General features: G+C 38.0%; 42 protein-coding genes and 1 tRNA gene (2 of these 43 running past the window's edge). 19 read left to right on the top strand and 24 right to left on the bottom strand.

What is annotated here, in order from left to right:
- Nucleotides 1-72, bottom strand: partial view of a mevalonate kinase family protein gene (locus tag B0G92_RS00805; protein WP_101470748.1) — the 5' portion only. 867 nt of this gene lie to the left of the window's left edge; only the first 72 of its 939 coding nucleotides appear in the window; its start codon is at nt 70-72; its stop codon lies beyond the left edge, outside the window.
- Between the two features lie 24 nt (nt 73-96).
- The gene (locus B0G92_RS00800; RefSeq protein ID WP_101470747.1) at nt 97-1,179 is read right to left on the bottom strand and encodes a diphosphomevalonate decarboxylase; all 1,083 of its coding nucleotides are present in this window, start codon (nt 1,177-1,179) and stop codon (nt 97-99) included.
- A 97-nt stretch (nt 1,180-1,276) separates the two neighbouring features.
- Between B0G92_RS00800 and B0G92_RS00795 the strand changes: the two genes are divergently transcribed.
- Nucleotides 1,277-1,756 (top strand): TspO/MBR family protein, encoded by a 480-nt coding sequence (locus tag B0G92_RS00795; RefSeq protein WP_101471987.1) that lies wholly within the window; start codon nt 1,277-1,279, stop codon nt 1,754-1,756.
- Nucleotides 1,757-1,772: 16 nt separating this feature from the next.
- Here B0G92_RS00795 and B0G92_RS00790 read toward each other — a convergent pair whose 3' ends face one another.
- The 10 genes from B0G92_RS00790 to B0G92_RS00745 form a co-directional block, all read right to left on the bottom strand.
- Nucleotides 1,773-2,999: a BaiN/RdsA family NAD(P)/FAD-dependent oxidoreductase gene (locus tag B0G92_RS00790; RefSeq protein WP_101470746.1), complete on the bottom strand. Its 1,227-nt coding sequence runs from the start codon at nt 2,997-2,999 to the stop codon at nt 1,773-1,775.
- Nucleotides 2,996-3,682: a glycerophosphodiester phosphodiesterase gene (locus B0G92_RS00785; RefSeq protein ID WP_245867648.1), complete on the bottom strand. Its 687-nt coding sequence runs from the start codon at nt 3,680-3,682 to the stop codon at nt 2,996-2,998. The genes B0G92_RS00790 and B0G92_RS00785 overlap by 4 nt, the downstream gene beginning before the upstream one ends.
- Nucleotides 3,683-3,926: 244 nt before the next feature.
- Nucleotides 3,927-4,793, bottom strand: a complete 867-nt coding sequence (locus tag B0G92_RS00780; RefSeq protein WP_056072108.1) for a cupin-like domain-containing protein — start codon at nt 4,791-4,793, stop codon at nt 3,927-3,929.
- Nucleotides 4,794-4,871: 78 nt separating this feature from the next.
- Nucleotides 4,872-6,308 (bottom strand): alpha-amylase family glycosyl hydrolase, encoded by a 1,437-nt coding sequence (locus tag B0G92_RS00775; protein WP_101470745.1) that lies wholly within the window; start codon nt 6,306-6,308, stop codon nt 4,872-4,874.
- Nucleotides 6,309-6,350: 42 nt separating this feature from the next.
- Entirely contained in the window at nt 6,351-6,728 is a 378-nt protein-coding gene (locus B0G92_RS00770) for a GxxExxY protein (protein WP_101470744.1), read from the bottom strand.
- 162 nt (nt 6,729-6,890) lie between these two features.
- The gene (locus B0G92_RS00765; protein ID WP_101470743.1) at nt 6,891-8,735 is read right to left on the bottom strand and encodes a glycoside hydrolase family 13 protein; all 1,845 of its coding nucleotides are present in this window, start codon (nt 8,733-8,735) and stop codon (nt 6,891-6,893) included.
- A gap of 60 nt (nt 8,736-8,795) precedes the next feature.
- Nucleotides 8,796-11,105, bottom strand: coding sequence for a glycoside hydrolase family 65 protein (locus B0G92_RS00760; protein WP_101470742.1), 2,310 nt, complete (start codon nt 11,103-11,105; stop codon nt 8,796-8,798).
- A gap of 1 nt (nt 11,106) precedes the next feature.
- Nucleotides 11,107-11,763 (bottom strand): beta-phosphoglucomutase, encoded by a 657-nt coding sequence (pgmB, locus tag B0G92_RS00755; protein WP_101470741.1) that lies wholly within the window; start codon nt 11,761-11,763, stop codon nt 11,107-11,109.
- Nucleotides 11,764-11,767: 4 nt separating this feature from the next.
- A complete protein-coding gene (locus tag B0G92_RS00750) occupies nt 11,768-13,114 on the bottom strand; it encodes an MFS transporter (protein ID WP_056072127.1) in 1,347 nt (448 codons plus the stop codon).
- A 204-nt stretch (nt 13,115-13,318) separates the two neighbouring features.
- The gene (locus B0G92_RS00745) at nt 13,319-14,344 is read right to left on the bottom strand and encodes a LacI family DNA-binding transcriptional regulator (RefSeq protein WP_056072130.1); all 1,026 of its coding nucleotides are present in this window, start codon (nt 14,342-14,344) and stop codon (nt 13,319-13,321) included.
- A 226-nt stretch (nt 14,345-14,570) separates the two neighbouring features.
- Here B0G92_RS00745 and B0G92_RS00740 point away from each other — a divergent pair, with 226 nt between their 5' ends.
- From B0G92_RS00740 to B0G92_RS00720, 5 genes are all read left to right on the top strand, one after another.
- Entirely contained in the window at nt 14,571-17,519 is a 2,949-nt protein-coding gene (locus B0G92_RS00740) for a SusC/RagA family TonB-linked outer membrane protein (protein ID WP_056072132.1), read from the top strand.
- 12 nt (nt 17,520-17,531) lie between these two features.
- A complete protein-coding gene (locus tag B0G92_RS00735) occupies nt 17,532-19,133 on the top strand; it encodes a RagB/SusD family nutrient uptake outer membrane protein (protein WP_056072537.1) in 1,602 nt (533 codons plus the stop codon).
- A 22-nt stretch (nt 19,134-19,155) separates the two neighbouring features.
- On the top strand, nt 19,156-20,256 hold the full coding sequence (locus B0G92_RS00730) for a SusE domain-containing protein (protein WP_101470740.1): 1,101 nt from the start codon (nt 19,156-19,158) through the stop codon (nt 20,254-20,256).
- A gap of 52 nt (nt 20,257-20,308) precedes the next feature.
- The gene (locus B0G92_RS00725) at nt 20,309-23,212 is read left to right on the top strand and encodes an alpha-amylase family glycosyl hydrolase (RefSeq protein ID WP_101470739.1); all 2,904 of its coding nucleotides are present in this window, start codon (nt 20,309-20,311) and stop codon (nt 23,210-23,212) included.
- A 126-nt stretch (nt 23,213-23,338) separates the two neighbouring features.
- On the top strand, nt 23,339-26,095 hold the full coding sequence (locus B0G92_RS00720; RefSeq protein WP_101470738.1) for an AsmA family protein: 2,757 nt from the start codon (nt 23,339-23,341) through the stop codon (nt 26,093-26,095).
- Nucleotides 26,096-26,212: 117 nt separating this feature from the next.
- Here the strand turns inward: B0G92_RS00720 and B0G92_RS00715 are convergent, their stop codons facing one another.
- From B0G92_RS00715 to B0G92_RS00695, 5 genes are all read right to left on the bottom strand, one after another.
- Nucleotides 26,213-27,775, bottom strand: a complete 1,563-nt coding sequence (locus B0G92_RS00715) for an AsmA family protein (RefSeq protein ID WP_101470737.1) — start codon at nt 27,773-27,775, stop codon at nt 26,213-26,215.
- 156 nt (nt 27,776-27,931) lie between these two features.
- Nucleotides 27,932-28,819: a hypothetical protein gene (locus tag B0G92_RS00710; RefSeq protein ID WP_101470736.1), complete on the bottom strand. Its 888-nt coding sequence runs from the start codon at nt 28,817-28,819 to the stop codon at nt 27,932-27,934.
- The gene (locus B0G92_RS00705) at nt 28,806-29,900 is read right to left on the bottom strand and encodes an RNA polymerase sigma factor (RefSeq protein ID WP_101470735.1); all 1,095 of its coding nucleotides are present in this window, start codon (nt 29,898-29,900) and stop codon (nt 28,806-28,808) included. The genes B0G92_RS00710 and B0G92_RS00705 overlap by 14 nt, the downstream gene beginning before the upstream one ends.
- A 3-nt stretch (nt 29,901-29,903) precedes the next feature.
- Entirely contained in the window at nt 29,904-30,905 is a 1,002-nt protein-coding gene (locus tag B0G92_RS00700; protein WP_101470734.1) for a hypothetical protein, read from the bottom strand.
- A 329-nt stretch (nt 30,906-31,234) separates the two neighbouring features.
- Nucleotides 31,235-31,307 (bottom strand) — tRNA-Phe (locus B0G92_RS00695).
- A gap of 99 nt (nt 31,308-31,406) precedes the next feature.
- Between B0G92_RS00695 and B0G92_RS00690 the strand changes: the two genes are divergently transcribed.
- The 6 genes from B0G92_RS00690 to B0G92_RS00665 all read left to right on the top strand — a co-directional run bounded on the left by B0G92_RS00690 (nt 31,407) and on the right by B0G92_RS00665 (nt 37,777).
- Nucleotides 31,407-32,141, top strand: coding sequence for a type III pantothenate kinase (locus B0G92_RS00690; RefSeq protein ID WP_101470733.1), 735 nt, complete (start codon nt 31,407-31,409; stop codon nt 32,139-32,141).
- On the top strand, nt 32,134-33,375 hold the full coding sequence (bamG, locus tag B0G92_RS00685; RefSeq protein ID WP_056072166.1) for a BamG family beta-barrel-assembly machinery protein: 1,242 nt from the start codon (nt 32,134-32,136) through the stop codon (nt 33,373-33,375). Before B0G92_RS00690 ends, bamG begins: the two co-directional genes overlap by 8 nt.
- Entirely contained in the window at nt 33,368-34,759 is a 1,392-nt protein-coding gene (locus B0G92_RS00680) for a hypothetical protein (protein WP_101470732.1), read from the top strand. Before bamG ends, B0G92_RS00680 begins: the two co-directional genes overlap by 8 nt.
- A 1-nt stretch (nt 34,760) precedes the next feature.
- Nucleotides 34,761-35,318 (top strand): LPS export ABC transporter periplasmic protein LptC, encoded by a 558-nt coding sequence (gene lptC / locus B0G92_RS00675; protein WP_056072170.1) that lies wholly within the window; start codon nt 34,761-34,763, stop codon nt 35,316-35,318.
- Between the two features lie 17 nt (nt 35,319-35,335).
- A complete protein-coding gene (locus B0G92_RS00670) occupies nt 35,336-35,530 on the top strand; it encodes a hypothetical protein (RefSeq protein WP_056072173.1) in 195 nt (64 codons plus the stop codon).
- A gap of 153 nt (nt 35,531-35,683) precedes the next feature.
- A complete protein-coding gene (locus tag B0G92_RS00665) occupies nt 35,684-37,777 on the top strand; it encodes a peptidylprolyl isomerase (protein ID WP_056072176.1) in 2,094 nt (697 codons plus the stop codon).
- 42 nt (nt 37,778-37,819) lie between these two features.
- On the opposite strand, the gene B0G92_RS00660 is transcribed toward B0G92_RS00665, so the two are convergent.
- The 3 genes from B0G92_RS00660 to B0G92_RS00650 form a co-directional block, all read right to left on the bottom strand.
- On the bottom strand, nt 37,820-38,734 hold the full coding sequence (locus B0G92_RS00660) for a GYDIA family GHMP kinase (RefSeq protein WP_101470731.1): 915 nt from the start codon (nt 38,732-38,734) through the stop codon (nt 37,820-37,822).
- A gap of 6 nt (nt 38,735-38,740) precedes the next feature.
- Entirely contained in the window at nt 38,741-40,063 is a 1,323-nt protein-coding gene (locus B0G92_RS00655) for a hydroxymethylglutaryl-CoA reductase, degradative (RefSeq protein ID WP_101470730.1), read from the bottom strand.
- A 207-nt stretch (nt 40,064-40,270) separates the two neighbouring features.
- Nucleotides 40,271-41,224 carry a YARHG domain-containing protein gene (locus B0G92_RS00650; protein WP_180326384.1) on the bottom strand — a complete coding sequence of 318 codons (954 nt, stop codon included), beginning with the start codon at nt 41,222-41,224 and terminating at the stop codon, nt 40,271-40,273.
- A 201-nt stretch (nt 41,225-41,425) separates the two neighbouring features.
- Between B0G92_RS00650 and B0G92_RS00645 the strand changes: the two genes are divergently transcribed.
- The 5 genes from B0G92_RS00645 to B0G92_RS00625 are packed head-to-tail and all read left to right on the top strand — an operon-like array spanning nt 41,426 to nt 49,720.
- Nucleotides 41,426-43,594 (top strand): S9 family peptidase, encoded by a 2,169-nt coding sequence (locus B0G92_RS00645; RefSeq protein ID WP_101471985.1) that lies wholly within the window; start codon nt 41,426-41,428, stop codon nt 43,592-43,594.
- 7 nt (nt 43,595-43,601) lie between these two features.
- On the top strand, nt 43,602-45,302 hold the full coding sequence (locus B0G92_RS00640; protein WP_056072187.1) for a peptide MFS transporter: 1,701 nt from the start codon (nt 43,602-43,604) through the stop codon (nt 45,300-45,302).
- A gap of 24 nt (nt 45,303-45,326) precedes the next feature.
- The gene (locus B0G92_RS00635; protein WP_101470728.1) at nt 45,327-47,474 is read left to right on the top strand and encodes a peptide MFS transporter; all 2,148 of its coding nucleotides are present in this window, start codon (nt 45,327-45,329) and stop codon (nt 47,472-47,474) included.
- 25 nt (nt 47,475-47,499) lie between these two features.
- Nucleotides 47,500-49,215, top strand: a complete 1,716-nt coding sequence (locus tag B0G92_RS00630; protein ID WP_101470727.1) for a peptide MFS transporter — start codon at nt 47,500-47,502, stop codon at nt 49,213-49,215.
- Between the two features lie 43 nt (nt 49,216-49,258).
- A complete protein-coding gene (locus B0G92_RS00625) occupies nt 49,259-49,720 on the top strand; it encodes a thioredoxin family protein (protein ID WP_056072197.1) in 462 nt (153 codons plus the stop codon).
- A gap of 1 nt (nt 49,721) precedes the next feature.
- Here the strand turns inward: B0G92_RS00625 and B0G92_RS00620 are convergent, their stop codons facing one another.
- From B0G92_RS00620 to surE, 4 genes are all read right to left on the bottom strand, one after another.
- On the bottom strand, nt 49,722-51,752 hold the full coding sequence (locus tag B0G92_RS00620; protein ID WP_101470726.1) for a ComEC/Rec2 family competence protein: 2,031 nt from the start codon (nt 51,750-51,752) through the stop codon (nt 49,722-49,724).
- 36 nt (nt 51,753-51,788) lie between these two features.
- Nucleotides 51,789-52,466: a C40 family peptidase gene (locus tag B0G92_RS00615; protein ID WP_101470725.1), complete on the bottom strand. Its 678-nt coding sequence runs from the start codon at nt 52,464-52,466 to the stop codon at nt 51,789-51,791.
- A gap of 282 nt (nt 52,467-52,748) precedes the next feature.
- Nucleotides 52,749-53,864 (bottom strand): lipid-A-disaccharide synthase, encoded by a 1,116-nt coding sequence (lpxB, locus tag B0G92_RS00610; RefSeq protein WP_101470724.1) that lies wholly within the window; start codon nt 53,862-53,864, stop codon nt 52,749-52,751.
- 26 nt (nt 53,865-53,890) lie between these two features.
- Nucleotides 53,891-54,673: a 5'/3'-nucleotidase SurE gene (surE, locus tag B0G92_RS00605; RefSeq protein WP_101470723.1), complete on the bottom strand. Its 783-nt coding sequence runs from the start codon at nt 54,671-54,673 to the stop codon at nt 53,891-53,893.
- A 261-nt stretch (nt 54,674-54,934) separates the two neighbouring features.
- On the opposite strand from surE, the gene B0G92_RS00600 reads away from it, so the two are divergent.
- Both B0G92_RS00600 and B0G92_RS00595 read left to right on the top strand, forming a co-directional pair.
- The gene (locus B0G92_RS00600) at nt 54,935-57,175 is read left to right on the top strand and encodes a carboxy terminal-processing peptidase (RefSeq protein ID WP_056072210.1); all 2,241 of its coding nucleotides are present in this window, start codon (nt 54,935-54,937) and stop codon (nt 57,173-57,175) included.
- A gap of 20 nt (nt 57,176-57,195) precedes the next feature.
- Nucleotides 57,196-57,671: the 5' portion of an ABC transporter permease gene (locus B0G92_RS00595; protein ID WP_056072213.1), read on the top strand. Its footprint extends 631 nt past the window's final position; the window shows 476 of its 1,107 coding nt (coding positions 1-476); the start codon lies at nt 57,196-57,198; the stop codon falls past the right edge of the window.

Genomic DNA, 57,671 nt, shown 5'->3' with positions numbered 1-57,671 from the left:
ACCCCGGGAACCTTTGTTAATCGCGTGTTCACCGAAGAGTAATATTTTGGAGTAAAATAATGGTCCTTTCATGTCTGCTCTTGAATTTTGTTAAAATTACAATTTTTTTGCGCCAAATCCAATTTCATCGCAAATATATTGCGAGTTTTGGCAAAAGCCAACTAATTCATTCTTAATTAATTCTAAAACTTCTTCTCTAACGTTTTCGGGATACAGAATATGGACATTGGCTCCTGCATCTAACGTAAAACAAACCGGAATATTGGTTTCATTTCTAAATTTCCAGATACGGTTTATGATTTCCAGCGTATTAGGTTTCATTAGTATATAATACGGCATAGAAGTCAGCATCATCGCATGCAAGGTTAAGGCCTCACTTTCTACTATCCGGATGAATTCCTGCAAATCGCCGGATTCCAATAGTGTTTTTATTTTAGACAGGTTTATATGTGCCTGCTCAAATCGTTTTTCGGCATAAGGATGATTGTGCATCAGGTCATGCCCAACCGTGCTTGACACCTGTTTTTCACCTTTGTCAACTAATAATATAGTATCCTGATAGTTTTTAAAAATAGGATGGATATTGCGAGAGAACTCTACCCCAAATAAATCTGAACTTCCTTCGGTTTCTTCATGATTTCCCCAAATAACAATACTTCCTTTTACGCTTCGACAAGCGCTACCTGAACCTAATCTTGCCAGGAAAGAAGCTTTTTGATTGAAGTAATCTTCTGTCATTTCAGGATTCAATTCCTTTTCAATACTCATCAGGTTTACAGCAAGAGCTGCCATTCCCGATGCAGAAGAAGCAATTCCTGAACTATGGGGAAACGTATTTTCTGTATTGATAGTGAAATGATATTCTTTAAGAAACGGCAGGTAGGATTCAATTCTTTCGAAGAACTTCCGGATTTTAGGTTTGAAATCTTCTTTTGGTTTTCCTTCGAACAGCAGGTCAAATGAAAAATTTCCATCCGGCTCTCTTTTTTCAAAAGCCAGTGAAGTAATGGTTTTGCAATTGTTGAGCGTAAAACTTATGGATGGATTGGCAGGAATCTGGTTGTCCTTTTTCCCCCAATATTTTACCAGAGCAATATTGCTTGGCGCGCTCCATTTGAAATTTCCTTTTTCTATTGAACGGGTATATTCTGACGGAATAAAATCCTTTTCCGAAATCATAATTTATGAATTTGTGCAAAGATACTTTTTTTGCCCAAATCGAAGTCTGCATTAGGGCTAATCTGTGAAAATAACTAAATTTGTTAAAAAAGCAAAAATGAACAGATACACGCGAATTTTAGTTTTGACAGCAACCTGTCTCACAGTAGGTTATTTTTCAAGTCTGGTAACAAGACCGGCAGTAGAAAGCTGGTATCCTTTGATTGAAAAACCAGTTTTTAATCCGCCCAATTGGATTTTTGCTCCTGTCTGGACTATTCTTTACGTTATGATGGGAATTGCAGGCGGACTGGTTTGGCATGAAATTGATTCTCCCCGGAAAGAAGAAGTCAAAAAGGGGATGCTGTTTTTTGCTATCCAATTAGCATTAAATGCCTTGTGGTCGTATTTGTTCTTTGGGCTCAAAAATCCATTGCTTGCGTTGTTTGAAATTGTGCTGCTTTGGCTGATGATTTATGAAACCTATGCCAAGTTCGCCAAAATTAACCGGTTTGCAGGCTATCTGTTTATCCCGTATTTGTCTTGGGTAGGTTTTGCCATGGTGTTGAATGCCAGTATCTGGTGGCTGAACCAATAAAGGTTGTTTTACACTGCTATTGGCTAATAGAGTTTGCCACAATAAATCCGCTGGTCCAGGCATTTTGAAAATTAAATCCGCCGGTGATTGCATCAATATTGGTAATTTCTCCCGCAAAGAATAAATTGGGATGGATTTTGCTTTCCATTGTTTTGAAATTGATTTCTTTAAGGTCAATTCCTCCGGCTGTAACAAATTCTTCTTTAAAAGTACTTTTTCCATTGACCTGGAATTGTGCTTTTGTCAATTGATTGGCCAGATTCTGTAATTGGTTTTTGGATAAATCGGCCCATTTTGTCTCTTCATAAATTCCTGAAGCCAAAACCAGACTTTCCCATAAGCGGTTTGGAAAATCAAAAGGCGATTTTTTTGAGACTGCTTTTTTGGAATGTTCCAGTTTTAATTCTTTTAAAATAGATTCGGCTTCTTCAGTATCGACATCGTTAAGCCAATTGACAAAAATGGTGAACTGATAGTTTTTCTCAAATAAGATTCGTGCTCCCCAGGCTGATAGTTTTAAGATTGCCGGGCCGCTCATTCCCCAATGTGTTACGAGTAAGGGGCCTGTAGAAGTCAGTTTTGTATCTTTAACTTTTACGGAAACTTGTGCTGAAACGCCAGGCAGTTCTTTGATGCGTGGGTCTTTTATATTAAATGTAAAGAGGGATGGTACCGGACTTACAATAGTATGTCCAAATTCCTGAAGCATGTCCCACATTTTTGGATTGCTTCCGGTGGCCAGTACTAATTTTTCGCAGAAATACTGTTGGTTTTGGGTCTCGATTTTCCAAAAACTCCCTTCATCTGCATTTGATTTGTAGATAGATTGTACGCTTTGCCCTGTCAAGACCTGAATTCCTAATTTTTTTGTGGCAGCCGTAAAGCAGTCGATAATGGTTTGTGAGGAATTGGAAACGGGAAACATGCGGCCGTCATCTTCAATTTTTAATTCAACACCATGCTTTTCAAACCACTCAATGGTATCACCCGAACAAAATTGGTGAAACGGACCACGAAGTTCCTTTTCACCACGCGGATAAAACTTTACCAATTCATTCGGAACAAAACAGGCGTGTGTTACATTGCATCGTCCGCCACCGGAAATACGGACTTTTGTCAGGACTTCCTTGCCGCGTTCCAATATAGCGATTTTCAATTTCGGATTTTTCTCCGCACAGTTTATGGCTGTAAAAAAACCTCCGGCTCCTCCGCCAACGATGATTATGTCGAAATTAGTGCTCATATTTTTTCCGGGAAATCGGTAATGATTCCATCAACATTATACGTTTTTACTCTCTCAATATCCTCAATTTCATTAACTGTCCAGGTGTAGACTTTGAAACCCTGTTTTTGTGCCTGTTGTACGTTTTCTTCTGTCAGGAGGCTGAAATGGGGATGTATTGCTTTGGCAGAAAAAGCAGTGGCCCATTCCAAGGCTTGTGCTACGCTTGCCTGTGACAATACACCCAAATGTATTTTCGGATTGATGATGTGCATCATTTCGAGTTCTTCCCTTTGAAAGCTGGAAACAATAAAGTTTTCGCAGCTGTAGTCATTTTCAAGAATATACTTTTCAATAAGATGCGAAACGGGTTTTGCCGTATGACGGCCTTTTAGTTCAATATTGATAAGGCAGTTTTTACCGGCTAATTCAATCACTTCTTCTAAAGTGGGGACTTCAATATGTCCGTTAATACGCAATGCTTTTATTTCGGAAAGTGTCAACTCAGAAATGGCACCGGAACCATTAGTGGTACGGTCTGCCGTAAAATCATGGATAACGACCAGTTCGCCAGTCTTGCAGATATGGACATCCAATTCGATTCCGTCAGCATGCAGGTCGAAAGCTTTTTGGAATGAAGGAAGCGTGTTTTCAGGTTCATGGCCTTTGGCGCCGCGATGTCCGATATTGAGTATTTTTTTCAAGACTGACTTTTAATCGGTAAAAGTAAAGTTTTTGGATATGCCTGACAAAAGTTTAAGTCATTATAGGAAATTTTAAGTTATCTATATCCCATGCTTTGCGGCTCTGCGTCTTTGCGTGAAAATAATTGCTCGCAAAGACGCAGAGCCGCAAAGTTCATAAAGGAAATCTCGTGTCTTGTGCTGATTGGTAATAGCTTGCCTGTATCTAAAAAAAGAAATGCCCTGCGTGATACAGGGCATTTTATTATTTTTTCAGCAGTTCGTTGGTTCTGCGTATGGCTTCGGCATCTTTATAATCCAGCCAGGCTTGCCCTTTGCGTTTTCGCATCCAGTTGTCATAATGACGTATGACTGCAACGTTCGCCAAACCTTTGAGCAGGTTAGTTGGTCTTCCTGCCAATGAACGCAAACTTAACGAAAAGCCAGGCGTTAGGTATTTCATATAATGCCACCAACCTTCAGGCATATAAAGCATTTCACCATGCTGTAGATTGGTTATGTATGGCTTCACCATTTTAAGTGCCGGGAATTTTTCAAAATCGGGATTGTCAAAATCAATGTCTTCATTGCAAATCCAGGAATAAGGAAGTCTGTACATGTATTTCGTTTCTTTTGGGTCAACGAGAACGCATTGTTTTTTTCCTTCAAAATGGATATGGAAAATATTAGGGAAATCAATATCATAATGCATAAAGACTTTGGCGTCTTCGCCTCCAAAGAAAACTAAGGGAAGGCTTTTTATCAATCGAAGTCCTAACTGGGGCCATCTCATATCCGCTTTCAAAGAAGGCACATCTTTCATCAGATTGTATAGAAAAATACGCAAATCGGTTGGGCCTTTTTCCAGAATGTCGATATATTCCGACATGGTCATTTTGAAATCCGGCTCGTTTACTTTTTTAGTATAATCCGTTTTCCTGCTGTCATAAAGAGGAACTGTCTTATCGCCGGCTACTTCTCTGAGAAATTTGAAATTCCATTTGGAAAAAGCGGGCCAGTCTTCAATCTGATTTGTAATTACTACAGGTTTTTGAGGCTTATAATAGTTTTCGATAAACTCTTTCTTTGTAAGTCTTTCAACCCTTTCTATTTCTATATATTCAAAGGCCATGTTTAAAAATGCTAAGTTGTTTCTACGGAACCACTAAATTAGCATTTTTAAACATTCTAAATAATAATTATTACTTTTTTATTTAACCAAAATATAATATTGCCAAGGCTTGAAACTGAATTTCTGGTCTTTTGCCAATGTTATTTTCTCGCCGGTCATATAATTGGTAAATGTGCCTTCAACCGGAGCCGTGAATTGCTGGTCTTTTTTAGATAGGTTTCCAATAAAGAAAACTTTCTGATTTTCTTTTTCTCTTTCAAAAGCAAGAACATTCGTATCGTTTGAAGTTGCCAAACGTTTGAAAGAAGCCGCATTTTTACCGCCATTCAAGGCAATATTGTTGTTTTTTAATTCACCCAATTTTTCATAGATAGGGAACATTTTTGCCTTTGTTTTAGGGATTGAGTCTTTTTCGAAGAATTTCAATCGGTGTTTCAGGTCATATTCCTGACCTGTATAGATAAGCGGCATTCCCGGCATCAGGTAGGTTAGTGCCGTAAAAGCTTCTACGCCGTCACCCATTCTTTCATATTCGGTTCCGTTCCATGAATTTTCGTCATGATTTGAAGTGAAGTTCATGAAAAAATCATTCTTCTCATATTCTTTAGCAATTTTATCAAATACGTTATCCAGGTCTTTGACTGTTTTTGTGCCTTTGTTAATGTCGTTCATCACGTGGTGCGCTTCCCAGCCATATCCCATATCAAAAAGTCCATCTTTTAAAAGATAATTTTTGTTGGATTCCATCAGCATGAATACAGGTTTCACTTTTCGCAGTTCAGGAATTGCCTTTTGCCAGAATTCGGCAGGAACATTGTCTGCAACATCACAACGGAAACCGTCGATATTTTCTTCTTTTACCCAATATAACATTTCGTTTTCCATGGCTTTGTGAAGTTCCTTGTTGGCATAATTCAAATGAGCAACATCTGTCCAACCCCATGATTTCCCTGTTTCCGGATTAAGAGGGTCGGTTACTTCACCTTTTGCATTTTTATGGTAGTATTCCGGATGTTCCGTAATCCATTTATGGTCCCATCCGGTGTGGTTTGCTACCCAGTCAAGAATGACATACATACCATTTTCATGGGCTGTTTTTACCAGATTCCTGAAATCTTCTTTGGTTCCGTAATCCGGATTGATAGCCGTATAGTCTGATATGGCATAAGCACTTCCTAAGTATTTGGCCTTTTCTTTCGGGTCTTTAATGTCTTCTACAGAAAGTTCTCCGGTAGCTTTCCTGTTTTTCATCGAAATAGGATAGATAGGCATCAGCCAAATAATTTTTACACCCAATTTTTTCAATTCCGGAATGTCTTTCGTAAAAGCATTAAAAGTTCCTTCTGGTGAATATTGACGAATGTTGGCTTCATAAATAACCGCATTTTCTGCTGTTGCATCCGTTATCGGGGCAATAGTTTCTGTTTTTGCAGCGGTTGTTCCTTCTGTTTTTTTGTCGTCTTTGCAGCTGATAAAAGCCGCTAATGCTACAGCTAATAAGATTGTTTTTTTCATAGATTTCGTTTTTGTTCTCGCAAAGTCGCAGAGACGCAAAGATTATAAGTTGTTCACTATTCTTTTGATTCCGTTTTTGATTAAGGGTTCGTTAAAGTTGACCAGCAACCCCAATTTTAATCCTGTTATTTTTAGATAGGTCAATACTTGTTTTAAATGTACCTGCGCAATCTCTGCAACAGATTTTATTTCTATGAGTACTAAATTTTCTACAATTATATCTGCTCTGAAACCAATACTCATCGTTATGTCATTCCAGATTACGGGTAGTGATTTTTGTCTTTCAACTTTCAACCCCATTTCTGTAAGTTCATAAACTAGAATTGCTTCATAGACACTTTCTAAAAGACCAGGCCCTAATTTTGTGTGTATTTCGAAGCATAAATTAACTATGATTCGAGATAATTCGTTTTCTTTCATTTTGGCAGATATTAATTATTTATGGCGTTTATTCTTTATGCAGAGATATGCAATTTATGAAATTTTGTTCTTCCGCATTTGAAAGAGTCTTTCTTTCCTTCTGCAATACCCAAAAGCAACAAAGGGAAAAACTTTGCGTCTCTGCGCCTTTGCGAGATTAATTTATTTTAACTCCAATATCAGGACTGATTTTTCTTCTATACTTATATCTTCTTTTACATTAATAGATTTTCCTGTCAGCACATCTTTTCCTGACGTAAAGTCTTTGATGTTTTCCTGAAAACGTGCGGTCTTAAATGTTTTTGGCTGAGCAGCATTGTTGATGATTACCATCACGGTTTCATTGTCATTATATCTGAAATAAACATACACATTATCCTCCGGGATGTAATGTGTCATTTTACCGGAATGGATAACGGATTTCCCTTTTCTCCATTGGAATAATTTTGAAGAGAAGTCAAAAAACTTAGCTTGCTCTTCCGTTCTTCCGGCTTTGGTGAAAGCGTTGTTTTTATCACCTGTCCATCCACCCGGAAAATCCTGACGGATATCGGCATCTCCTTTTCCTTTGTCTCCCGCCATTCCGATTTCGGAACCATAATAGATTTGCGGAATTCCGCGCACGGTAGCGATTAACGCCATAGCCATCTGGTATTTCCTGAAATCGTTTTTGTAGATGTGGTTAAATCTTCCGGTATCGTGGTTTTCTACAAAAGTCAGAAGGTTGTTTACGTTAGGATATAAAAAATCATTGGCGAAATTATCGTATACCTTAATCATCCCATCATTCCACGTGGCTTTGTCTTCGTTGAAAACATTTCCAAAAGCATCGTGCAATGTAAAATCCATAACGCTTGGCAGGTAGGAGTTATAACTCTGTATGGCACTGATTGGACTGTCTTTTTGCCAATACGACATCTGAGCCTGGTCATGCATCCAGACTTCGCCTACAATGTTGAAATACGGATATTCGTCGGTGATGGCTTTCGTCCATTTTGCAATCCCGATTTTGTCATTATAAGAATAGGTGTCGACTCTAAATCCATCCAAATCAGCATATTCAATCCACCAGATAGCATTTTGTATCAGGTAATTCAAGACTAACGGATTGGATTGATTCAAATCGGGCATGGAAGGAACAAACCATCCGTCCATACAGTTTTTGGCATCAATAGCAGCAGCATTGGTGTCAAATTGTGTTGTCATTCTATAATTAGATTGCGAAAACCCTGGGAATTGGTGAATCCAATCATAGGTAGGCAGGTCTTTATACATCCAGTGTTCTGCACCCCAATGGTTGGTCACATAATCCTTGATGAGTTTCATGTTACGTTTTTTCAATTCTGCCGAAAGGCGAACATATTCTTCATTGGTTCCATAACGCGGGTCAATTTTGTACACATCAGACTGTCCGTAGGTATGGTACGAATGAACTTTATCGTTGTCCTCGCAAAGTGGTGTGCTCCAAATTGCTGTTACGCCTAATTCTTCCAAATAATCTAAGTGTTTTATGATTCCTTCGATATCTCCGCCATGACGACCTCCCGGAAGGCTGCGGTCTGCTTTTTCATTCAACGATTTATCGGTATCGTTGTTTGGATTACCATTGGCGAAACGGTCCGGCATGATAAGATAGATTAGGTCTGATGAATCAAAACTTTTTCGCTGAGCCGAATTTTTACGTCTAGCTTTCAGCGTATATTTTTTTGTAAAGGCTACCTTGTTTTTGTTTTTGAATGAAAAGACAAAATCAGAAGCAGGAATATTTTTTGTGTCGATTGTAATGAAAATGTAGTTAGGATTTTCAGTTTTTACCACGTTTTTGATAACCACATTGTTAGAAACGGAGGCTTCGTACTGTGCTATGTTTTTTCCGTAAAACATAATCTGAAGTTCAGGGTTATGCATTCCGGCGTACCAGAAAGGAGGCTCTATCTTATCAATTTGGGCGAAAGCCGAAACCGATAAAAGGAACACTAACAGGTTTATTTTTTTTGTAAAATTCATTGTTTAGTTTTTAAGAACCCTTTCAGAGCATTTAACTCTGAAAGGGTTGGGTGGTGGTATTTATACGGTTACCAAAGTATTGGGTTCTACAAGTACTGCTTTTCCGTTGACATAAACGGTGAGTTCCTGAGTTCCTTCTAAGGTAAATTTAGTTTCGCTGGCATTTACGAAAACTTGCAATATCTGATTTCTGAAATTGATTTTGAAGGAATAGCCTTGCCATTGCTCCGGGATTTTTGGTTCAAAATGCAAGGTGTCATTTTTGACACGCAAACCTCCAAAACCTTCAACAATGCTCATCCAGGTTCCGGCCATACTTGTAATATGGCAACCTTCCTCCACTTCTTTGTTATAATCGTCAAGATCCAGACGTGAAGTTCTTAAGTAGAACGTATAGGCCTGTTCCATGCGTCCTAAAGTGGCTGCCTGAATGGAGTGCACACAAGGAGAAAGCGAAGATTCATGTACTGTAAAAGGCTCATAAAAATCGAAATGCCTTTCCAGCTGCTCTTTTGAGAAATGGTCTTCAAAGAAATAAAATCCTTGTAAAACGTCGGCCTGTTTGATATATGGAGAACGCAGGATTCTGTCCCATGACCATTTTTGGTTGATAGGTCTTTGGCTTTTATCCAAATCATGAACTTTAACCAGTTCCTTGTCCAGGAATCCGTCCTGTTGCAGATAAACGTCATGTTCTTCAGAATATGGAAGGTACATTTTATCGGCAACTTTTTTCCAATTGATTATTTCTCCGGCTTCCAGCTTTGTTTTTGAAACAATTCGGGAATAATCAGCGGCATATTCTTTCTGTACTTTTTCAATTTGCTCTACAGCATAATCAATGCACCATTTTGCCAGATAGTTGGTATAGAAATTATTGTTTACGTTGTTTTCATATTCGTTCGGGCCGGTAACTCCCAGAATTACGAACTGGTCTTTGACGGTTGAAAGCGTTGCTCTCTGGTGCCAAAAACGGGCAATAGCAATTAATACTTCCAGTCCTTTTTCAGGAATATAGCTGTAATCTCCGGTGAATCTGTAATAGTTGTAGATGGCAAAGGCAATAGCTCCGTTTCTGTGGATTTCCTCAAAGGTAATTTCCCATTCGTTATGGCATTCTTCTCCGTTCATGGTGACCATCGGGAAAAGGGCAGCACCGTTTGTAAAGCCTAATTTTTCGGCATTTTCGATTGCCTTATCCAGTTGGTTGTATCGGTAGGTCAGCAAATTTCGGGCAACCTGCTGGTCTTTAGTCGCCATATAAAACGGAATGCAATAGGCTTCAGTATCCCAATAGGTTGAACCGCCGTATTTTTCTCCTGTAAAGCCTTTTGGTCCTATATTCAATCGGGAATCTTTTCCGGAATAGGTTTGGTTCAGTTGGAAAATATTAAAACGAATACCTTGTTGTGCCTTTACGTCGCCATCGATAGTGATGTCTGACATTTCCCAGATTTTTGCCCAGGCTTCAATCTGTTCCTGCAATAAGGTTTCATAACCTTTTGCGTTTGCCTTGGCAATGACGTTTTGTGCAGCCGTAATTAACTGAGAGTTCTCATGGTTTAGAGAAACCGTATAGCCACCAAATTTTTGGATGGATGATTTTTCTCCTTTTGCAGCTTCTGTTTCATAGGCGAAAAGAATCTTTTCTGCAGAAGCTTCAACATTCACAGGAGTAGTGTTGAGGTTCTGGCCATTTAAAAAGATGCTGTTTGACATGTAGGTGGCTACATTAAAATGGGTCTTGAATGTTCTGGCAACAACAAAGGCTTCGTTACCGGAATGCTTTGTTTCCAAAGGTTCCCAGAATTTTTCTTCCCAGTTGGCATCCTCATTTTTTACTCCTGCGTCAATGTAAGGTTTGTAAACGATTTTTGCGTCTTTATTTAATGGTGTAATTTCATAATTAATAACACCTAATTCATCAGAATTGAGCGAAAGGAAACGACGAACATCTACTTTTATTTGGGTTCCGTTTTTTAATGTGGCTTCAAAAGAACGGTGGTACCATCCTTCTTTCATATTTAATTCGCGCTCGAAATTCCTGACTTCGGTGCAGGTATTTAAATCGAGGTTTTCACCATTAATTTCAATGTCTATTCCTATCCAGTTGGGTGCGTTGAGTACTTTGGCAAAATATTCCGGATAGCCATTTTTCCACCAACCCACTTTTGTTTTGTCCGGATAGTAGATTCCGGCAATATAGCTTCCCTGAAAAGTTTCTCCGGAATAGCTTTCTTCGAAATTGGCACGCTGTCCCATGGCACCGTTTCCAATACTAAATAAACTTTCGGAAGATTTTATTCTTTCTGCATCAAATCCTTCTTCTATGATTGACCAATTATTTGGTACTATATAATCTTGATTCATTTTATTTATTCACTAAAGTTTCTATGAAATTTGTTTCTATATGGGTAAAGTCAGGGAAAATATAATCGGCTTCGTGCAGAATTTTTGCTTCTCCGATTCCTACGCTTGTCATATTTGCAATGTTAGCGGCCTGTATGCCGGCTACAGAATCTTCAAAAACGATAGCATTTTCAGGAGCGGTATTTAATAATTCTGCTGCCCTTAGGAAAACTTCCGGGTCGGGTTTGGCGTTGGAAACATCATTGCCATCGACTATAGCATCAAAATAGTGAATAATGCCCGTTTTTTCCAGGATTGGTCTGGCATTTTTGCTGGCAGAGCCCAAAGCAATCAGCTGTTTTCTTTCTTTCAGATAACGCAGAACTGGCAGTACTCCCGCCAACAATTCGCTATCATCCATATCTACCAGATAAGACAGGTAATCCTCATTTTTTTGCGTAAGCCATTTGTTTTTGTCTTCCTGACTCGCTTCTATTTTTCCTAATTGAAGTATAAGTTCTAACGAACGTACACGACTTACCCCTTTTAGTTCTTCATTGTGTTCCGGAGTAAATTCAATACCCAGCTGGTTGGCTATTTTTTGCCAGGCCAGATAATGATATTTGGCGGTATCGACGATTACTCCGTCTAAATCGAATATAAATGCTTTTGTTTTCAATGGTTTATTGTTTTACGGTGTCGTCAGTATCTTTTACCCGCAACACAAAAAAGGAAGCGATAATGAAAGCGACTCCGCTGGTTACAATGGCATAGATTGGGTTACCGCCATAAATGTATTTAACGATAGGTCCGCCAATGATGGCGTTGATGATTTGGGGAACTACAATGAAGAAATTAAAAATTCCCATGTAGACACCCATCTTTTTGGCCGGAATAGAGCCTGAAAGGATGGCATAAGGCATAGCAAGAATGCTTGCCCATGCAATACCAACTCCAATCATTGAGACGATTAGCCAGTTTGGGCTTGGTGCAAAATAGACTGAAATCAGCCCGATTCCTCCCACGATTAATGAAAAAGCATGTGTAGATTTTCGTCCTATTTTTTTGGCGATTGCCGGTAAAAAGAAGGCAAAGACAGCCGAAACGGCATTGTAAACTCCAAAGATGATTCCCACCCAGTCGCCAGCTTCCTGATAGGTCTTGCTGTTCGTGTCTTCTAATGGAAGTCCATAGATGTGGTGTGCTATGGCCGGAGTCGTAAAAACCCACATTCCAAATAACGCAAACCAGGAAAAGAATTGTACCCATCCGAGTTGTCTCATGGTTTGAGGCATGTTTCCAAAGTCACTGAAAATATTCAACAGGCTTCCTTTTTCTTCTTCCTCATGGACGATTCCTTCTGCCTTATCAAAAGCTTCCAGTTCTTCCGGCGAGTACTCTTTGGTAGTAGAGATGGTCCATAATACGGCTCCAACCAAAACGGCGGCACCAATAATAAAGGATAGGATTAAATGATAAGGAACTTCACCCGGTTGAGCTTCACTGGAAACTCCAAACCATTTGTTTAAGGCATATGGAAGCCACGAACCTATTACGGCACCAAACCCTATCAGGGCGGTTTGCACGCTAAAACCCAATGTTCTCTGGTCGGCAGGAAGCAGGTCGGCTACTAAGGCACGGAAAGGCTCCATTGCAATATTGAATGAAGCATCCATAATCATGAGCATTCCGGCACCCACCCAAAGAGCAGGCATAAAAGCGGTTAGCATTGCAGATTGTGGCATGAGTATTAATCCCAGTGCTGCCAAAACCGAACCAATTAAAAAATAAGGTTTTCTTCTGCCAAAACGTGTCCAGGTTCTGTCGCTGTAGTGGCCTATAATTGGCTGGACAATCAATCCCATTAGTGGGGCAACAATCCAAAACCATGACAGGCTGTGTACGTCGGCGCCGAAGATTTGTAGAATTCTACTGGCATTTGCATTTTGCAGGGCAAATCCCATTTGTATTCCCAGATAGCCAAAACTCATGTTCCAGATATCCAGAAAACTTAATTTACGCTTTTTCATTATCGTAATTTGTTGATTGATATACGATAAGCGTTAATGGCTTATCAAGACTTAATCTTTCGTTCGAAGTAAAAATATAAGCATTGATAATCGTTACAAATATATAATTTTTTTATACCCGAAATTAAAAATGGAATATTTAACAATCGGCAAAAGAGGAAAAATATATTTTTATTTATGTGATATTCAGTGTTTTGAGTGCAACTACAACGATGGCGTAGATTCTCGTAATACGAGGTGAGTTTCTATAACTTCCGTTCTGTAATGTTCGTCTTCTTCCTGTTCTGATTCTAATCTTTCAATAAGCATCTTGGCCGCTTTGCCACCCATTTTTATTCCATTCTGGCTTACTGTAGTAATGCTTGGTGAAGAATATTTGGAAATAATGCCATCTGTGAATCCGATAACCGAAATATCTTCCGGAACTTTAAGGTTTATTTTCTTTGCGGCTTTAATGGCCGTTACGGCAAATAATTCGTTTACGGCAAAAACAGCATCGATTTCATTATTATTAATGAGTTCTTCAATTTGATGTTCGCAGATGTCAATATCTTCTATTTTCAATATGAGTTTTGGGTCAACAGGGATATTATTTGTTTTAAGTGCTTTGATGTATCCGTCTGTACGAAGCTTTCCAACACTTACATAATCAACGGTAGTAATGAGTGCAATTTTTTTGAATCCTTTGTCGATTAAATCCTGAACCGCTTCATAGGCAGCCAGATTATCGTCAATAATAACCTTGTCACATAAAATATCGTTTGTCACACGGTCAAACATAACCACAGGCATTCCCTGATTGATAACCTCGGTAATATGGTGGAAATCTTTTTTGTGCTGGGTTTCTTTGGAAAGCGACATGATAAAACCGTCAATACTTCCGTTGGCAAGCATTTCCATGTTGATTACTTCCTTGTCAAAAGATTCGTCAGATAACGTTACGATAACATTATAGCCGTGTTCATTAGCCACATGTTCAATACCGCTAATGACGGTGGCAAAAAAGTGGTGTACAATTTCAGGAATAATGACGCCGATTGTCTTGGTTTTTTTATTTTTTAAACTTAGGGCAATCAGGTTGGGTTTGTAGTTGTATAATTTGGCAAAAGCCTGAACTTTTTGACGGGTGTCTTCACTAATTTCAGGACTGTCTCTTAACGATTTTGAAACAGTTGAAATCGATACGTCTAATTCTTTGGCAATTTGCTTTAGCGTGACTTTTTTTCGCATAGTATTTAATGTCAGGTAAATATTTCTGAATAAAGATAAATTTAATTTTTATTAATAGCGATTTTCGGGTAAAAAATCTGAGTATTTGCTAAAGTTTTCAACACGCAAACGTTTTCGGTTGGTGCTTTTACGAAAACGATTTTTTTGTCTAAAATATTTACATAGATTTAACATTCGAAGTAAAAATATAAGGTAAACAAACTCATTTTTAACCTAAACAAAATGTATGAAAACAATTTACAAAAAGTTGTTGCTTTTATTACTGATGCTTCCGTTTAGTGTGCTGGCACAGAACACGTTAAATGGAAATGTCAGAGATGAGGTTTCAGGATTGCCCTTGCCGGGAGTCAGTGTGACTGTCCAGGGCAGTACCAATGGAGCCACAACCGATTTTGATGGAAACTTTTCGCTTTCCGGAGTAAAATCGGGGGACGTAATTACGTTCTCTTTTTTGGGCTATAAACCTACCACTATCACTTATTCTTCACAAAATACTATTAGTGTTATTTTACAGGAAGATGCTTCGCAATTGGATGAGGTTGTTGTAGTAGGATATGGTTCTGTTAAAAAGAAGGATGCTACCGGAGCCGTAGAGGTAATTTCTCAAAAAGATTTTAACCGTGGCTTAAATGCAACTGCAGAAAACCTGTTAAATGGTAGAGTAGCAGGTTTGAACATTACAACCAGCGGAGCGCCGGGTTCAGGGTCTACAATCAGAATTCGTGGAGGCTCTTCTTTGAACGCCAAAAATGATCCGTTAATTGTAATTGACGGTCTTCCTTTAGATAATGAAGCAAGTGGAGGTTCTACAAGCGTATTGGCTTCTATAAACCCGAATGACATCGAGTCTTTCTCTATTTTGAAAGATGCTTCTGCTACGGCAATCTACGGTTCCAGAGCTTCGAATGGTGTCATCATCATTACAACGAAAAAAGGAAGCCAGGGCGATATGCAGGTTAGTTTCAATTCTGTCACTACCGTAAATACATTGGCTAAAAAAGTAGACGTATTGTCTGCCGACCAATTCAGAGCATTAGTAAACCAGGTAGGTTCGCCAACACAAATAGGATTGCTTGGAAATGCAAAAACAGATTGGCAGGATGAAATTTTCCAGACCAGTATGTCTGTAGATAATAACCTATCTATCAGAGGAAACTTATTTGGGGTTATGCCGGCCAGATTGTCTGTTGGTTATACTCAAATTCCAGGTTTATTAAAAACAGGAGAATTTAAAAGGACTACAACTTCATTGGCGTTAAACCCATCATTCTTTGATGACCATTTGAAAATTAACCTGAATGCTAATATTTCATGGCAAGACAACCGTTTTGCAGATGAAGGAGCTATTGGTAATGCTTTAAGCTTTGACCCTACACAATCGGTTTATGATCCATCTTCTTATTTTGGAGGTTATTTCGAATGGCTTGAGCCAGACGGAGACAGAGTAGTTACCGGAGCACAACAGAACCCGGTATCGCTGCTAAATCAAAGAAGAAACATTACAGACAACCGTAAAATGTATGGTAATTTCCAGGTTGACTATAAACTGCATTTCTTTGAAGACATCAGAGCGGTTGTGAATGTTGGTTTTGATAAACAGGACGGTAACGGGACTAACACATTGGCGCCGTTTAGCCCTGCCGGTTTCCAAACAGGAAGCTACAGTGGCGGAACGTACCAGAATTATGGTGCCTATAGCTATTTTAATGAAAATAAAGAAAACAAATTGTTAGATGCTTACCTTGTATATTCAAAAGAAATTGGAAAATTCAATTTGGATGTAACAGGAGGTTATTCGTACCAAAACTTCAAATGGGTAGGTTTCTCAACAGGAAACGTTTATGATCCAAATGCGCAACCAGACGTATTTACAAGACCTACAGTAAACTTGCAGTCCTATTTTGGAAGAATGAATTTAGGATTTGACGACAAGTATTTATTGACCTTAAACTACAGAAGAGACGGTACTTCCCGATTCTCTAAAGAAAACAGATGGGGTAACTTTCCAGGAGCTGCTTTCGCATGGAAAATATCACAAGAAGGTTTCATGAAAAATGTGAGATTTGTTTCTGATCTTAAATTAAGATTAGGATGGGGTATCACAGGACAACAGGATATTAATGACGGTTTCGCTTATATCGAAAGATATACTACAGGAACAACTCAGGCACAATACCAATTTGGAAACGTTTTTGTTCCGGTAGGAAGACCTGAAGGTTATAACAAAGGACTGAAATGGGAAGAAACCGAAACCAGAAACATTGGTATTGATTATGGCTTTTTCGACAACAGATTAAGAGGATCTTTGGATTTATATGAGAAAAAATCATCTGATCTGTTAGCGATTGTTCCTTTTCCTGACGGAGCCAACCTGGCCAACCAGGGATTCAGAAACTACGGGAACTTTACTTCTAAAGGTGTCGAATTCAGCGTAAGCTATGACATTTTCCGTGGAGAAGGATTTAACTGGACTACAACATTCAATGCAACATACAACAATCAGGAAATTACAGACATCCCGTCTGATAACCCTGTAGGTGATATTGACGGTGGTGGTGGAAACAAAATCCAAATCAACTCTGTTGGATACAGCCCTAATGCCTTTTACGTATACGAACAAGTATATGATGCAAACGGAAAACCGGTTGAAGGTGTATATGTTGACAGAAACCAGGATGGTGTTATTTCAACAGCCGACCAATACAGATACAAGAAACCAAATGCAGATTACACTTTTGGTATGATGAACAATATGAGCTATAAGCAATTTGACCTTTCATTTGCATGGAGAGCCAGCTTAGGTAACTATATGTATAATAACGTTGCTTCAAACAAAGGTGTGTTGCAGGCAGGTGTTCGTTATAATGACGTAATCAGCAACATTAATTCCGATTATTTGAACTCAGGTTTTCAATTGGAAGGAAACAACAGACTTTTCTCTGATTATTATATTCAGGATGCATCATGGTTCAAATTAGATAACATCACGTTAGGATATACCATCCAAAATCCTTTTGCTACAAAGAAATCCAAATTCAGAGTCTATGGAGCCGTTCAGAACGTATTTACAATTACGGACTATGACGGAGTAGATCCTGAAATTTATGGAGGTATTGATAAGACTATCTATCCAAGACCAAGAATGTTCATGCTAGGATTTAATATAGATTTTTAAAAAAATATGAAAATGAAAAAAATGTTAGACATACTAGGGAAGAAAGCGCTGCTATTGCTTGTCATTATGGCAATAGGCGTTTCCTGTACGGACGATTTAGATGTAATGCCACAGGATGATGATGACTTTACAGCTGAAAAATTCTACGAAAACCCTCAAGCTTACAGAATGTTTTTGGCAAAACTTTACCTTGGATTGGCAAAAGCCGGAAATGGGGAAGGTGATGGAGGTGAAGATTTGCAAGGAATCAGAAATGACTTCAGTCCTTATTTGAGAGCATTCTATACGTTGCAACAGTTACCAACGGATGAGTCGGTAATAGCGTGGCAGGATGGTAACTTGCCATCAATGAACTCTCATACATGGACAAGCAATAACGAGTTCATTTATGTAATGTATTCTAGAACCTTTTACCAAATCAGTTTGGCGAATGAGTTCTTGAGACAATCGACTCCGGATAAAGTAGGTAGCAGAAATGTTGATCCGGCTATCCTGAACGATATGAAATCGTACAGAGCAGAAGCCAGATTTTTGAGAGCATTGTCACTCTACCATGCAATGGATTTGTTTGGACGTGTGCCTATTGTTACAGAAAATGATCCTGTTGGATTCTTTTATCCACAACAGAGAGAGAAAATCGATGTTTTCAATTACATAAAAGATGAATTGATTGCTATTGATGCTGATTTGAAAGAGTCAAGAACGAATGAATACGGAAGAGTTGACAAAATTGCCGCAAAAATGCTTTTGTCAAAACTGTATTTGAATGCTGAGGTATACATAGGGCAGCCTAAATATGCGGAAGCTGCTGATGCATTACAGGCAGTTTTAAACTCAACTTACCAGATTGCCAACGTTCCTTACAAATATTTGTTTATGGCAGATAACGATGTGAATGGTGCGCAAAATGAATTTATTTTCCCGGTACGTTTTGATGGTCAATACACAACCAGTGGAGGAACCAATTATTTAGTTCACGCTTCTATTTTGAGTTCAATGAACGCGAGCGACTTTGGAGTTGATGGTGGTTGGAAAGGACTAAGAGCAAGAAGAGAATTTGTAAACAAATTTGCCGATGTAACAGGAGCTTCAGATAACAGAGCGATGTTCCATACAACAGGACAGACTTTGGATATTGCCAGTATTGCTGACGAAACGCAAGGATATGCAGTGACTAAATGGACTAACAAAAGATCCGATGGTTCTAACGGTTCAAATCCAACAGGAGCATTTGTCGATACAGACTTCCCGTTATTCCGTTTGGCTGATGCTTATCTGATGTATGCTGAATTGGCAGTCAGAGGTCAAGGTTCACTTTCACAAGCAGTAACTTATGTAAACGCTTTAAGAACCAGAGCGAATGCAGGTACTATATCTCAGGGAGATCTTAATTTGGATTTTATCCTGGCAGAAAGATCCAGAGAATTATATTGGGAATGCCACAGACGCCAGGATTTGATTCGTTTTGGAAAATTTACAGGCGGTTCTTACCTATGGCAATGGAAAGGCAACTCTGCTAACGGAGCACCAATTTCAGATCATTTGAAATTGTTCCCGATTCCGGACAGAGCAAAAGCTGCCAACCCAACTTTACAACAAAATACAGGATATTAATAAAAGTAAAAATCATATAGATATGAAAAATATAGCAAAATCATTAATTGCATTATTCGCAGTCCTGGCTGTTTCATGTAGCTCGGACGATGTTGAAGACAGACCGGTAATAACGGCTAAAGATGCACCGGTTTTAGTAGCCCCTGAAGGAGGAAATACCTATACGCTTCTTTTAGAAAACGCAGCAAATCAAGCAGAACGCTTTGTATGGACTTCTGCTAATTTTGACCAAAATGTCGCAATCAATTATGAACTTCAATTAGATGCTGTGGGCAATGAATTTGCAACTCCGCGTTCTTTAGGTTCTGTAATTGGAGCCAACCAATTGTCTGTTTCTGTTGAAACTTTGAATGGAGCTGTTCTGGGTGCAGGTGGTGAGGCTTTTGTTACCGGAAACTATGAAGTAAGAGTAAAGGCAAGTGTTAATGGTACTTTCGAACCGCTTTACAGTAATGTGGCTACAATATCAGTAACACCTTATGTGGCGCTTGATCCGGTTCTATATCTTGTAGGAGCACCTCAGGCTTATTACGGATTAAACCAATGGGATAATACAACTGCAATGCCACTGCGTTATATTGGTAATGGGACAACTAAAATTTTCGAAGGTTATGTAAAAGTAGCCGCAGGCGAAGGATTTAAGTTTATTGGAGAGCAAGGAACCTGGGATAACGGGAACTACGGTGTAATTGGTGGAGTTCAGGACGGGAATCTTAAAAATGCAGGAGATAGTGGTGATATCAAAGTGGCAGAAAATGATGGAAACGGACTTTACTACATCTGGGTTGATATTGACAACTTAAAATACAAATCAGTTAAGATGAACTGGGGTATTATAGGTTCTGCTACTGCAGGTGGTTGGGACAATGAGACAGCCATGACTTATAATTTTGCAGCAAATAAATTTACAATTTCTGCATCGTTGGCTGCTGGAGAAATGAAATTCAGAGCGGCAAACGCTGGGAATTTTATCGCTAGTAATGCCTGGAAATTCAATGTAGGAAACAGTGATCCAAAAGTGGTTTACAATCCGGATGCTCCAAACTTTGCTATTGGTGGCGGTACAGCAAACCTGGAACTGACTGTTAATTTTGACGGAACAGCAGTAGTAGGAGGCTTATAAAAAAGACAAAAGGGCTGCCTGGTTTCAGGCGGCCTTTTTTAAATAATACAATATGAAAAAAATTACCCTATTATTTTTATTGATTGCTTCTTATGCCTGGTCGCAACAACAAACCGTAACCTATTCGGTAACGCCGGCGACTTTTGAAGAGAACCAGTCAATTACGCTAACTTTCAACGGAAGCAGTATTAATGAAGCGACCTGGGGAGTTACAGGCAATGCCCTTTATATTTGGGCTTGGTCTTTCGATTTGAATGACCAAAACAATGCCGACTGCCCAACTAATGGCGATTGGGGGAACTCTAACGAAGCCAACCGTCTGACCTATAATTCTGCCAATGATACCTATTCGATAAATTTTGTTCCAACTGTTTTTTATAATAGGACAGGAATAGGAAGAATAGGTTTTCTTATTAAGGCTAAGAATGGAAATGGAGATAAAAAATCTCAGGACATATTGCTTAGGGTTGGCACTTTTCAGGTGAACCTGACAGCACCTGCTCAAAACAGCAGCACCATGCTTGCTTCGGGTTCTAACTTTACGATAACAGCAAACAATACAGGTGGAAATGCCAGTTATGTTTTAAAATCAAATGGTTCAACCATCAACACGAATGCCAGCACTGCAAGCTATTCTTATACCCACACAGGAATTACTTCAAACCAGAATTATTCGCTTGAAGTGACTCAGGGAGCAACTACAATTACAAAAAACTTTGCAGTTGTTATAAATCCCGGTGTTATTAGCGAAGCCATGCCAGCCGGAATGGGTGATGGAATCAATTACTATCCGTCAGATCCAACTAAGGCAACATTGGTGTTAAATGTACCTAATAAAGATTTTGTATATGTAGCAGGAAGCTTTAACAACTGGCAGCCTACGGGAGCCTATGCAATGAAAAAAGACCCGGCTACAGGAAAATTTTGGTTAGAACTGTCAGGATTGACTTCCGGAACAGCTTATACCTACCAATATTGGGTTTGCGACCAGACCAATCTTCCGGCTAATTCGCCTGCCTTGGTTAAAACAGCAGATCCGTTTTCCACATTGGTTTTAAGTCCGTATGACGATCCGGAAATTGCTTCATTGGGTGTTTATCCTAACTTGCCAACTTATCCGGCTGGCCAGGAAAGGGAAGTTACAGTACTTCAAACCGGACCCAACGCATTTTACAATTACAATTGGAGTGCAGCGACAACTAACTTTGTAAAACCAAGCAAAAAGGACCTTGTAATTTATGAAGTCCTGGTAAGAGATTTCGATGCGAACAGAACCTACCAGAATCTGATTGACCGTATAGATTATTTTAAAAATCTTAAGGTAAATGCAATCCAGCTTATGCCGGTTATGGAATTTGAAGGCAATGAAAGCTGGGGCTACAATACCGTATACCATTTGGCTTTGGACAAAAGATATGGTACAGAGGCAAAGCTGAAAGAATTTATCGACCTGTGCCACCAAAATGGTATTGCTGTTATTTTTGACATTGCATTAAACCACGTTTACGGTCGTTCGCCATTGGAAAGAATGTGGATGACAGATACTGATAACGACGGTTGGGCAAATGGCGTTACTACAGAAAACCCGTATTGCAATCAAAATGCAATGCACTCTTACAGTGTAGGGAGAGACCTTAATCATTTCAACGAACCGAATAACCTTACGGGTTATTATGTACAAAGAACCATACAGCGTTGGATGAACGATTTTAAAATCGATGGTTTCCGTTGGGATTTAACCAAAGGATTTACGCAAAATTGCCCTTACACAGGAAGTAGTTCTGCCCAGGAGAGTTGTACTAATAATTATCAGGCAGATCGTGTTGCTAAGCTAAAATATTATGCCGATATGCAATGGGCCATAGACCCTAATTTCTATGTGATTTTTGAACATTTAGGTGCAGGCGGTTCGTATAACGAAGAAGTAGAATGGGCAAATTATAGAAAAACAGGTGATGCTGACGGAATTTCTAAAGGTATCATGCAGTGGAGAAAAATGACAGATGCCTATGCAAACTTCTTAAAAGGGAACAGTGCCAATTTAGCAGGAGTTGCTGATGCGACAGACCGATTTATTGGTTATGCAGAAAGCCATGACGAAGAAAGGGTAATCTATAAGGCGCTTACTGAATCTGGCCAGACTAATGGCAATCTTCCAAAAGCTTTGGCAAGGATGTCGGCTATGGGAGCGCTGCATTTATTGGTTCCCGGTCCAAAGATGATTTATCATTTTGGAGATTTGGGTTACAACAGTTCTATTTTTACCTGTAACAACGGAACTGTCAATACACCCAATGACGCTACTTCCGGTGACTGTAAGTTAGATATAAAACCACAACCGCAATGGGCAAACAATTGGCTTGGAGATGTAGCCAGAAAAAAAATATATGACGATTGGGCCAAGATGATTGAATTCAAAAAACGTGAAAATGTTTTTGAAAACGGAACTCACGCCTGGAATTTTTCACAAACCGGAAGACCAAGACTTGATATCTGGACTAGCACATCACAAACGGCAGAATTGAGCTATGTTTTTGTGTTGACCAATGCTACGAATACGGTTTACAACGCTACAGCAGGTTTTCCATATACAGGAACCTGGTATAATTTGATGGACGGTACGCCAATCACCGTTACAGATGCAAACATGACTATTCCTATTGAAGTTGACGGTTTCAGGGTTTTTGGAAACAAGCAGGCGTTATTGGAAAGAAACGACTTCAATACAACGGCTATAGCCTTATATCCAAATCCGTCTAAAGGAATTTTCAATATCAGCAAGGATACCAAAAAAGTCTCCATCTATTCAATTACCGGACAGCTGGTAAAAGAATTCAAAGGAGATTTTAGCAACGAACACCAATATTCAGTAGAAAATCTGAATCAGGGAATGTACATCGTTAAAGTGATAGATTCAGAAGATAAAGAAGCTACACTGAAATTGATGAAACAATAGTTTTTTGAGTTAGTTTTAAAATTAGATTTTTAAAAATGCCTTTTCGAGAAATTGAAAAGGCATTTTTTGTTTGAAACAGGAAAATTCTTGTTAGGAAATAAAGTTTCATCCCATTATTTTTGCACTATGAAAACGTCGCTAAAAAAAATAGGGATTAAAGTCCTCAAAATTACAGGAGTAACCATCGCAAGCATCTTGTTGTTGATGTTTCTTTTGCCAATGCTTTTTCCGGGAAGGATTGCAGAACAGGTAAAAGCTTTTGCCAATAAAAAGCTGGATGGCGAATTGAGCTTTTCAGAATCCAACCTGTCTTTCTTTAAACACTTCCCATCTTTGACGGTAACCCTGGACGATTTCGCATTGAAAGGCTCGGCACCTTATAAAAACGATACGCTGGTAGCGGCAAAAGACGTTTCGTTTGGAATCAATCTTAAAAATCTGATTTTTGACGGCGATATAAATATTGATGAAATCTACGTTTCCAAAGGGCTTATCAATGTCAAGGTAAATGAAAAAGGACAGGCCAATTACAACGTATATATTTCAGACAAAGAAGAAACTCCAAAAGATACAACCGGAACTTCGATTCGACTTGAAAGAATTGATATCAGGAATGTAGCACTGAAATATGAGGATATTTCGGCAAAAGTAAATCTCCAGGCTCGGGGATTTAATTATCTGGGTAAAGGTAATCTCGACAAATCAATTTTTGACCTGTACACCGAAGCAAAAATCGAATCACTGGATTTCACTTTTGATGGTGAAAAATACCTCGAAAACAAAAAGATTGATGCCGACCTTATTACCAAAATCAATACCAACTCGCTGTCTTTTGTTTTTCAGCAAAACGACCTGAAAATTAATAAGCTTCCTATAAGTTTTATCGGGAAAATGAACTTCCTGAAAGACGGCTATGATATTGATATAAAAATTGAATCCCAAGACAGTAGGCTAAATGACCTTTTCACGGCATTGCCTCCTAAATATGTTACCTGGTTGGAAAAAACAAAAGTAAAAGGAAGAACAGACCTTTTGCTTACTTTCAAAGGAAATTACAACGCATCGCTCAACCGCAAACCTGATTTGGCATTTGGAATGAACATCAGGGAAGGAAATATTTCCTATAAAGATGCTCCGTTTGAAACCTCAAATATTTCCCTGAAGTTTTACACCAAACTACCTTCGTTAGAAACAGAACAACTGGAGGTAAAACTCGACACATTGCATTTTAATGTTGGAAACGATTATCTGAGTGCTAAAATAAATTCTAAAGGCCTTAAAAATATTGACCTGACAGCCAAAGTAAAATCAAAGTTGGATGTAGGCAAAGCCATTGGCGCTATGGGAATAAGCAACCTGGAACTGAAAGGCGTGCTTTTGGCAGATATCAATTCAAAAGGACAATACAATAGTGAGAAAAGGCTGTTCCCGATTACCGATGGAAAAATTAACCTTCAGAACGGTTTCCTGAAAACAGAATATTACCCGAACCCGATTACCGATATTAAGTTTGTTGCCGCAGTCAAAAATACAACCGGCCAATACAAAGACCTTAAAATTGAAGTGGCCCCGGCTTCTTTCGTATTTGAACAAAATCCGGTTTATGTAAAAGCGCTACTGTCCAATTTTGACGATGTGAATTATGATGTCGTGGCAAAAGGAACGCTTGATATTGCAAAAATATATAAGGTTTTCAGGCAAAAAGGTCTTGATATTACCGGATATGCAAAAGCAGACCTGTCACTAAAAGGAAAACAGAGTTATGCAACAACCGGACAATACAGTAAACTAAACAATAAAGGCAGTTTATTGCTGCGTGATATAAAAACAACTTCAGAATTATTTCCGAAACCATTTTTTATCAGAGAAGGGCTCTTTACCTTCCATCAGGACAAGATGAATTTTGACAAATTCAGCGCGAATTATGGAAAATCTGATTTTGCAATGAAAGGCCGACTTGAAAACGTCATCAATTTCGTTTTTGAGAAAAATGCCACACTCAAAGGAAACTTTGAAGTAAATTCCGGATTGGTGGTTGCCGATGAGTTTATGGCTCAGGAACCGGTTGCTGAAAAAGGAAAAGGAGTTGAGAAAAAAACGGTTCAGGATACTGAAACAGCAGCAGCTTCGGGAGTAATTCTCCTGCCTGAAAACTTGAAAGTATCGCTGTTGGCGAATGTGAAAAAACTGGAATACGACGGACTCATTCTGGACAATGTTACCGGAAGTACATCTTTGGACAGGGGCAAGCTCTTTTTCCAGAAAATCGGATTTGGAATTATTGGATGCCGTGTTGGTATTAATGGTTTTTACGATGATATTACTGCTAAAAAGGCAAATTTCGATATCCACTTCGTAGCTAAAAATTTCAACGTTAAAAAAGCCTATAACGAAATTGAAATGTTTAGAAATTTGGCTACAGCGGCAGAAAAAGCAGAAGGAATCATTTCTTTGGATTATACCGTAAAAGGCCAGTTAAATGAAGAAATGAAACCGGTTTATCCTTCATTGGAAGGAAAAGGAGTCGTGTCATTGAGCAAAGTAAAAGTCAACGGACTGAAACTGTTTAACCAGCTAAGCAGTAAAACTGACTTTGAAAGCATTGACAATCCGGATTTGAGCCAGGTAGACATCAAATCAAGGATTAAAAACAATATTATTACAATAGAGCAGACCAAAATGAAAGTGGCACTTTTCAGACTGCGCCTGCAAGGAGAAACAAGCTTTGACGGAAAGCTGAATCTCAGAATACGTGTAGGATTGCCACCATTCGGATTAATCGGTATTCCTGTCGTGGTTGCCGGAACACAAGACAATCCTAAAATCAAAGTATTCAGCAAAACAGGCGAAGCAATAGAAGAAACCAAGCCGGAAGGTCAATAAGACAAGATTCAAAATAATTATTGAGTCTGCATCAAATAACTTTGCGCCTTAGCGCCTTTGCGAGAAATAGTTGCTCGCAAAGGCGCTAAGGCGCAATCAATATATCAAAAATAGAACTTATAAAAGCGTCTTTTTCAATCCTTCGCCTATATTCCTCCAAAAGAAATTATAGAATGATTTTTCCGGGATTCTCTCAACTTCGACTTCTGCTTCCACAACCTTTTCATCAGAATCGTTTTTTACGAACAGATTACCCACGGCAGAAAGAAATTTGTTCTTTTTCTTCGGATTCTTTTTCTGGTAAAGAGTCACTTTTATATCGTCATATTTAATGGCAAAATCTCCTTTGGATTTTACGTCGTTCCCTGAAAAATTAAAATATACCTCATTAAGCATTCCTTCAACAGATGCGTTCATGTAAGGCTTCGTAAAAGGTTTTAGCCGGTTTGCAGGAAATTGGAATATGCTTCCTTTGATGTTGAAGCCGTCAGATACATCCATTACGTTAAATCGCCAGTTTACCTTCATAGGTGAAACATTCATAAATCTGCAATTGACAGTAATTTTTACATCAGGCAGTTTTTTATTTCCGTAACCGCTATTGATATCGGTTACAAACATGTTGAACTTGTTGAAAGAAAGCAATCCTGCTCCTTTTTCAAAAGTTTTTTCCTCTTCATATTCCAGCGTAGATTCGCGAATGGCAAGCGTATCCACATGAAGCGGGAATTTAATATCGCGTAGCAACTTGTTATACAAATGTTTTTTTGAAAGATCATCAGGCGGCATTTTCGGGCGATAGATATTGGCAAAAACCTTTTCCAAAAAAACATTCGTAGAATTGAAATAAAAAACACTGTCTTTAAATCCCCAGTTCATGTTATTTATTTTTATTTCCTGGGCATTGATAGTATAAATGTCTTTTTCTTTGGGAATCCTTCTCACAAATTCACCGCGGTCATATTCCGGAATCATACGGAAATCGGCTATTTTTAAGTCAGATTTGTCAGTATGTATTTTTTTAGCTGTCAGATGGTAAAACTCGTTGGCACGATAATAAATACTATCACAGTCAATTTCAAAGTTTTTATAAGTAAAAGGAATTTTCTCTTTTAATGTAGTGTCATCCAGGAGAATACCGTCAAGCTGCATCGATAAATTATGCACAATCAGTGACGCCTTATTATCGGTCGTGGAAATAATCTGTAGACTGGAATTTAAAAGATAGATGTCAGATACGGAAATCGTATTTTTAAAAGGAGCGACCACCTTATCCCGAATACTGTTCGGATCATTTAAAGCCCGGTCATTATCTTTAAAAAGGATAATTTCAGGCTTGTTGATGACAATCTTTTTGGCAACAATCCTTTTGCTGAACAAAATAGACCAGGCACTGATTCCTTCTATTTTTATACTTTGGATGGTAGTATAGATTCCTGCCTTAACATCTGTTTTCTTTAAGGATGATTTTGGAACAACGGTAATTTCTTTGGCAATAGCATTTCCATCAAACAGGGCAACCTCAAGAGTTTTGTAAGTAATCTGATAGGGCGAATTGTTGTTCTCGTTGATAATGACAGGTAGCTGTTTGCGTATCCAATAGTTCAGGCCAATATTCAAAATCAAGGCCAGTACTATGAGAATCCCGATTCCAATCAATGTCTTTTTCCACCAAACCATAAAGTTTTCTTTTTGTTCCGCACTTAAATATAAAAATAAAAAAGCGGGTTCAGAAACCCCAAAGGATTTATTATAAGAAAATTATGATTTGTCTAAAAGACCATCCACTACCAACTCCCAACTATCCACTATCCATTATCAACGATCCACTACCAACTACCACCTATAAACTAACTGTAAACCGAATCTCTTTTCCGAAAACTCATTCCCGGTCTTAAAAGACTGACTCTTATCCTGCTTATTGGTAAAAAGCAAATTGTTGGCTTTTCCGGAACTAAAATGCAGGGCAATAGAAAGATGTTCTGAAATAGCATACTGCACTTCGGCCAGGTAGCCTATTTGTAAAGCCTCGGCTCTAAATCTTTGTGTTTCGTCTAAAGTTTGGGGCAATCTGCCGGACGAACCTAAAAATTGTGACTTATAACTGCTGGTGCTGACAAACCCGCCAACGGAAGGCATAAACCTGTTTATTTTATAATACAATTGAACCGGGATTTGCAATTGAAAATGTTTGCTCTCAAGAGATTGAAACAACTTGGGCTCACTGTTTTGTGTGAAATAGTAGCCATTAAGGTGGCTGTCTTTTTTGGAAGCATTAAACGAAAACGGACTCAGCCAATAAAAGGCATCAATTCCAATACCCAAAGAAAACCTGGATTGGAATAGTTCCTTTCGGGTCCAAATGCCCAAACCCAATCCAATAGGACTGGGAGCATTAACTTCCTTGAACAGGCTGTTGCTGGCTAAACCGAGATGTAATCGGCCTCCAAAAAACCAACTTTTTTCGTTTTTTTCAATCCTTTTTTTGCTGTTAATGATAAGCGTATCAACAGTGATTTTCTTTCCGTTTTGGGTCAGTTCCAACAGGTCTTTCTTATCGGTTTCTGTAAAAATGGCCTTGTCTATTTTTAAAGGTTTTTCGATAAAAACAGTATCATGAATAATAATCTCCTCATAAACATAAATAGTATCTATTTTCTTCTCTTGTGAAAAAGTATAGGTCGTAAAGGCTAAAAAAAAGAGTAGAATTTTATTCTGAAACATAAACGGTATCTTTTTTTACAATTTGTCTTTTGATGATAACCACTTTCTGAGGCTCATTTTTTACAGAATCTTTAGTAACAATACTATTTACTTCTTCTATTGTTTTTTGAGAGTTTTTATTGGTGACGGTTGCTTTTTCATGAGTAAAAAGAGTTTTGATGCTTTTTGGTTCTGTGGCTGGTTCTTCTCCTTTTGCAGTATCTTCAACAGCTACGGGTAATTGGTTTTCAGGAATAATATCAACAGACTCCAAATCAGGCTTAGGATGTTTTTGAGGAATATCTTTTACATCAAAAAAATAGGCATAAAAAGCAACTCCCAATACACCTAAGAAACAAATGGCTATTGTCATAAATTTTGGTACAGGATTTATTTTAGCCAAACCAATAAACTGGCTTGGAAAAGTTCCTTTATTTGTAACCGATTCAAAAGTTTCTAATGGTTCTATTTCAAAATCCTTGAATTGTTTTTTGCAGAAATTAGCGAACATCTGATTTCCAAAACCTAAAAAAATCAGGAAAGCAATACGGCGTTTCTTCTTTTCATCAACAGGTTTTTCTTTTATTCTTTCCAATAGAAAAAGCTGGATTGCTTTTCGGGCCCTTGATAAATGCGATTTTGAAGTACCTGTTGAAATATGGAGTATTTTGCCAATTTCGCTATGAGAAAACCGGTCAATAACATACATATTAAAAACAGATTTATGATGTTCCGGCAAACGGTCTATCGCCTCTAATATATCATCCCTTTCCAAATCGGCAGACAGTAGTAAGCTTTTGGCGTCTATTGCAATGGTATTCATGACAGTAGTTGAATCAACAATTTCATAATCTTGTTGCGTTGAAAAGTTTATTTTTTTTACTTCTTTTAAATGATGGATAGCCATATTTATCACAATCCGGCTTAACCAGCCCTGCAAAGCACTTTTATCTTTTAAAGTTTCTTCTTTTTGCATGGCTACAATAAAAGAATCCTGAACAATATCCTCAGCAGTCGCGATATCTTTTATATATCTGCGACAAATCCCCAAGAGTTTTGGGGATGTCTTCGTGTAAATTTCATGCCAGTTAATGCTATTCATAATTTAGTTTTGGACTACAAAAAGCGATAAAAATGTGCCTTCAGAATCGGGTATTTGTGCTGCCTCAACCCCGTTTATCGTCAGGTGGCTAATGTATCCGGGAGCAACACCTTCCTGAATAATTTTGTAAGTATTATTATTTAAAATCTTAAAATCCATAATTCCGCCCAACTGAGGTTGCCCCGCATCAAACATAGTCCCATTTTTATAGATGCTGGCTACATCTGTAAGATACAGATTGTTATTGTCAAAAAGCATAGAGGTAACTGTAGCTACGGTTGGAAAAGAGGTTTCTGAACCGGTAGTTATGTTTTTATAATAACCACCATTATTTGCCGTTCCATAAGTATATACTTCGTTATTGTTTACAGCCAGGCCATTAAGTGTGGAAAATGGAATCTCGTTAAAAACAGTGTTTACATAATAGCCATTAATACTCGAATCGCGATTATTAGTGCCGGTTATATAAACAGTATTGTTTACGACTTTTATTTTTGAATAGTTCTGAACATAACCGCCATAATTGTGTACTGTGGTCTTAATGCCGTTTTTCCAATAAACAAGACTGTAATCTTCAAAAGTTATGACCCTTCTTTTCGTATAACCCACAAAATAAACATCATTGCCAACCACTTCAAAATCAGTAACAGTCACAACTTCATCATCTGCAGAGCTAAGGCTTGTTTTTAAATTAGTCAAAACGCCATTTTTCCAGAACATAGGGAATGTTTCCGTAGTTGTAGTTCCAACACCAATTCCAAGAACATATACATCATTATTTACTACCATAATCTTGTTGGCAGTAGGAGCATTGATTCCGCCGGAATTCAATAACACAAGCTGGTTGTTTTTCCAGTAACAAGCCTGGCTGTTTTTCTGACCGGCAACATAAACATCAACAGAGTTATTAGTTGGCACATTTGACGAATCCACAACCGAATCCTCACTACAGGAAATTTGCAACAACCCGGTAAATAGAATCAGAGAAAGTAAAATCTTTTTCATAAGTAAAATAAATTGGAGTTAATATACTTTAATTTTATGATAAGAGTGAAAAAAGTAAAAGGGTTGCAGTAAAAAAGTAAAATAAATAAAAAAAATAAAATTTTTGCTTGCGATGCGATTGCTTCTAGTCAAAGGTTACTAATGAGCAAAGGCTTTGAGAGGTTAAGTCTGCGTATTTTGCAGATAATAGAAAAGAGTTATTAAAAGTGAATTTTGAGTCTCTTTATCGTTGTGGTATATATTTCTAGATAATCAAAGATTAAAAATAAAAGATATAGAGAATTATAGCAATAAAAAAAGCCTAAACAAATTGATGTTTAGGCTTTCTGTGGTACCTCCAGGAATCGAACCAGGGACACATGGATTTTCAGTCCATTGCTCTACCAACTGAGCTAAGGTACCGTTGCTAATGCGGGTGCAAATATAGAACGATTTTTAATTTATCCAAAACAATTTTTAAAAAAAATCAATTCGTAACTTCGCAAAAACAAACAAAAGGATATGCTTTTAGCAATTGATGTTGGCAATACTCGAATTAAAGGTGCTGTCTTTGAGAATGATAGTCTTTTGGGGTATTTTATTTTTCTCAAAAAAGATTTTAGAAAAAATATTGAAAAAATTTTAAAAGATTTTCCAAAAACAGCCTTTTTGGTTGTTGCTTCGGTTGGAAGTCTGGACAAAAATGATTTTTTAGACTTTGGAGAAAAGCTGAAAGTTCATTTTATATCCCATGAAGATAGTTTCCCGTTTGTTAATTTATACGAAACCCCAAAAACGCTTGGCATGGACAGAATGGTCCTGGCTGCCGGAGCGGTACTGCAATTTCCAAAGCAAAACAGGCTGGTGATTGATGCCGGAACCTGCATCACTTATGATTTTGTAGATGAAAATGACAACTACCTTGGCGGAGCGATTTCTCCAGGTTTGCGCTTGCGCTATGAAGCGTTGCATAATTTTACGGCCAGGCTTCCGTTATTAGAGTTGGACAGTCCTAAAAGTATCATTGGAAATTCGACCAGCCAATCCATACATTCCGGGGTTGTAAATGGAGCCGTTAATGAAATAGACGGTTTTATAAATGACTATAAACAGCATTATTCAAAATTTACGATAATTTTAACGGGCGGTGACGCAGAATTTTTGGCTAAACGATTAAAAAATACCATATTTGCCAATTCAAATTTCCTTTTGGAGAGCTTGAGCCATTTATTTCAATACAAAATCAAAAATGATTAAAAAAATTATAGTAAGCCTGGGTTTACTTTTTTCATTAGCGTCTGTAGCACAAGAAGGATCGGCGTCACCTTATTCGTTTTATGGAATTGGAGATGCACGATTTAAGGGTACAACCGAAAACAGGTCGATGGGAGGCTTGAGTATCCTGCCAGACAGTATCCATATGAATTTGCAGAACCCGGCAACATTTGCGTCTTTGAAATTGACAAGCTTTACTGCCGGAGGAAGCTTTAGCGTTAGCAACCTGAAAACAAGAGAAGCTACGGCAAAAGCCCAAAGAACCACAATTGATTATCTGGCTGTTGCATTTCCGGCAGGGAAATTAGGGGTAGGATTTGGTTTGATGCCTTACACTTCTGTTGGATATAAAATAAACTCATTTTCTGATGTTGAAGGAGTTCCTGACAGGTCATACAGCGGAAAAGGTGGAATGAATAAAGTATTTCTTGGGGCAGGATATCAGATAACATCCAAGTTAAGTCTGGGTGCGGATTTTAGCTATAACTTTGGAAGTATTGAAACCAAAAGCCTTCTTTCACAGGATGTGCAATATGGTACAAGAGAAATGAATGTGTCTGACCTGAGCGGTGTTTCTTTTAATACCGGATTGGTGTTTACAACAAAAATTAAAAAATTGGATTTTGTTTCCAGTGTGACGTATAGTCCTCAGGCCAATCTGAAATCAGAAAATGAAAGAAAGATTGCTACGTTGGTAGGAAGCAGCCAATCTGAAATTGTGGTAGAAGAAAAGGAAATTGAAGTGGCCGATTCTGATTTGAAATTACCAAGCAAATTTGCTTTTGGACTCGGGTTAGGAAAAAAAGGAGAATGGTTTGTTGGAGCTGAAGTAACACTTCAGGAAAGCAGCAAATTTGGGAACAGGTACAATGACATTACCAATGTTAGCTATGAAAATGCCACAAGATACAGCTTGGGAGGTTATTTTGTTCCGGATTATGATTCTTTCACCAGCTACTGGAATAGGGTTACCTACAGAGCCGGTTTTAAATACGAAAATACAGGATTGGTTGTAGGTGATACTTCAATCAAGGATTATGGAATGACAATGGGATTAGGATTGCCAGTAGGCGGAACAATCTCAAACCTGAATATTGGCTTTGAATACGGAAGAAAAGGAACGACCCATGCAGGTCTTGTCAAAGAAACCTACGCCAATATATTTTTAAGCTTATCTTTAAATGATAGATGGTTTGTAAAAAGAAAGTATGAATAAAAAAAACTTGTTTGGTAGCAGATTGGCAGTATTGATTTTTGCCGTTCTGGGTTTTAATTTTGCAGCAAAAGCACAAAATCCGGAATGTAAGAACAAACTTATTGCATTTGAAGAATTTATTCGGGAAAATAGCTATGACCAGACAATTTACAACCGCTGGAAGGAATTAAAGCAACAGTGTCCTACAGAAAGTGAAACCATCTACCTCTTAGGTGAAAAAATATTGAGTCAGAAAGTTGACCAGGCCAATACGGCTGAAGAAAAAAGTCCGTTGATTACGGAACTTTTAAATTTGTATGACGAACACGACAAAGTTTTCCCGAATAATAAAAGAGGAAACAGAATTAATAAAGCACTTCTGCTTTATGAGAACAAATCCGGTGACTCGCGTGAGATTTTTACTTTTCTGGACAAGGCTTTCCAGTTAGACAATACCGAATTTACCAATCCGGAGGTTCTGAATATTTATTCGGAATTGCTCGTGTCTCAATACGGGAAAAAAGAAATTGAGCTTACATCAGACCAGCTTTTGACAAAACTGGACCAGATAGCTGAAAAAGTGCAGGTTGAATTAAAAAAATCAAATCAGATTAAAGACAACCTGACGTTAAAGTCGCAAACGGCAAAATTAACGGCAGAAGAGCAAAACAGCCTGCAGCAGTCAAAATTAAGTATCAGTGAATTGACGATTGTGGCTGAAAATGTAAATGCTGGAATAGATAAGCAGGCCAATTGCGAAGTATTGCTTTCATTCTACCAGAAAAATTTTGATAAAAATTCTGAAAATGCATTGTGGTTGGAGAGAGCTTCTGACAGGTTGGATGCTAAAAAATGCAAATCGGATTTCTTTGTAAAGGTTACCGAAAAACTTTATGCGTTAAGTCCTACCGCAAAATCAGCCTATGCTATGGGTATGATTGCCAGAAATGCCAAAAACACACCGCAAACAATTGAATACTTTACCAGGTCGGCAGAATTACAGACAGATGTCAACAAAAAAGCAGAGCTTTACTATCTGATAGCAACTACTTATGGCTATCCTGAAAAGGAAAAAGCCAGAGCATTTGCAAAAAAGGCATTGGAAATAAAACCGAACTTTGGGAAATCCTATATTTTTATTTCCCAGCTTTACAGCTACAGTACCAGAGACTGCGAAAGCAATAATGCTTTTGAAAGTAAGGCACTGTTCTGGCTGGCGGCAGAAACAGCAAAAAAAGCAGGAACAGTTGACCCGTCAATGAAAAAGACTGCCGATCAGCTTGCGGCCGATTTTACCAAGAAAGCACCATCCAAACAGGAAATTTCTCAGGCTAAAAGAAAAGCAGGAGAGCAGATTTCATTCAAATGTTGGATTGGCGAATCAGTAAGCATTCCAAAATTATAATATGATTTCCAAGAGCAAGATAGTATTCCCTGCTGTATTTGTACTACTGGCCGGTTTTTTGTTTTCTTGTGAAAGCAATTTCAAAGGTGTCCAGAAAATCAATGTTTCAGCTTTCACGCCTGTTGGTGAAGCAGATACCATCAATTTGAAATATACAGATTCCGGCAAAGTAAAGGCAATATTGGTCAGTCCGAAAATGCTGGATTTTTCAAATGCATCATTCCCTTATACTGAATTTCCTAAAGGAGTTGATGTGACGTTATATGACAATAACGGTAAAAAAAGCTATGTTTCTTCAGATTATGCCATAACCTACAAAGGAACCGATATTATCGACTTGCAGGGAAATGTAAAAATCACTTCCGAAGACGGTAAAATACTGGAAACTACCCAATTGTATTATGACCAGAAAAGGGAATGGTTCTTTACGGAAAAGAAATGCAAGCTTACTTTAGGACCTGGCAATGAATTCTATACGAAAGGATTTGATGCCAGCCGTGATTTTAAAGATATCAACGGTCAGGTGTTTTTTGGTGAAGGACAGGCAGACGAATTTTAAACTTCAAAACAATTATAATGGTTTACCTAAAATACATTCAGTATTTCTATCTTATTGCGGCAATTCTTTTTGCAGTTGATGGTTTTGTACAACTTAATTCAGCCGAAAGAAGTCCCTGGCTGAGTTTTTTCTTTGCAGCAATTGCGCTTTTTATGTTTTTCTTTCGCAGGAGATTTGCAAAGAAATATGAAAACCAAAACAAAAATAAATAACATTTATTTCCCTGTTTTCCTTACTTTTTGCGGATCTTTTACAGGTCATTCAAAAAAAACTTCATCTTTCTCGGAAAATATGGGTTTACTCCTTTTATTATTAAATAGATAATTGTATTTTCGCCCTCTGAATTTAAAAATTAACAATAAAAAATGGCAGTTTTATCAAAAATTAGACAACGATCATTACTTCTTATATTTGTTATTGGTTTTTGCTTATTAGCATTTGTTGTTGGTGACCTTATCAACAGCGGTGGTTTCAAGCAGACTTCAAAATACGTTGGAAGTATCAACGGAGAAGATATTTCATTTGAAGATTTTAGAAGTAAAGTCGATGCAGTTGAAAAAGGCGGTCAGGGAATCTCATCGTCTCAAGCAGCAAATCAGGTATGGGAACAGGAAGTTTCTTTAGCTTTGCTGACAGAGCAGTTTGAGAAATTAGGAATCAGAGTAGGTGAAAGCCAAATCCTGGATGTCCTTAAACAAAGTCAGGATATAGGGCAAAACCCACAATTCCAAAACGCAGCAGGCCAGTTTGATTATCAAAAATACAAAGAGTTTTTCCAGTCTAATCCGGAATTGACAACTCAATTGAGAGAAAGAGAAACTCAGGCGGCTATTAATGCAAAATATCAAATCTACAGCACTATGCTAAAAGCAGGTTTGATAACTACAGAAGCTGAAGGAAAATTACAATATGAGATGGAGTCTGATAAAGTAACTTTTGATTATGTTGCTTTCCCATTCTCAAACATAAAAGACAGCGAAGTTCCGGTTTCTAATGACGAAATCGTTGCTTACATGAGAAAGAACGAGAAAAAGTTCAAAGCTGATGAAACACGCGAATTGCAATTTGTTGTAATTGATGACAAACCTTCTAAGGAAGACGAAGAAGAAGTGAAGAAAAACATTACTGCTTTGCTTTCTCCTAGAGTTGTTTTCAATGAAACTACAGGTAAGAATGATACCATCAAAGGTTTCAAAGACATTACAAACAACCAGGAATTTGTTGATGCAAATTCAGATGTGAAATACGATTCAACTTATGTAACTAAAAACAACCTGCCTGCACAATTCGCAGACCAGTTATACAACCTGCCAACAGGTGAAGTTTTTGGACCATACATCTATAACGGATACTATGCTATAAGCAAATCATTAGGCAAAAAAGCTGGAGCCAGCGCTAAAGCAAGCCATATTTTGGTGAGCTATGCAGGAAGCAAAATTCCTAATCCTGCGATAACAAGAACAAAAGAAGAAGCAAAAGCGAAAGCGGATGACCTATTCAAACAAATCCAGGCTAATCCGGCTATTTTGGAATCATTGGTTGCAACTAATTCTGATGACCAGGGTTCTCTTCAAACCAGAGGTGAATATGACAACATCGTTCCTGGGCAAATGGTTAAACCTTTCAACGATTTCGTATTCAACAGCCCAATCGGAAAAGTAGGTCTTGTTGAAACAGAATTTGGTTTCCACATTGTTAAAGTAATTGATAAGCGTGATGCTGTTCGTTTGGCAACAATTGCACAAAGAATCGAGCCATCTGAAGCAACCAGCGATGATATCTTCAAAAAAGCAACCAAAATTGAAATGGAAGCTAAAGACAAAGATTTTGCTACAGTAGTTAAATCTCTTGGATTGACAGTAGCTTCGGCTAATGTAAAAGCACTTGATGAAAACTTTGGAAGCTTTACAAACCAAAGACAGGTAGTAAGATGGGCCTACAATAAGGAAACTTCTGAAGGTGATGTAAAACGTTTCAACGTTCCAAACGGAAACCTAATCGTGAAACTAAAAAAGATTAACGAAGAAGGATTGATGGCTATCTCTGATGCAAAACCAATCGTTGAGCCAATCCTGAAGAATCAGAAGAAGACAGAAAAGATAAAGCAAATCATGAAAGGTGCTACTTTGGAAGAAGCAGCAAAAGCGGCAAAAGTTTCTGTTGCAAATGCTACAGACCTTACATTGCAAAATCCAAACCTTTTAGGATTCGGAGCGGAACCAAAAGTTGTAGGTACTGCTTTTGCAACTGCACCAAACAAAGTTTCTGACCTGATTGAAGGTAGAGCAGGAGTTTTCAAATTGCAAACAAAGAGTGTAGTGAAAGCACCTGCAATTAAAAACTACGATACTTACACAGCCAGACTTAAAGCTATGAGCGGAGCTTCACTTGGAAGAATTATCCCGGCTTTAAAAGATAAGGCTAAAATCAAAGATAACCGATTAGATTTCGGATTCTAAGAGATAGAGAATAAAAAAATCCCGACTTTTAGTCGGGATTTTTTATTTTAAAATCATTTCGTCATAAGTAAGAATAGTAGGGAATCCTTTCTCTTTAAAATAATCGGTAGGGTCATTTTTAGAAAGCGCCAGTACAAAATCACCTCCCCAGGCACCAAGGCTTTTGACTACGCCTTTAAAATCACTGAAATAGGTTTCCTGTATGGTTTGCATTTCCAGAACATCACTTAGAATCATTTCATGCTTTTCAATCAGATAGGCAAATGTCTTTAAGTCTTCGGCTTTAAGAAGAGCTTCGGTAATCTGGTCTATTTTTCGGGATACTTCAGCAATATTATTTTGCTTGTTATAATAGGAAGCAATGGCTGCTTTGCTGCTTTGCTTTCGGTTTAAGTAAACGAAATACATGTTGCGGGTAAAATCCGGATTGAAAACGATTTCTTCAATTCGGGGTCTGTCGTCCTGCAGCCAATACAGAATAGGAGTGTCTTTTTGGGCACACGCAATATCATAGCCGCTTCCTCCAAAACTTTTGCGAAGCAGTTCAAAAGCATCAATATCGAGCCACTGGGCAATATTATTAATCAAGGTAGAAGAAGTCCCAAGTCCCCAAAGTTTCGGGAAAGTAAGTTCGGTGGTAATGGTATAGCCTTCGGATGCTTCAATAAATTCTGGATTCAATAGATAAGCCTCGTGCAAAATTTCAATCAGCGTAGTTTTGATTTTGTCAGAACTGAAAGATTCTTTTTTGATGATGCTTTCAAAAGTAATGTTGTCTTCAAACCAAATACTTCCATCCTTATCGAAGCTTTTCCAATCCATTTGATTGTTTTTGCCGTTTTTAATGGTCAGATTCTGTCCAAATTTGGTCGGTAGGGCCAAAGCCCTTGCACCGTCCAATACGACATATTCTCCGGTGATAAGAAGTTTTCCGTTGCTATAGAATGTCTTTTTCAAGAGTATTTAGGATTTAACTTTTCTTAAATCATTTACATATTCCACAACAGCCACATGAGAAACAGGATGGTGCTCAAAATGTTTCACAATCTTAATTCTTTCTTCGTCTGTAGCTTCCAGTTGATTGATGATGTTGCCAAGGTGCATTTTCATATGGCCTTCCTGAATTCCTGTTGTTGTCAGTGAACGCAATGCGGCAAAATTTTGGGCCAGTCCAACAACAGCTACAATCTGCATCAGTTCTTGCGCAGAAGGTTTTTCAAGCATTTCCAAAGCCAGTTTTACCAGAGGATGCAAAGAGGTCAATCCGCCCACAGTACCTAAAGCAAGAGGCACTTCCAGCCAGAAATGAAAAATGCCGTTTTCAATTTTAGCATGCGAAAGACTTTGATAGCGGCCTGATTTGGAAGCATAGGCATGTACTCCGGCTTCTATGGCACGGAAATCGTTTCCGGTAGCCAATACCACGGCATCAATTCCGTTCATGATTCCTTTGTTGTGGGTAACGGCACGATAAGGTTCGACTTCTGCTATTTGTACGGCCCGAACAAATTTTTCTGCAAAATCTCCCGGATTGCTATTCTTTTCTTTTAAGTCTTCTACCTTGCAGGATACTTCGGCACGAACAATACAGTTTGGAACGTAGTTCGACAGTATGCTCATGACAATCTGTATGTTTTTTTCCTCTTCAGAAAAAATCCCTGACGATTGGGCTTCATTTTTTAAAGTCTTGGCAAATTGTTCCAGGCAGGAATTTATAAAATTCGCTCCCATCGAGTCTTTGGTCTCAAAAGTCGCGTGGAGTTGGAAATAATCAGGAAGCAGGTCTGTTTTATCTTTGAGCAAAATATCCAGGATACCGCCACCACGTTTCTGCATATTTTTGGTAATGCTTTCTGTTTCTTCGAAAAAACGGTTTTTGATTTCTGTAAAAAACTTTTCCAGTTTTGAAGCATCACCTTTGTAAAGAAAATGAACCTGGCCTATTTTTTCGGTATTGATGACAGTAGCTTTAAATCCGCCTCTTTCCGACCAGAATTTTGCTGCTTTGGCTGCTGCCGCCACAACAGAACTTTCTTCAATTGCCATAGGAACAGTATAAAATTTTCCGTTGATTAGAAAATTAGGAGCAATTCCCAAAGGCAGGTAAAAGTTGGTAATCGTATTTTCTATAAAATCATCATGCAGTTTTTGAAGCCTGGTGTCAGAATTCCAGTAATTTTTTATAATCGCTGTAGCTTCTTCCGGATTTGAAAAATAGTTTTCGGCAATCCAGCTTATTTTTTCCTCTTTGGATAGTTTTGAAAATCCCGAAATGGTTTTGTTCATTATCTAACAGTTATGTCTTTAAATAGTACTGCAAAGATACTGTTTCAGACAGTTCTTTTTAACTGTTTAAAGTATGATTTTATGAAAGGTGTTTGAAACTTTGCACCGAAATATTTCTAATACGTTTGGTTTGCGACTCTGCGTCTTTGCGAGCAACTATTTCACGCAATGACGCAGAGCCACAAAAACGAAATTGCCACAGGTCAATTACTCCTTAATAAAGGTCATCTTTTTTGCCATTTTTTTCTGCCAGCCGTATGGCAGTATAGAATGGCCGTTTTCAACCATTTTGTTCATTTGGGCAACAACGGTGTCCTGTATGCTTTTAGGCAGGTTGTAAAAATCAGCATCGATGCTAAAATTCCGTTCGTCATCCAATACTCCGTTCTGTATACGGATTCCGATTTTTTTACCTTTATAATAGGTCAGTATTTTGATTCTTCCGTCGTCGTAGCCATTGAGGCCATTTGTTCCATAAAAAAGTATAGGTTCAATAATTCCGTCCAGGTCAAAATCTTCTACATAAATATATTTTGTCCAAAACCAGATGCTGTCTTCCCCGTCTTTTTTGGAGTCATTGGTTTCAAAAGTCTTGGTCCAGACATTATTTTCTATCTTAAAGTTAAACGCTTTAACGGCATTATTAAAATTGCCTTCTTTCGATGTATTCATTTTGTCTTCGGTCAGAACCAAATAATATTTTCCGGTTTTGTCCTGATAATCGTAAACCTTCCAAATTGAAAAATTAATACCTAATTCTTTCTTTTTTTCATGGGTAAAGATTTCATTTATTTTCTCCTGGGTCAGTGTTTTGTATTTGCTATTCGGTTCGTTTTTGGAATCGGGTTGTGAAATCTCGTTGATTTTTTGGGCTAGAATAGCGATGTTTTTTTGTTCAATGTCAGAAAATACTATAGTGTTATTATTGGCAGAAGGTTTATACCATGAAAATTGTTTGAAATGTCGGGAATATTCTTCATTGGAAAAAGTATAACCTTTTCTTGCGTACATTTCATTTTTCAAAAGTTTCAAGGCAGGTACGTTTAGATTTTGTATACTGCTTTCCCGGATTATTTCGGACGAACATTCTGAACAATCCTTCAGGTTTTGTGCATTGATTGTAAAGGAAATCAGTAAAAAATACAATAAATAATTTTTCATTCGAGGCGGGATTTGTTCAAACATAATGGTAAAATAACAATAGAAACTGGCTGATAGAAAATTTTTTATAAGTTTTATATCGGAAACATTTGAAATTTAGAGATTAATCAAAATTACAAAAATTGCATTTAACACAAAAAATCAAGGTTTATTCCGATTTTTTCACTAAAATTGACAGTTTTTTTACCTTAGCAAAATATGATGAATTCACGAAAGATTGCCGCATTGCTTTTTTTTATCGGCATGTCGGTTTTTGGCCAGCAAAAAATCACTCTCGAAGAAATATGGGGAGGTGCTTTTAGGGCTGAAGGAATGGACGAATTACAATCCTTAAAAAATACCAACCAATATACTGTATTAAATTTTGACAGGCCGTCAAGGAGCATGCAGATTGATTTGTACGATTATGCAACGCTGAAAAAGGTTGCTACGCTCATTGATACTAAAAATCACAAAGACCTGCCGATGATTGACAGCTATATTTTCAATTCCAGTGAAAATAAAATGTTGATTGCCTGCAAATCGGAGCAGATTTTCCGCCACTCTTTTGTAGCAGACTATTATTTATATGATATCCAGACAAAACAATTGACGAAATTGTTTGACTTTAAAATACAGGAACCTACCTTTTCTCCTGATGGAAATCAGATTGCCTATGCCAAAGACAATAATTTATATGTTTACAACCTGCAATCAAAAACGACCAAACAAATTACAACCGACGGAAGGAAAAATGCCATCATCAATGGTATAACCGACTGGGTTTATGAAGAAGAATTTTCTTTTGTAAGGGCCTATGACTGGAATGCGGCAAGCGATAAGATTGCTTTTATCCGTTTTGATGAGACCGAAGTGCCTGAATTTTCGATGGATTTATACAGCAGCGGACTTTATCCAACACAACAGGTTTTTAAATATCCAAAAGCCGGAGAAAAAAATGCTTTAGCTTCTCTGCATGTATATGACCTGAAAGCCAATGCTTCCAAACAGATTAACTTAGGTAATTATAACGATTTTTATATTCCGAGAATTAAATGGACAAACGAAGCGAATGTCCTTAGCGCCCAGGTTATCAACAGACACCAGAACAATCTCGATTTGCTTTTTGTTGACGGAACTACCGGTGCAACAAAAGTGGTTCTAAATGAAAAAGATAAAGCCTATGTGGATATTACAGACAACCTGACTTTCCTAAAAGATAACAGCTTTATATGGACCAGTGAAAAAGACGGCTACAATCACATCTATCATTATGACAAGTCAGGAAAGCTGAAAAACCAAATCACCAAAGGTGCCTGGGAAGTTACGGCCTACTATGGTCTTGACGAAAAAACAGGAACTGTTTTTTACCAGTCTGTAGAAAACGGTTCCATTAACAGGGATATCTATTCTATCAAACTTAACGGAAAAGACAAGAAAAGACTTTCTTCTGCAACCGGAACCAATTCGGCTACTTTCAGCCCGAACTTCCAGTTTTATATCAACACTTTTTCAAACGTATCGACTCCGGCACAATATTCGTTAAATGATGCCAAAACCGGTAAAGAAGTACAATCAATCAAAAAGAATGAAAAGCTGCTTTCGAAATTGCAGGGGTATAATCTGCCGTCAAAAGAATTTTTTGAGCTGACTACAGAAAAAGGGCATAAGCTAAATGCCTGGATGATTAAACCAAAAGATTTTGATGCTTCTAAAAAATATCCGGTTTTAATGTTTCAATATTCCGGCCCGGGTTCACAGGAAGTTAAGAACAGCTGGCTCAACACAAATGATTTTTGGTATATGATGCTTACGCAGCAAGGCTATATCGTGGCTTGTGTTGACGGAAGAGGAACCGGTTACAAAGGAGCCGATTTCAAAAAAGTAACCTATAAAGAATTGGGGAAATTTGAAGTAGAAGACCAGATTGATGCGGCAAAAGTGATTGGAAAATACAATTATGTTGACAGCAGCAGAATAGGAATCTGGGGTTGGAGCTATGGAGGTTTTATGTCGTCCAACTGCATATTGAAAGGAAATGATGTTTTCAAAGCGGCAATAGCTGTTGCTCCGGTAACCAACTGGCGTTTCTATGATTCAGTCTATACGGAACGATACATGCAGACTCCACAGGAAAATGCTTCCGGATATGACGAAAACTCTCCAATCAATCATGTTGGCAAATTAAAAGGAAAATACCTATTAGTACACGGAACGGCAGATGACAATGTTCACGTACAAAATACGATGCTGATGATTGAAGCCTTGGTTCAGGCCAACAAACAATTTGATTGGGCAATTTACCCGGATAAAAACCATGGAATTTATGGTGGAAAAACCAGATTGCAACTCTATACAAAAATGACAAACTTTATTAAAGATAACTTATAGTACTCAGATGAATACAACAACCCCTACATTAGAAGAAATTCAAAATTTCAAAGGAAAATATCCAAAACAATTATGGTATCTGTTTTTAGTAGAAATGTGGGAGCGGTTTACGTTTTACGGAATGAGGGCGCTTTTGGCGTTGTATATTTCCCACTTGGTACTTTCTGCTGATTATAAGCCTCTCGCTCCTGCAGAATTAGAAGCGAAGAAAACCGAGTTTCTGGAAAAAAACAAAGAAGTCTTAGACAAAAGTCATCCCAGATACTACATAGAAACTTCCCAGCAAAAGGTTAAAGATGATGCGGAAAGCAAATCGAACAAGCAATACGGACTAATCCAGGCTTTTATCTATGCAATGGCATTTGTTGGAGGATTGTTTGCCGACAAAATTTTTGGATTTAGAAAATCAGTTTTCTGGGGTGGTATTTTGATGGCAATCGGAACTTTTATTATGGCTGTTCCGGGTGCATTTCCTTTTTATTTAGGAATTAGTATTCTGATTGTCGGGAATGGTTTCTTCAAACCCAACATATCCACAATGGTCGGTTCGCTATACAGGAAAGACGACTCCCGAAGAGATGCAGGATTTTCATTGTTCTATTCAGGAATCAATATTGGGGCATTATTAAGCGGTTTGACCATTGCTTACATAGGTACTTCTGTAAGCTGGTCTCTAGGTTTTGCATTGGCGGGAGTTTGTATGATTTGCGGACTGATTTTGTTTGTTTTCACGCAAAAATCATTAGGTCCAATCGGTTTACCGCCTGAACCGGAAAAATTGCAGGAAAAAAAGTTTGGTATCAGTAAAAATCTTTTGGTTTATATAGGTTCCCTGTTATTTATACCTTTCTTCTTTGTGCTGGTATATTTCCCTTTTGATGTGGATTTGACTTTTATGCTCGGAGAAATAGTAAAAGCAGACGGAACAACTGCTCCAAACTTAGTACAGTTCAGTGATGTGTTTATGATTACTATTGCCGTTTTGATTCTGCTCTATTTAATCAAGACTCTATTTGATGTAACCAAAGAAGAATTTGGAAAAATGGCTGTAGCCATCATTTTGATTTTATTCTCTGTTTTGTTCTGGTCGTTCTTTGAGCAGGGCGGTGGTTCATTAAATTTCTTCGCCAATGGAAATGTTGATAACAAAGGTTTCAACATGACACAGGTTAACAACTCGGTAAATGCGCTTTGGGTTGTTTTGATTGCACCAATTATAGGAATGTTCTGGATTTTCCTTAGCAAGAAAAAAGCGGAACCCAATACAGTTGTCAAATTCGGATTAGGATTTGTATTCTTAGGATTAGGATTTTTAGTGTTTTTTGCGAGCAAGTTTTTTGCTACCCCAACAGGACTAACTCCGCTTTGGATGTTTGTAGGAGCCTATCTTGTAATAACATTGGGAGAGCTTTGCCTTTCTCCAATTGGTTTGTCAATGATAACAAAATTAACTCCGGGCAGATTGCACGGTGTTATGATGGGAACATGGTTTTTGGCAAGTGCATACGGTCAATATGGTGCAGGATTAATCGGTTCGGCTTTGGCTAAAGTAGATACTTCAATAGAGAACCCAACCAATGTTGATAAATTGGTTCAATATACGAATGGTTATGCAAGTATCGGTTATGTGGCTGTAGGAGCTGGAATTGTCCTGCTATTGATATCCCCACTATTGAAAAAATTAATGGCAGACGCTAAAGTTGCTTAAGAATAATAGAATAAAAATTAATAAATGTCAGAAATCACATCCACTAACAACGATTTTTTCAAATCAAAAGTTTTAGGCCATCCATCAGGGTTATTTGTATTGTTTTTTACCGAAATGTGGGAACGATTCTCTTTCTACGGAATGAGAGTTTTGTTAATTAACTTCCTGACCATGGCGGCTATCGGTACTAATCCGGGCTGGGAATGGACTTCAGAGAATGCCGGAGCCTTATTCGGAACCTATGCCGGACTTTTATATTTGACCCCAATAGTTGGAGGAATTATTGCCGATAAATTTACAGGCTACCGTTGGGCAGTTGTTATTGGTGCGCTGATTATGACTTCAGGACATGCTTCCATGGCGCTGGAAACAGAATTTTCCATGTACTTTGGGTTAGGATTACTGGTAATTGGTACCGGTTTTTTTAAACCGAATATAGTGTCGATTATTTCTGAAATGTATAAAGACCTGCCAGAGAAAAAAGATGGGGCTTATACTATTTTCTATATGGGAGTTAATGCGGGCGCTTTCTTCGGAATGATGCTTTGCGGTTATTTGGGAGAAAAAATAGGATGGAGTTGGGGCTTTGGATTGGCCGGAATCTTTATGCTTCTTGGTTCTTTGCAGTTCTGGTTGGCAAAACCTTTGTTCGGTTCCATTGGTGATGTGCCTAAAAGAGATAAGGTCGTTGAAGCAATTTCACCTGATGGACAAATTGATATCACAGAACCAAAAGCAGAAGTAAAACCGGAAGACAAACGCAATCCGTTTACAATGCTTGACAAGGTGCTGATTGTTATAACTTCTATAATTGGATTACTGTATTTAATTGATGATCCGGCTTCAAAAATTGGAAATATCCATTTATTACCTCAGGAATTTTTGGTGTCAAAAGAGGTTTTGCCTGGTGCGCTTGTAATCACGATTATCGGTTTGGTACTGTTTTTATTTTTGGTTATTTCAAGAATTTCACGTTATACAAAAGTGGTACGAGACAGAATGATTGCCGTGATTGTTTTTGCTTTCTTTACGGTTTTCTTTTGGCTGTCTTTTGAACAGGGAGCAACGTCACTTATCCTTTTTGCCAGAGATTTTACAGATAGAACTTTAATGGGGAATCAGGCTATTGTTTTTAATATTATCAATACGCTTCTTACTATTATACCGCTTGCATTAATTTCATGGGTATTGTTTCTGTTGTTTAGGCAAACTGCTAAAAAAATAGCGACTTCAAACATTATATTGGCATTGAGCTTTTTGGGAGTTTGGGGAATTGTGGTCTGGATGTTGAATAATGATTATAATTCAAAAGCCTACGAACTGAAATACCAGGCTATCAAAACGGCCCAGATAGACAAAAAGACGAAAAAACAGGCGGTTGATGAAAATGGAGACCTTGTTTTTGATTTCAATGCAGTTACAGAGACTACGGTTTTGAAACCAACAGATGTTGTAGTTGACCAAACGGTCACTATTTCCAGTCAGGAAGTGTTGAAAGTAAATGATAAGGTGGCATTGCATAGCGAAATAGGAAATTTTGTATACCTGACAAAAGGCCTTGAAACTAAAATCAGGGATGATTATAAAAAAGCAACAAAAGATTCGCAGATTATAAAAGCAGAAGTGGTTCAGCTAAAAGAAAACCAGGTGGAAGTTACGGCTTCATGGTTTAGTATATTAAATTCGTTCTTTATTATTGCTTTTGCGTCAATGTTCTCTAAATGGTGGGACAGCAAATACAACCCAAGTGCTGCCGTAAAATACGGACTGGGTCTAATCATCATGGGCTTAGGATTTGCGATTTTGGCTTATGGAGCAAGAGTTATTCCTTCCGGAGCTGAAGCAGGAGCCGTAAGAGTAAGCATGATTTGGCTTATATTGGCCTATCTTTTCCATACCTGGGGAGAATTATGCCTGTCGCCGGTTGGCCTTTCCTATGTAAGTAAACTGGTGCCTGCGAGAATGATTGCATTTATGTTCGGGATGTGGTATCTTGCGATTGCAATCGGGAATAAACTGGCAGGCTCACTGGGAGGAATGATTGAAGGCATTACTAAAGAGTATGACATGAGTACGTTCTTCCTGATTTTTACAATAGTTCCTATTGTAGCAGGATTGATTGTAGTAGCACTAAATCCTATGCTGAAAAAATTAATGCACGGAGTAAGATAATAACACTAACCTTAAACTATAATAAATGGAAACAACAGTAAAGCGATCACACCCTAAAGGACTTTGGTACCTCTTTGGCACAGAAATGTGGGAAAGATTTGGATATTATTTGATGCTCGGGATATTCTCCCTCTACATGCTTGACGGATGGAACAACGGAGGTATGGGATTTGACCCTGCTAAAAAATCCGACATTTATGGAACATATCTGGGTCTGGTGTACTTAACTCCTTTTATTGGCGGATTGCTTGCTGACAGAGTTTTAGGATACAGAAGGTCAATCATCATGGGAGGATTGATGATGGCAACAGGTTACTTTTTGCTGTCAATCCATAGTATAACAACTTTCTATGTTGCGTTATTCTGTATTATTTTAGGAAACGGATTCTTTAAACCGAATATCTCTACGCTTGTAGGAAACCTTTACAGCGGTGATGATATGAAAGATAAAAAAGATGCCGGATACAACATCTTTTACATGGGGATTAACGTAGGAGCATTTATCTGTAATTTCGTTGCAGCCTACATGAGAATCAACTACGGATGGGGGCATGCTTTCGCTGCTGCCGGAGTAGGAATGTTGATTGGAGTAGTTGTATTCTTAATCGGAACAAAACACATAAAGCATGTTGACGTAATCAAGCCGGTAAAAGAAGGCGATATGTCAACAGGAAAAATCTTGGGATTAACAGTTCTTCCAATGTTTATTTTTGGTATAATCGGATACATGATACCAGGCAACTTCCTGGGTTCTGATACGAATGATGCCTTCATCATTGGATGTATTCCGGTAATAGGATTCTTTATTTATTTGGCGTTTAAAGCAGAAGCTAAAGAAAGCAGAGCAATTAAGGCTCTTTTGGCTGTATTTACCTGCGTTATCTTATTCTTCGCCATCTTCCACCAAAATGGTGATGCTTTAACAGTTTGGGCTGAAGACCATACAGACAGAAATATGCCAACAGCGGTTTCTAACGTGGCTGACAAATTAGGAATGGCACAGGTGGTTGTAAACAATGATATCGTTTCTGCAGACCAGGCTACATTTGACAAGACAATTGAAGAAATGCGCGCTAAAGAAGCTGCTATGCCGGCGGTTTCTAAAGAAGAGATTATTGCAAAAGGAAAATACTCAAGCGAAATAGGACAGTTAGAAAAATCAAGAAAATATTTCGCGACTTTGCCTGGAGACCAGATTCCGGCAAAAGGAACAAACTTAAAATTATACTCAACAGAACTTTATCAGTCTATCAACCCATTCTGGGTAGTGGTTTTGACACCGTTGGTGGTAGGAGTATTCAGCTGGTTGAGAAGAAGAAAGAAAGAACCGAGCACACCTACAAAAATCTTTATCGGTTTGGTAATTACTGCCTTATCAGCTTTGGTAATGGTAGGGGCTGTTTTTGCAACGAACGACCTGACTATGAAAGCAAGTTCCTGGTGGCTAATCGCTTCTTATGGTGTAATCACGATAGGTGAGTTGTGTTTATCGCCAATGGGGCTTTCTTTGGTATCTAAATTATCGCCTCCAAGGATTACTGCTCTGATGATGGGTGGATTCTTCCTGGCTATTTCTGTTGGAAACAAACTTTCAGGAATGTTGTCTTCTCTTTGGGAAGAGATGCCACAAAAAGAAAACTTCTTCTTCCTTAACTTTGGATTGGTTTTGGCGGCGGCTATTGTATTGCTATTGATGCTGAAATGGTTGAACAAGGTTATGAAAGAGAATAACGTCGCTTAAAACGGCACTATTTTTGAACCCAATATTTAAAAACTATAAAAAAATGAAAAAATTACTTTTAGCACTATTTTTAGCTGTAGGCTCTATGGCCGCAGTTCAGGCTCAGGAAGTCAAATGGATGACATTAGACCAGGCTTTGGCAGCACAGAAGAAAAAAGCAAAACCAATTTTTATGGACGTATACACAGATTGGTGCGGACCATGTAAAATGTTAGATAAGAATACTTTTCAGGCAAAAGAAGTAGCAGATTATATCAATGCTAACTACTATGCTGTGAAATTTAATGCAGAAGGCGATTCTGAAGTGAATTACAAAGGGAAAAAATATACAAACCCAAAATACGATGCTACCAGAAAAGGACGTAATGCGGTTCACGATTTTACAATGTTCCTGAAAGTACAAGGTTATCCGTCAATGTATATTTTTGACAGCAAAGGAGAAGTAAAGAGCCCTATTGTAGGATACCATACTCCTGAGCAGCTTTTACCGCTAATTAAAGTCTAAATCATTTAGATAAACTATAAAATCCCTTTTCAACAGTTGAGTGAAAAGGGATTTTTTCTTTTAAGCAGGTTATTTTCCATCTTTCCACATCAGTCCGGTAATTGGAAGCATCTGCAACAACCATTTTTGGCTTTGCATCTTGTATAGTCCTTTCAAGGTTTATTTTTGGCGATTGTGACAGGATAATAATATCAGGCCGCTGGCTTTTAGGAAAAACGCCAAGGCTGTCAATGACCAAAATTTTATTCTGATTGAAATACATTAAATTCCCGATTTTTTCAGTTGAAGCAATCCGGCTAAAACTTCCAACCAGATAAGGTTTCAGGATGAAGTTTATTGTTTGTTCCGATAATTCCTGATGGCTAAAAACGGTTAGTTGCTCTCCTTTTTTCCGGGCAATAATTGTATTCCTTTTGGCATTAAATACTATCAGTTCTTCATGGTTTTTTGTAAAGTATCTATTTCCCAGGTAAGCCAGTTGAAACAAAATTATACTCGCCAGTGCAAAGGCAAGTTTTTTGAAATTTGGTTTTTTGAGCCAAAAAACAGCGGTAAACAAAAGTAAGTAGCACGTTACCAACATTTGCCAATTGAAAGGAATGTCCTGAAACACGAAAGATTCAAAAGAAGCAACCTTACTAATTATCTTATTCAGGATATAAAGGCTCCATTCCAGGCATTTGACAAGAAAGGACGGTACACTGCTAAAAGAAGCCCACAACATCACAAAAACACCCAGAGCCATTATAATTCCCAATAATGGAAGAATAAGAAGGTTAGTTATAAAGAACAGTCCGGGGAATTGATGGAAATAATAAAGGCTTAGTGGGAAAGTACCCATCTGGGCTGCCAACGAAACGGTAAGTATGTCCCAAAAATACTTTCCGATTTTATTTTTAGGTTGCCATAAGGAACTGAACAATGGCTGTAACCATACAATAAAAAACAGGGCACTATAACTAAGCTGAAATCCTACGTCAAAGATAAAGGAGGGTTCAAACAGCAGTATCATAAAAACAGAAACCAAAAGCGTGTGGTAAATATTGGTTTTACGCCGGGCATATTTCCCTACGGCTACAAAGCTGAACATAACCACAGAACGCGTAACCGATGGTGAAAAGTTGGCTATCAAGGCAAAAACCCAAAGAAAAGACAAGAGAATAGCTAGTCTTAGAATATTTCCTGTTTTGCTTTTGGGTAAAGGACTGAGAAGAAACCCGATAAAAAGCATCAGGCATCCTACATGAAGTCCGGACACCGACAAGATATGCACGGCACCGGCAAACTGATAATCTTTCATCAGTTCCGGAGAAATGTCCTGTTGCTGCCCTAAAATTAAGGCTACGGCTACGTTAAGCTCTTCGTTTCTAAATCCGGAATCTTTAAGGTTTTTGATAATGGTATTTCGAAAATCTGCAGCATAATACCAAATGTTTTTTTCTTTTTTCGGGCTTATTTGTATTGTGGATACATCAGCATACATTTGCCCATAAACAGATTTAAATGCCAAATACTTTTTATAGTCAAATTGGTGTGGATTTCCAGGTGCCTGGGGTTCGTAGATGGTTCCTGTAATCAAAAGCCTTGTTCCTACAGGAAAATCCTGTGGCAGATTTTCTTTTTTGACCTGAAGCACAATTTTGCCTTCGGCTATTGCCGAATCGATTGCGGTAACTTTAGCAATATAACGGTGGTTGTAGGGATTGCTCCTGAGTTTTTCAAGAAGGACTACCTCTACGGAATGTGTATGTCCGTCTAATTTATGCCCATAATGATATTTGGAAAGCCTTTCATTATGAATAGCATGGGTAGTAATTCCAATGCAGAAAAAAACAAAATAGGTTACATAGCCAAAATAGGACTTCTGAATAAAGTCTTTTCCGGAAAAATAAAAGGCCGTTCCAAAAAGGAGGATACTGACTCCGCAAAGAATCAGGGAGAGTAGTGGAATCGGTTCAAAATAAAATGCGGCGAGTACTCCTAGAACAAACCAGATGGTAATTCTAGCTAACGGGAATTTCAATATTTTCATAAACCGAAAATACCGAAAATATAACAAAAAGTGAAATTATTGCTGGATGATTCTGTTTACCTGAGCAAATGTTCTTTTGTAGTAAGGCTCACTTGTGGATGAAACCACAACACCTTTGCTTGTTGATGAATGGATAAATTTTATTTCATCACCAATTTTTTCGATAACAACGCCTACGTGGTTGATAACTCTTCTTCCATTGGTTCTGAAGAAAATCAGGTCTCCTTTTTTAATATCGTTCGTGTCAACTTTTTCACCAATCAAGGCCATATCATGTGAACTTCTAGGCAATTTGATGTCAAAAAGATTAAAAACAGCAGTAACCATTCCGGAGCAATCCATTCCGGCAGTAGTAGTACCGCCTCCACGGTATCTTACACCCAGGAAATTCATTGCGTTATTGATTAATTGAAGAGAAATGTAACTTTCAGTTGGAGCCACAGATGCGATAAGTTCCGGGTCTTCCTGTTCTACAATTACATTTTTTTTATTTTTAACCGTTTTGGTATTTTTTGTAGCTTTTGTTTTGTCTGCAACAGCAACGGGAGCCGGAGCAGGTTTATCTGCAGCAACAGTAGTTTTCTTTTCTACAGGTTTTTCGTAAACTCCTTTTTTAAGAGCTTCTTTTTTAGTGGTAATAATTTGCGAGTGGCCTGAGGTCGATACCAATAAAAATAGTGGTAAGAACAGTAAAAAGATTTTTTTTGCAGACATATTTATTTTTTATTTTTCAGCAAAAACAAAGACTTAGGGGCGAATTTGCTTTAGATTTATTAATAAAAATTCCGTAGAATTATTCGTTTTTCAAATGCTATATGTTTAGATATACAACGAGTTAATAACCTGATTATTATATAACAGATTCCAAATATAATGTAAAATTCATAAAACCAGCAAAAATCTTTTCAAGAAATTGTTGATAACTAATTTTTTAAAAGATTTTACGGATTGTAATGGTTTGAATTCTAGCGGATTATTTTTGGTGTTAAATAAGTGTTATTTTTTAAGCTTATCAACAATCAAACGCGCTGTTTTCTCGCTTGCGCCAATGCCTCCGAGCTTTTTTTCAAGAATTTCATAATCCTGCAAAAGCTTTTCCCTTTGGCTGGTTTCTAAAATTTTATGCAGCTCTTTCCTGATTCTTTTCGGATTGCATTCGCCCTGTATTAATTCGGTTACGACTTCTTTATCCATAATAAGATTCACCAGCGAAATGTATTTTAAGGTGATAATTCGCTTGGCAATCTGATAGGAAATCCAGTTTCCTTTGTAACAGACAACCTCCGGAACCTTAAATAATGCCGTTTCTAATGTGGCCGTCCCGGAAGTAACCAAAGCCGCAGATGCTATGCTCAGCAAATCATAGGTTCGGTTGGAGATAAAATGTACGTTTTGGTCTTTTAAGAATTGTTTGTAAAAGTCATACTCCTGGCCCGGAGCGCCGGCAATCACAAATTGATAGGCCGGAAAGTCTTTTACAACAGCAAGCATTTCGGAAAGCATTTTTGAAATCTCCTGTTTTCGGCTACCAGGAAGCAGTGCAATGACAGGCTTGTCATCCAAATCAAATTCTTTTCTAAAGGAATCTTCATCGATATGTTCTCTGTTGTGAATGGCGTCAATTAGGGGATGGCCAACAAATTCTACAGGGAAATGGTGTTTTTTTTCGTAGAAATCTTTTTCAAACGGAAGAATCACATACATAAAATCGACATCGCGTTTGATGGCTTTGATACGATTTTCTTTCCAGGCCCAAATCTGTGGGGAAATATAATAATGGGTTGGTATTCCTATTTCTTTTGCCCATTTGGCTATCCTCATGTTGAATCCCGGATAGTCAATAAAAATGATGGCGTCCGGTTTGAATTCCTGTATATCGGCCTTACAGAATTTGATGTTATTAAGGATGGTTTTGAGGTTCATGACTACTTCTGCAAATCCCATGAAAGCCAAATCGCGGTAATGTTTTACTAAAGTGCCGCCGGCTTCCTGCATCAGGTCGCCGCCCCAAAACCGTATTTCGGCTTGAGGGTCTTTTTTGAAAATGGCTTTCATCAGGTTGGAACCATGCAGGTCGCCTGAAGCTTCTCCGGCAATAATATAGTACTTCATATTTGTGAGCGAATTAATTGATATAATCAACTATTGTCATTTAGTTTCCAGGTGTTCAGGTTCTGTATGGCATGATGGGCTGTCAGGTCAAACTGAACCGGAACCAAAGAAATATAGCCATGTTTCAGGGCCCATTCATCAGTATCTTCGCCATTGTCCTGATTGACAAACTTTCCGGTTAGCCAGTAATAATCACGTCCCATTGGCGATGTCCTTTTGTCGAATTTCTCAGACCACATAGCCTTGGCCTGTCGGCATACTTTGATGCCTTTAATGTCTTTTTCAGATAATTTCGGGAAATTGACATTCAGGATTACGCCTTCCGGAAGCCCATTTTCCAAAACTTCCATTGTAATTTTTTTGACGAATTTTTTAACCGGTTCGAAATCGGCATTCCAGTCATAATCCAATAAAGAAAATCCAATGGCAGGAATCCCTTCAATCCCTGCTTCAACAGCGGCACTCATGGTTCCGGAGTAAATTACGTTTATGGAAGAATTCGAGCCGTGATTAATTCCTGAAACGCAAAGGTCGGGCTTTCTTCCCAACACCTCATTTACGGCAAATTTTACACAATCAACCGGAGTTCCGGAGCAGGAGTATTCAACCGGAGTTACATCTCCGGGGCTAATCTTGTTAAGGTATAAGGTGCTGTTAATGGTAATGGCGTGGCCGGTTCCTGACTGTGGACTGTCTGGCGCTACGACAACAACTTCGCCAATTTCTTTCATTACGCTAATCAGGGCGCGGATTCCGGGAGCCGAAATCCCGTCGTCATTGGTAACTAAAATCAAAGGTTTCTTTTTCATGGATAATTTTTGTCTCTAAACGGGATGGAATGTATTTTGTCTTGCTGTGGAATTTTGCCTTAAAAACGATAACACAGATTACAAAAATAACTTTTTTTAAAGTTTTTCAATGTTACAAAATTGTATAACTTTGAATCTTATAAAAATGTCATTACCTGCAATGATTTAACCTTATCTCTCAATCAAAATCATCTTTAACAAAAAATTATGCGGTTTAAGAAACCGTGGCATAATTTTTTCAGTAATTTAGAACAAAATTTGATGAATGCTATAATGGAGTTTATGAAAAGAAATTATAAGATAGTACTGGTTGTAGTTGCACTTTCTGCAGCCTTATGGAGTTTCGTTCCAAGAGAAGTAAAAAATGATCCCGAGAAAGATAGATTGCTTATTGAGCTTTTGACATTTGTCATTGAACGCGGACATTATGATCCTGCAAAAATTGATGATACCTTTTCAAAAGGAGTATACAAAGACTATTTGGAGGCGATAGATCCTTCCAAAAGATTTTTCCTTCAGTCGGATATTGATGAGTTTTCAAAATATGAAACTAAGCTTGACGACCAGATTTTGGCCAGAGACCTTACGTTTTTTGATTTGACATACAACCGTTTGCTTCAAAGAATTGAAGAGAGCAAAAAATATTACAAAGATATTTTGGCAAAGCCTTTTGATTACAAAAAAGACGAGACCTTCAATACTGATTATGCAGAGCACTCGTATGCTAAAAATTCGGATGAGTTAAGAGACAGATGGTATAAGCAAATCAAACTTTCAACTCTGGCTTCGCTTACGAATAAACTGGAAATTCAGGAAGGTAAAAATGTAGCCGATAATGATGATTTTTCGGATTTAACAACTACAGAAAAAGCTAAAAAGGAAGAAGAACAGAAAAAAGAGAAAAAGGAAATTGAGAAAAAACCTTTTGATGTTCTTGAAAAAGAAACCAGAGAAAGTCAGTTGAAATCCTTAAATGAATATTTCGGATTTATTAAGGATCTGGACAGAGATGATTGGTTTTCGGTATACATCAATTCGATAGCAACCCGATTTGACCCGCATACTTCTTATTTTGCTCCAGACGACAAAGAGCGTTTTGATGTGAGTATGAGCGGTAAATTGGAAGGAATTGGAGCACGTCTGCAGAAGAAGAATGATTTTACCGAAATCACAGAATTGATTTCCGGAGGACCGGCTTGGAGAGGAAAACAATTAGAGCCTGGTGATGTGGTTCTGAAAGTAGCACAAGGTGATAAAGAACCGGTTGATGTGGTAGGTATGAGAATTGACGATGTGGTTAAGAAAATCAAAGGACCAAAAGGAACAGAGGTAAGACTTACCGTTAAAAAAACAGATGGTACCATCAAAATAATCTCGATTATTCGTGATGAGGTAGAAATCGAGGAAACCTATGCAAAATCGAGTGTTGTTGAAAAGAACGGTAAAAAGTACGGTATCATTTACCTGCCTAAATTTTATATCGATTTTGAAAACGCAGACAGCCGTGATGCCGGAAAAGATATTGCCCTTGAAGTTGAAAGATTAAAACAGGCCGGAGTTGATGGAATTGTTATGGACGTTCGTGATAACGGAGGAGGTTCTTTGAAAACCGTTGTAGATATTGCAGGATTGTTTATTGAAAAAGGACCTATTGTTCAGATTAAATCGGCTGGAAAAAAGAAAGAAATCCTGTATGATAAGGATTCAAGAGTACAATGGGACGGACCATTGGTAGTTATGGTGAACAGCTTTTCAGCATCGGCATCAGAGATTTTGGCGGCAGCTATTCAGGATTATAAGCGAGGTGTAATTATTGGAAGTACACAGACTTATGGAAAAGGAACCGTACAGAATGTAATTGACCTGAACCAGTTTTTGAGAAGCAATTCCATGGGAGACCTTGGAGCATTGAAAACAACAACCCAGAAATTCTATAGAATTAACGGAGGTTCTACTCAGTTAAATGGAGTTTCCAGTGATGTTGCCTTGCCAGACCGATATTCGTATATCAAGATGGGCGAACGCGATATTGACAATGCCATGCCATGGGATAAAATTGATGCAGCCGATTATAAAGTTTGGGACAAGCAGCCTAATTTTGACCTTGCCGTTGAAAACAGCAAGAGAAGAATGGAGAAAAGCGAACAGTTCAAACTGATTGAAGAAAATGCCAAATGGCTTAAACAAAGACAGGATGAAAAAGAATTTAGCCTGAATATTGATAAATTCAAACAGGAACAGGCTCAGCTTGAAGAAAAGGCAAAAAAATACAAAGCTATTTCCAACTATAAAAACAACTTGAAATTTACTTCATTGCCATACGAAAATGAAATGGTAAAGAACGATAATCTTTTAAAAGAAAAAAGAGATCGTTGGCATGAAAGCCTTTCAAAAGATGTTTATGTAGAAGAAGCTTTAAATGTTTTGGATGATTTACAGCCAAATGCATCTATTAAAGGAACTGTAAACGTTAAAAAGAAAGATAAGTTAGTGAAGTCATAAATTGGCTCAAAGGCATTTGAATGAATAAATCCACACAATCATTAACAGGAATAGCGCTCCGGAAATTCAAAAAGAATTTCTGGGGCGTTTTCAGTTTTGGGTTTATACTGTTGCTCATGCTGCTTTCGATTTTTGCCTATGTTTTGGCGCCGGATAATTCAGAAAATGCCAATTGGGGCGACCTGACTATTCGTTCCAAAAAACCGGGATTTGAAGTAAAAATTCTTTCTATTCCCTTAAAAGAACAGGCAGAATCCGGATTTTGGGATTTCTTTTTGGGACACGAACAGCAATTTTCAAAAGAACCGATTTCGGATTTTAAAATTGAAAAAGACAAAATCGTTTATACGTTATATAATGATGACCCGAAAGTCATTATCCAAAAAGAAACCACCCTCAAAGATTTCCCGGGATATAACAGCCTCGAAGAGGCTGCAAAAGACCACATAAAAAATCAAAAGTTTTATTTGGGAACCGATAAAGCCGGAAGGGATTA

It is taken from the genome of Flavobacterium lindanitolerans, assembly GCF_002846575.1.
Taxonomy (GTDB): Bacteria; Bacteroidota; Bacteroidia; order Flavobacteriales; family Flavobacteriaceae; genus Flavobacterium; species Flavobacterium lindanitolerans.
The sequence above is the reverse complement of the archived record's forward strand: the minus strand, read 5'-3'. Positions and strand labels throughout refer to the sequence as shown.

Excerpts from the sequence above, each read along its gene's own strand:
- B0G92_RS00800 (WP_101470747.1), bottom strand. The coding sequence starts at position 1,179 with ATGATTTCGGAAAAGGATTTTATTCCGTCAGAATATACCCGTTCAATA.
- B0G92_RS00795 (WP_101471987.1), top strand. The coding sequence starts at position 1,277 with ATGAACAGATACACGCGAATTTTAGTTTTGACAGCAACCTGTCTCACA.
- B0G92_RS00790 (WP_101470746.1), bottom strand. The coding sequence starts at position 2,999 with ATGAGCACTAATTTCGACATAATCATCGTTGGCGGAGGAGCCGGAGGT.
- B0G92_RS00780 (WP_056072108.1), bottom strand. The coding sequence starts at position 4,793 with ATGGCCTTTGAATATATAGAAATAGAAAGGGTTGAAAGACTTACAAAG.
- B0G92_RS00775 (WP_101470745.1), bottom strand. The coding sequence starts at position 6,308 with ATGAAAAAAACAATCTTATTAGCTGTAGCATTAGCGGCTTTTATCAGC.
- B0G92_RS00770 (WP_101470744.1), bottom strand. The coding sequence starts at position 6,728 with ATGAAAGAAAACGAATTATCTCGAATCATAGTTAATTTATGCTTCGAA.
- B0G92_RS00765 (WP_101470743.1), bottom strand. The coding sequence starts at position 8,735 with ATGAATTTTACAAAAAAAATAAACCTGTTAGTGTTCCTTTTATCGGTT.
- B0G92_RS00760 (WP_101470742.1), bottom strand. The coding sequence starts at position 11,105 with ATGAATCAAGATTATATAGTACCAAATAATTGGTCAATCATAGAAGAA.
- B0G92_RS00750 (WP_056072127.1), bottom strand. The coding sequence starts at position 13,114 with ATGAAAAAGCGTAAATTAAGTTTTCTGGATATCTGGAACATGAGTTTT.
- B0G92_RS00745 (WP_056072130.1), bottom strand. The coding sequence starts at position 14,344 with ATGCGAAAAAAAGTCACGCTAAAGCAAATTGCCAAAGAATTAGACGTA.
- B0G92_RS00740 (WP_056072132.1), top strand. The coding sequence starts at position 14,571 with ATGAAAACAATTTACAAAAAGTTGTTGCTTTTATTACTGATGCTTCCG.
- B0G92_RS00735 (WP_056072537.1), top strand. The coding sequence starts at position 17,532 with ATGAAAAAAATGTTAGACATACTAGGGAAGAAAGCGCTGCTATTGCTT.
- B0G92_RS00730 (WP_101470740.1), top strand. The coding sequence starts at position 19,156 with ATGAAAAATATAGCAAAATCATTAATTGCATTATTCGCAGTCCTGGCT.
- B0G92_RS00725 (WP_101470739.1), top strand. The coding sequence starts at position 20,309 with ATGAAAAAAATTACCCTATTATTTTTATTGATTGCTTCTTATGCCTGG.
- B0G92_RS00720 (WP_101470738.1), top strand. The coding sequence starts at position 23,339 with ATGAAAACGTCGCTAAAAAAAATAGGGATTAAAGTCCTCAAAATTACA.
- B0G92_RS00715 (WP_101470737.1), bottom strand. The coding sequence starts at position 27,775 with ATGGTTTGGTGGAAAAAGACATTGATTGGAATCGGGATTCTCATAGTA.
- B0G92_RS00710 (WP_101470736.1), bottom strand. The coding sequence starts at position 28,819 with ATGTTTCAGAATAAAATTCTACTCTTTTTTTTAGCCTTTACGACCTAT.
- B0G92_RS00705 (WP_101470735.1), bottom strand. The coding sequence starts at position 29,900 with ATGAATAGCATTAACTGGCATGAAATTTACACGAAGACATCCCCAAAA.
- B0G92_RS00700 (WP_101470734.1), bottom strand. The coding sequence starts at position 30,905 with ATGAAAAAGATTTTACTTTCTCTGATTCTATTTACCGGGTTGTTGCAA.
- B0G92_RS00690 (WP_101470733.1), top strand. The coding sequence starts at position 31,407 with ATGCTTTTAGCAATTGATGTTGGCAATACTCGAATTAAAGGTGCTGTC.
- bamG (WP_056072166.1), top strand. The coding sequence starts at position 32,134 with ATGATTAAAAAAATTATAGTAAGCCTGGGTTTACTTTTTTCATTAGCG.
- B0G92_RS00680 (WP_101470732.1), top strand. The coding sequence starts at position 33,368 with ATGAATAAAAAAAACTTGTTTGGTAGCAGATTGGCAGTATTGATTTTT.
- lptC (WP_056072170.1), top strand. The coding sequence starts at position 34,761 with ATGATTTCCAAGAGCAAGATAGTATTCCCTGCTGTATTTGTACTACTG.
- B0G92_RS00670 (WP_056072173.1), top strand. The coding sequence starts at position 35,336 with ATGGTTTACCTAAAATACATTCAGTATTTCTATCTTATTGCGGCAATT.
- B0G92_RS00665 (WP_056072176.1), top strand. The coding sequence starts at position 35,684 with ATGGCAGTTTTATCAAAAATTAGACAACGATCATTACTTCTTATATTT.
- B0G92_RS00655 (WP_101470730.1), bottom strand. The coding sequence starts at position 40,063 with ATGAACAAAACCATTTCGGGATTTTCAAAACTATCCAAAGAGGAAAAA.
- B0G92_RS00650 (WP_180326384.1), bottom strand. The coding sequence starts at position 41,224 with ATGAAAAATTATTTATTGTATTTTTTACTGATTTCCTTTACAATCAAT.
- B0G92_RS00645 (WP_101471985.1), top strand. The coding sequence starts at position 41,426 with ATGAATTCACGAAAGATTGCCGCATTGCTTTTTTTTATCGGCATGTCG.
- B0G92_RS00640 (WP_056072187.1), top strand. The coding sequence starts at position 43,602 with ATGAATACAACAACCCCTACATTAGAAGAAATTCAAAATTTCAAAGGA.
- B0G92_RS00635 (WP_101470728.1), top strand. The coding sequence starts at position 45,327 with ATGTCAGAAATCACATCCACTAACAACGATTTTTTCAAATCAAAAGTT.
- B0G92_RS00630 (WP_101470727.1), top strand. The coding sequence starts at position 47,500 with ATGGAAACAACAGTAAAGCGATCACACCCTAAAGGACTTTGGTACCTC.
- B0G92_RS00625 (WP_056072197.1), top strand. The coding sequence starts at position 49,259 with ATGAAAAAATTACTTTTAGCACTATTTTTAGCTGTAGGCTCTATGGCC.
- B0G92_RS00620 (WP_101470726.1), bottom strand. The coding sequence starts at position 51,752 with ATGAAAATATTGAAATTCCCGTTAGCTAGAATTACCATCTGGTTTGTT.
- B0G92_RS00615 (WP_101470725.1), bottom strand. The coding sequence starts at position 52,466 with ATGTCTGCAAAAAAAATCTTTTTACTGTTCTTACCACTATTTTTATTG.
- lpxB (WP_101470724.1), bottom strand. The coding sequence starts at position 53,864 with ATGAAGTACTATATTATTGCCGGAGAAGCTTCAGGCGACCTGCATGGT.
- surE (WP_101470723.1), bottom strand. The coding sequence starts at position 54,673 with ATGAAAAAGAAACCTTTGATTTTAGTTACCAATGACGACGGGATTTCG.
- B0G92_RS00600 (WP_056072210.1), top strand. The coding sequence starts at position 54,935 with ATGAATGCTATAATGGAGTTTATGAAAAGAAATTATAAGATAGTACTG.